This is a genomic window from Paracoccus sp. FO-3 (genome assembly GCF_006386455.1).
Classification (GTDB): domain Bacteria; phylum Pseudomonadota; class Alphaproteobacteria; order Rhodobacterales; family Rhodobacteraceae; genus Paracoccus; species Paracoccus versutus.
Genome location: NZ_VCBQ01000007.1, coordinates 1 through 56,301, shown reverse-complemented (window position 1 = coordinate 56,301; position 56,301 = coordinate 1). Strand labels below are relative to the sequence as shown.

The window sequence follows — 56,301 nt, the reverse complement described above, 5'->3', positions numbered from 1 at the left end:
CGGCCGCCTCGACCCCCGCATCATGCATGCGCTGCAACAGGCCGGGATTCGGCAGCAGCTTGGTCCGGGCGCTCAGCGAATTCATCAGATCCTCGTCCATGATCGCATGCAGCAGCACGTTCTTCATCGGCCGGCCGGTCAGCCGCTCCTCGGCATGCAGCCGCTTGACGAAATTGATCGCGCGCAGTTCGGCCAGGAGCGCCGCGTTGAAGCTGATCTCGTTCACCCGGTCCTGGATCGCGGCCGGGGTCTTGGGGATCGCCTCGCGCAGCATCGGGTTGATGTTGACGATGACGATGTCGCGGGGCAGGTCCGGGCGATACAGCGGGAACAGCGCCGGATTGCCGGAATAGCCGCCGTCCCAATAGGCCTCGCGCCGGCCGGTCAGCGGGTCGTCGATCTCGACGGCGCGGAACAGCTCGGGCAGGCAGGCCGAGGCCAGCACCGTATCGACCGTCACCTCGGCCCCGCCAAAGATCCGCACCAGCCCGGTGCGCACATTGGTCGCGGTGACGAAAAGCACCGGCCCCTCCTCGCGGCCCAGCCGGGGATGCGGCATCTCGCGCAGGATGGCGGCCAGCGGGTTGGTATAGAACGGCCCCGAATCATAGGGGCTGAACACCCGCGTCAGCGATCCCAGCCAGGCCACGGGGGAAAACAGTTCGGTCAGCCGCTGCCAGGCGCGCGGCACCGGGAACATGGAATGCAGCCAGCGCACCACGGAATTGTCGCTGACCTGCCCGACCTGCGACCAGATATGCGCCAGGTTCTGCCGCGCCGCCTCGCGCCCGCGCCGGCCCGGCCCGCAGGACAGGCCGGCCGCCAGCGCCGCCCCGTTGAGCGCCCCGGCCGAGGTGCCGCTGATGCCGCGAATCTCGATGTCCGGCTCGTCCAGCAGCCGGTCCAGCACCCCCCAGGCAAAGGCGCCATGCGCGCCGCCGCCCTGCAAGGCCAGGTTGATCCGCTTGACCGCCATGCCGCCCCCGTCCGCTGCCATCCGCGTCACAGGCTAACCCGGCACCGCGCGACACAAAACCCCGGAACCCACGCCCGGCCTGCACGCTTCTTCGTTCCTCAAATACCCATGCCGCCGTGCCAACGTCGCCCATGCATGGGTATTTGAGGAACAGAGAAAACACTCGCGCAATGCCCCGCGCCCGCGCCGCGCCTGCTTCACCGTTTTCCAGATGCTCGCGCGACCGCGCCACGGGCGCGGCGGATCAGTCCTCGGCCTGCGCCTCGGCCCGCGACTTGCCGGCCACGTCCAGCGCCAGCGTCGCGGCCATGAAGGCGTCCAGGTCGCCGTCCAGCACCCCTTGCGTATCCGAGGTCTCGTGCCCGGTGCGCAGATCCTTCACCATCTGGTAGGGATGCAGCACATAGGAGCGGATCTGGTTGCCCCAGCCGGCATCGCCCTTGGCCTCGTGCTGGGCGTTGATCGCGGCGTTGCGCTTGTCCAGCTCCAGCTGATAAAGCCGCGCCTTCAGCGCCGCCATGGCGTTGGCGCGGTTCTGGTGCTGCGATTTCTCCGAGCTGGTCACGACGATTCCCGTCGGCAGGTGGGTGATGCGCACCGCCGAATCGGTGGTGTTGACATGCTGCCCGCCGGCGCCCGACGAGCGGTAGGTGTCGATCCTGATCTCGTTGTCGGGGATGGTGATCTCGATATTGTCATCCACCACCGGATAGACCCAGACCGAGGAAAACGAGGTATGCCGCCGCGCCGCCGAATCATAGGGCGAGATGCGCACCAGTCGATGCACGCCCGATTCCGACTTCAGCCAGCCATAGGCGTTCGGCCCGGAAATCTTGTAGGCGGCGGAACGGATCCCCGCCTCTTCGCCCGGCGTTTCGGACAGAAGCTCGACATTGTAGCCTTTCTTCTCGGCCCAGCGGACATACATCCGCGCGAGCATGCTGGCCCAGTCGGCGCTTTCCGTGCCGCCGGCCCCGGCATTGATCTCGAGGAAGGTGTCGTTGCCGTCGGCCTCGCCGTTCAGAAGCGCCTCCAGCTCCTTCTGCGCGGCCAGTTCCGCCAGGGATTTCAGCGCGCCCTCGGCATCGGCGACGATCTCGGCATCGCCCTCGGCCTCGCCCAGCTCGATCAGCTCGGCATTGTCCTTGAGCTCGGTGTCGATGCGGCGATAGGTCTCGACCGCATCCGACAGCATCTGCCGGTCGCGCATCAGCTTCTGGGCGCGGGCCGGGTCGGACCAGATGTCGCCGGCCTCGATCATGGCGTTCAGCTCTTCCAGCCGGTGCGGCGCGGTTTCCCAGTCCATGCGCTGGCCGAGCAGTTTCAGCGATTTGCGGATCGCCTCGATGGTGGCTTGGGTTTCGGCGCGCATGGGCACTCTCTGGGTTCGGATTTCGGTCAGGGCAGGACAAATAACGCGGGCGGCGGGCGGCGGCAAGCGCCAGCCCTCAATACAGCCCGCCCGAGGACAGAGTGCCGAAATCGGCCTTCTTCGGGATCACCTTCTTCTTGCCGGTCGAGGTCGTCACCGCCTGCCCGCCGTCGCGCGCCTCGGTGAACAAGGGCAAGGTGCCCGGATCGGCACGGCCGAAGCCGCCGTCGACCAGCATCAGCCCGGTCAGATCCTGGCCGTCGCGGAAATATTCGGCGATGACGTTGTCGCCCTTGGCATCCGGGCCCAGGATCGCGCCGCTGAAGCGGTCGATGTTGACGAAATGCCCGCCCGGCGGAACCTTGAAGGCGGTGCCGCCGAATTCCTTGACCGCCTCTTGCATGAATTCGTTGAAGACCGGCACGCAAAGCGTCCCGCCATAGGCGTTGGCGCCCAGCGTGCGCGGCTGGTCGTAGCCCAGATAGCAGCCGGCGACGATGTTCGAGGTGAAGCCGATGAACCACACGTCCTTGGCATCGTTGGTGGTGCCGGTCTTGCCGGCCACGGGCACCGGCAGGCTGACCCCGCGGCCCGAGCCGCGCTTGACCACGCCCTCGAGCATCGAGGTCAGCTGGTAGGCGGTGATCGCGTCCATCACCCGTTCGCGGTTCGAGCGGATCTCGGGCGCGGCGCCGGCGGGCAGGGTCGGCTGGCCGCAGGTCACGCAGTCGCGGCGGTCGTGGCGATAGATGGTGCGGCCGCGGCGGTCCTGCACGCGGTCGACCAGCGTGGGTTCCACCCGCTCGCCGCCATTGGCGAACATGGCATATGCGGCGACCATCTTGAACAGCGTCGTTTCCTGCGCGCCCAGCGAATTGGCGAGGAAATGGCCGAGATGGTCGTAGACCCCGAATTTCTCGGCATATTTCGCCACCGTGTCCATGCCGATGCCCTGGGCGATGCGGATGGTCATCAGGTTCCTGGACTGCTCGATCCCGGTGCGCATCGGCGTCGGGCCATAGAACTTGCCGCTGGCGTTCTTGGGCGTCCACAGCCCCTGCGGCGTGTTCACGGTGATCGGCTCGTCCACGACGATGGTCGCGGGGTTGAAGCCCGAATCCAGCGCCGCCGCATAGACGAAGGGCTTGAAGCTGGAGCCCGGCTGGCGCTGCGCCTGGGTGGCGCGGTTGAAAACCGAGCTTTGATAGGAAAAGCCGCCCTGCATGGCGATGACGCGGCCGGTGTTCACGTCCATGGCCATGAAGCCGCCCTGCACCTCGGGCACCTGGCGCAGGGTCCAGCGGATGAAGCTGCCGTCGCTGTCGCTGGTCATGCGCCGCACCAGCACCACGTCGCCCAGTTCCAGCAGGTCCGAAGCCACCTTGGCCTTGGGCGCCAGCGTGCCGTCGGCCAGCCGCTTCCTTGCCCATTGCACGTCCTTGGCCGGGATCTGGGCGGTGCCCTCGATCCCCTCGATGCCGATGGTGGCCTCGCTGTCCCCCAGCGCCAGCACCACGGCCGGAAACCAGCCCTCGATGTCGCGGGGCACATCGGCATCGGACAGCGCCGCGCGCCATGCCTGCTCGTCGCCCAGCTGCTCGGCCGGGATCCTGACGCGGGTGCCGCGCCAGACGCCGCGGCCGCGGTCGTATTTCTCGAGCGCCTGCTGCAGCGCATGGGCGGCGACCTGTTGCAGCTTGGGGTCGATGGTCGCCCGGATCGCCAGCCCGCCGCCGAAGAACTCCTCGGCGCCGAATTGCGCCGAAAGCTGGCGGCGGATCTCGTCGGTGAAATAGTCGCGCGGCGGCAATTGCTGCTGGAAGGCGGGGAAATCGCCGTTCTGGACCGAGCGCAGCGGCTGCCTGGCCTCGGCCTCGTAGGTGGCCTGGTCGATATAGCCGTTCTGCCACATCTCGCGCAGGACATAGTCGCGCCGTTCGGTCAGCGCCTCACGGGCGCGGACGGGGTGATAGCGGCCCGGCGCCTTGGGCATGGCGGCCAGGGTCGCCGCCTCATGCGGCGCAAGCTCGGTCAGCGGCTTGTTGAAATAGCTTTGCGCCGCCGCGGCCACGCCGAAGCTGTTCTGTCCCAGGAAGATCTCGTTGAGGTAAAGCTCGAGGATCTGGTCCTTGCTAAGCGTCGATTCCAGCCGGGTGGCCAGGATCAGCTCCTTGATCTTGCGCTCGACGCTGCGGTCGCTGGACAGCAGGAAGTTCTTCATCACCTGCTGGGTGATGGTCGAGGCGCCGCGCAGGTTGCGCCCGCCCGAGCTGATCGCATCCAGCGCCGCCTTGCCCATGCCCATCGGGTCGAAGCCGTGATGGCTGTAGAAATGCTTGTCCTCGGCGCTGATGAAGGCCTGCTTCACCAGGGGCGGGATCTCGTCGATGGGCACGAAGATGCGGCGTTCCTCGGCGAATTCGTCGATCAGCCGCCCTTCTGCGGAATAGATCCGGCTGATGGTCTTGGGCGCGTATTGCGCCAGCTGCTCATGGCTGGGCAGGTCGCGCGAATACATCCAGAACACCGCGCCCACGGTCAGGGCGATGAAGAAGACCGCGGTCACGAGCCAGGAAAAGATCGCACCGATGAAGGACAGCAGGAAGCGCAGCAATGGGCAAGCCTCTGGGGATAACCTGCGCCTCTATAGACAGCGAGGCCGCGCCCGTCAAAGCAACCTTGCGCTACTTGCGCAGCAGGGCGGCGCGGGCGGCATCGTCCTGCGCCCAAAGCCTGATGGCCTGGGCCAGCGCCTGCGCGGTCTGCGCGCGCCACTCGGGGTCGAACAGGTTGGCGCGGTCGCCCGGATCGGTCAGGAAGCCCAGCTCGACCAGGACCGAGGGGATGTCGGGCGATTTCAGCACCGAAAACGCCGCGCCGCGCACCGGCCTGCGGTGCATGGCGATGCCCGCCCGGTTCAGCTCGGACACCGCGAACTTGGCGAAGGCTTCCGAGCGCGGATGCGTCTCGGTCCGCGCCAGGTCCATCAGCACGTCGGCCAGCTGGTCGTCGGTCCCCGACAGGTCCAGCCCGGCCAGCAGGTCGGCGCGGTCGTGGCGCATGGCCAGTTCGCGCGTGGCGCGGTCGTCGGCCTGCGGGTTCCAGACATAGATCGACAGCCCCGCCGCCTCGCCCGCCGGCAGCGCATCGGCATGGAGCGAGATGAACAGGTCCGCCTGCTCGGCGCGGGCAATGGTCATGCGCCGCTCAAGCGGGATGAAGCTGTCGTCCTTGCGGGTGGCGATGACCTCGAAACCGGCGCGGTTCAGGATCTCGGTCAGTTCGCGGGCAAAGCCCAGCATCAGCGCCGCCTCGCTGATCGCGCCGACCTGGGCGCCGGGGTCGTGGCCGCCATGGCCGGGGTCCAGCGCCACGCGCAGGGGCCGGGTGCCGGCGCGGCGCGGCGGCAGCGGCGCCACGGCCGCCGGCTGCGGCAAGTCCCACAGCGCCGAAAGCGCATTGCCGCGGGTGACGAAATCCTCGGGCTTCACCGGCTCCATGCGCAGCTTGACCAGCGCCCCCTGGGCGTCGCCCTCGGCCGGGCTTTGCACCGCCAGCCGCAGCGCATAGGGGCCGGGCAGTTCCATCACCAGCCGCGACCAGCCGGGGCGAAAGCGCCCCCAGCGCAGCGCCGGCACCAGTTCGCGCCCCGGCAGCGCCTCGGCATCGGCGCCGGAAAAGTCGATCTCGCGGAAATCCACCACCAGCCGCGGCGGCCCGTCCAGGAAATAGACCCGATAGGGCACCGGCCGGCTGATCGTCAGCCGCAGCTCCATCGGCCGCGGCTTGCCGCGGTCGCGCCCCTCGGCCACCAACGAGGATTGCGCCAGATCGACCGTCGCCACGGCCGGGCGCGCGCCGTCATCGGCCAGCGCGGGCCAGGCAAGCCAGACCAGCAGGATGGCGCAAAGCCATCTCATCGCGCCGCCATGAAGGCCGCCAGACGGTCGAGCCCCTCGGCGATCTCGGCTGCCCCCGCGGCATAGCTGAAACGCAGGGTCTGCGCGCCGCGATGGGGGTCGAAGTCCAGGCCCGGCGTCACCGCCACCCCGGCCTTTTCCAGGATTTCCGCGGCGAAGGCCAGGCTGTCCGTCGTCAGCTCCGACACGTCGGCATAGATGTAGAAGGCGCCCTCGGGCGGCGCGATGCGCGAAAATCCGATCCTGGGCAGCCGCTCCAGCATCAGCCGGCGGTTCTCGGCATAGACGGCCAGGTTCGCCTCGGCCTCATCGACGCAATCCAGCGCCGCCAACGCCGCGACCTGGCTGGCATGGGGCGGGCAGATGAACATGTTCTGCGCGATCCGCTCGACGGTGCGGATCATGCCGTCGGGCACCACCATCCAGCCCACGCGCCAGCCGGTCATGCTGAAATATTTCGAGAAGCTGTTGATGACGAAGACCTCGTCCGTCACCTCCAGCGCGGAATGGAAGCCCGCGCCATAGTCCAGCCCGTGATAGATCTCGTCCGAGATCACGTTCATGCCCAGCTCTGCCGCGCGCGCGGTCAGTCCCGCCAGCTCCTCGCGCCGCAGCACCGTGCCCGACGGGTTGCCGGGCGAGGCCAGGATCAGCCCCTGCGCATCCGCCGGCAGGTCGCCCGGGCGCGGCTGATAGCGATCCTCGGCCCGCGTCGGGATGCCCACCGGCTCCAGCGACATGGCGCGCAGGATCTGGCGATAGCTGGGATAGCCCGGCTCGCCGAGCGCCACCCGCGCGCCCGCGTCGAAAAGCGCCGAGAAGGCCAGGATGAAGGCGCCCGAGGAACCCGGCGTCACCACCACCCGCGCCGGGTCGAGGTCGAGCCCATACCAGCGCTTGTAAAGCCCGGCGATGCCCTGGCGCAGTTCCGGCAGGCCAAGCGCGACCGTATAGCCCAAGGGCCGGTCCAGCGCCGCCGCCAGCGCCCGGCGCGCGCCTTGGGGCGCCGGGGTCGAGGGCTGGCCGACCTCCATGTGGATGATGCGGCGGCCCTGGGCCTCGGCCTTGCGGGCGGCCTCCATCACATCCATGACGATGAAGGGATCGACCTGCCCGCGGCGGGATTGTCTCATGTCAGCCTGCCTCATGGTTTTGGCCGGGTATCCGCCCTGCGGCCGGCCCGGTCAAGCCCGCGTGATGCCCCGGCCGGGCGCTTGCAACGCCCCGCGCAAGCGGTCAAGTTGCCGGGAACTGGAGAGGATTGCCCGATGAAAGCCCTTGTGACCGCAGCGCTGCTGGCTGCCACCGCCCTGCCCGCCGCGGCCTTCGACCCCGCGAACATGACCGAGGCCGAGAAGGCCGCCTTCGGCGAGGCGGTGCGCGACTACCTGATGGCCAATCCCGACGTGCTGATCGAATCGATCAACGTGCTGGAGGAACGCCGGCTTGCCGACGAGGCCCGCAACGACGAGCTGCTGGTCGAGAACAACCGCGAGGCGATCTTCCAGGACGGCCACAGCTGGGTCGGCGGCAATCCCGAGGGCGACGTGACCCTGGTCGAGTTCGTCGACTACCGCTGCGGCGTCTGCAAGCGGGTCAGCCCGGACGTGGAGAAGCTGATCTCGGCCGATGGCAATATCCGCTGGATCGTCAAGGAATTCCCGATCCTGACCCAGGAAAGCGACATGGCCGCGCGCTTTGCCGTCGCGGTGCAGCAGGAAGCCGGGCCCGACGCCTACAAGAAGGCGCATGACGCGCTGATGGAATCGCGCGGGCCGGTGAACCTGGAAAGCCTGGCCAAGCTGGCCGGAGACCTGGAGCTGGACAGCCAGGCGGTGCTGAACCGGATGAACACCGAGGAGGTCTCGGCCGTGCTGCGCAAGAACCACCAGCTGGCCGAGCAGATGCGGATCATGGGCACCCCCACCTTCATCATCGGCGGCGAGATGCTGCGCGGCATGCCCACCGAAGGGCTGGAGGGCGCGATTGCCCGTGCGCGCGAGGCCAAGGCCGAGGGCTGAGGCTGCGCCGCCTGGGCCGGGTTGCGCGGGCGGCAGGGGTATTTCTGGAACGAAGAAATACGGGGCGGCGCATGGGGCCGCCCTTTGGCTATTCGGCGGCGGATTGCACAGCATGCCCACCCAGGGGCTGGAGGGCGCGATTGCCCGCGCACCGAGGCCAAGGCCGAGGGCTGAGGCTGCGCCGCCTGGGCGGGTTGCGCGGGCGGCATGGGTATTTCTGGAACGAAGAAGCATGGGGCGGCGCATGGGGCCGCCCTTTGGCTATTCGGCGGCGGCGGATTGCGCGGCCTCGATCTCGGCGGCGCGTTTCTCGACCAGCTCGACGATATGGTCGACCATCTGGGCGTTGGTCATCTTGTGGTTCTGCTTGCCGGCCAGATAGACCATGCCCGAGCCGGCGCCGCCGCCGGTGAAGCCGATGTCGGTCATCAGCGCCTCGCCCGGCCCGTTCACCACGCAGCCGATGATCGACAGGCTCATCGGGGTCTTGATGTGTTCGAGGCGCTTTTCCAGGGTCTCGACCGTCTTGATGACGTCGAAGCCCTGGCGCGCGCAGCTGGGGCAGGAGATGATCTGCACGCCGCGGGTGCGCAGGCCAAGCGATTTCAGGACCTCGAAGCCGACCTTGACCTCCTCGACCGGATCGGCGGACAGGCTGACCCGGATCGTGTCGCCGATGCCCATCCACAACAGGTTGCCCAGGCCGATGGCGGATTTCACCGTGCCGGAGACCAGCCCGCCCGCCTCGGTGATGCCCAGGTGGATCGGCGCATCCGTCGCCTCGGCCAGCTGCTGATAGGCGGCAGCGGCAAGGAAGACGTCCGATGCCTTCACGCTGATCTTGAATTCGTGGAAATCATTGTCCTGCAGGATGCGGATATGGTCGAGGCCGGATTCCACCATCGCATCCGGGCATGGCTCGCCGTATTTCTCCAGCAGGTGCTTTTCCAGGCTGCCGGCGTTCACGCCGATGCGGATCGAGCAGCCGTGGTCGCGGGCGGCCTTGATCACCTCGCGCACGCGGGCGGCGTCGCCGATATTGCCGGGGTTGATGCGCAGGCAGGCGGCGCCGGCCTCGGCGGCCTCGATGGCGCGGCGGTAGTGGAAATGGATGTCGGCCACGATCGGCACCGGGCTTTCGCGGCAGATCTCGCGCAGGGCGCGGGTCGAGGCCTCGTCGGGGGTCGAGACGCGGACGATGTCGGCGCCGACGTCGGCGGCGCGGATGATCTGGTCCAGCGTCGCGCGCACGTCCGAGGTGTCGGTATTGGTCATGGTCTGCACGCTGATCGGCGCGTCGCCCCCGACCGGCACGTTGCCGACCATGATCCGGCGCGACTTGCGCCGGTCGATATTGCGCCAGGGGCGGATCGGATTATGCGACATGGCTGGGGCCTTTTCCTGCGCCAGAGGCGGATTCACCCGTCAGAAATAGGCCGATGCGGCCGGACGGGCAAGCCATCCGACCCCGGTCGGGCGCGCGATGCCGCATCCGTGACCCCGCGGCCGGTCAATCCTGCGCGGGGGCCTGGTCCGGCTGCTCGGCCGATGCCAGCGCGACCATCTCGGCCAGCTGCGGATCCTTGCTGAGATCGGCAAAGGCATATTGCGCCGTCAGCGCCGTGGGCGACAGCTCGACATTCTTGACCACCCTGGCGCCGGGCGCCGCCGGGCCATAGGTGCGGCCGTTGACCGCGAAATAGACCGCGCCGGAATTGCCCGCGCGCAGCACCGGCGGCGCTTCCAGCTTGGGCAGGGCGAAACGTTCGCCCGCGTCCATGGTCTTTTCCAGCAGCACCGTGCCGTCGGCCGAGGTGACGCGCACCCAGGCGGGACGGGCGGTCAGGATCTCGATCTCGGGCGCATCGGGGGCGACGGTGCGCACCGCCGCCTGTTCGGGCGGCATCTGCGGGCCATAGACCCGGTCCTGGACCGCGGCGGTGCGGGTTGCGGGCGCGGCGCCTTCCGGCTTGGCCGCCGGCACGTCCAGCCGCGGGTCGATGGCGGCGATGGGCCCGTCGCGGGCGACCAGCACCGGCAGCTCCAGCGCCTGCGGGCGATAGGTGCGGTCCAACCCCTCGGGGCGCGGCAAATTGACCTGGGCCGATTCCACGGTCTCGGGCTCGGCCGCCTCCTGCACCGGGTCCAGCGCGGCGATGACGCCGGGGGCCTGCTCGCCGGGGGTCAGGTTGACCTTCTGCACCTCTTGCAGCACGGCCCAGCCGCCATAGCCCAGCCCGCAGGCCAGCACGACCATGACCAGCAGCGAGCCGATGGCCCGCGGCTCGATCGAGCTCCAGATGCTTTCCTGCCGGGGCAGGAAGATCGGATGCGGATTGGCCAGCGCCTCGGCCGGGTCCGAGGGCCGGCGCTGCGGCTTTGGCCCGGCGGCGGCGGGGGCCATGCCATGCGTCGGCTGGAAGCCCGATTCCTGGCAGAAGCGGCGGAAGGTCCAGTCGGCGTCCATGCCGAGATAGCGGGCATAGGAGCGGACATAGCCCGCGATGAAGCTGGGCGTGTCGAAGGCGGAAATGTCGCAATTCTCGATGGCGGCGACATAGGAGGCGCGAATGCGCAATTCGCGCTGGACATCCAGCAGCGACTTGCCCAGCGTGGCCCGTTCGCCCCGCATCAGATCACCGAGACGAATGTCAGGATCGTCGAAACCGGGCGGCAAGGCCGCCGGCTCCTCATGGCCATTGGACGGGGGATTACCCCTTAGCCCGATCATTGCGCCTGCCCCATTCTTTGCTGCTCGTCCCCGCGAATCGGAAGACTCTCACAACTTGATTAAAGCAAGGTTATCACGGGCGCGAGAGGTCTTCACCCCGAAACCGTCTCAGGCAGCTGAAGTTGAACGGTTCAGTTTGCACTGCGACCAGAGGTTGTCCATGGCCTTCACCAGCTGGTCGATCTGCTTGGGATCATGCACCGGCGAGGGCGTGAAGCGCAGCCGTTCGGTGCCGCGCGGCACGGTCGGGAAGTTGATCGGCTGCACATAGATGCCGAAATCGGCCAGCAGCATGTCCGACAGCGCCTTGCAATGCACCGGGTTGCCGACATGCACCGGCACGATATGGCTGCCATGGTCCATGATCGGCATGCCGAGCCCGCGCAGCCGCATCTTCAGGATGCGGGCGTTCAGTTGTTGCTGGTCGCGCAGCAACTGCCCTTCCGCCGTCTTGAGGAAGGCGATCGAGGCCGCGGCCCCGGCCGCCACCGCCGGCGGCAGCGAGGTGGTGAAGATGAAGCCCGGCGCATAGGAGCGGATTGCGTCCACCATCTTGGCCGAGGCGGCGATATAGCCGCCGAAGACGCCGAACGCCTTGCCCAGCGTGCCGTTGAAGATGTCGATGCGGTGGCTGAGCCCGTCGCGCTCGGCCACGCCGCCGCCGCGGGGGCCATACATGCCGACGGCATGGACCTCGTCCAGATAGGTCAGGGCGTTGAATTCCTCGGCCAGGTCGCAGAGCGCCGCGAGGGGGCCGAAATCGCCATCCATGGAATAGATCGATTCGAAGGCGATCAGCTTGGGCGCCTCGGGATCGTCGGCCTCCAGCAACTCGCGCAGATGCGCGACGTCGTTGTGGCGGAAGATGCGCTTGGCGCCGTCGAACCGCTTGATCCCCTCGATCATCGAGGCGTGGTTCAGCTCGTCGGAATAGATGATGAGGCCGGGAAACAGCTTGCGCAGGGTCGAGAGCGTGGCGTCATTGGCGGTGTAGGCGCTGGAAAAGACCAGCGCGGCCTCTTTCCCGTGCAGGTCGGCCAGTTCCGCCTCGAGCCGCTTGTGATAGACCGTGGTGCCCGAGATGTTGCGCGTGCCGCCGGAACCCGCCCCGGTGGCATCCAGCGCCTCGTGCATCGCCGCCAGCACCACCGGGTGCTGGCCCATGCCCAGGTAGTCGTTGCCGCACCATACGGTGATCTCGGTCTCGGTCCCGTCGGGACGGGTCCAGACCGCCTGCGGATAGGCCCCCTTGCGACGCTCGATGTCGATGAAGGTGCGGTAACGACCCTCTTCGTGCAGCTTGCCGATGGCCTGATCGAGGGCGGCTGAATAGTCCATCACGGATCCCTTGCCTTGCTTGAACTTGCTTGCTTGGGGGATCATGCTGCGATCCCGCGGGTCATACCTTGATACGCATCAAGCCAGAGGAAATACAGCGTTAAAATGTCGCACCCATACCAAGGGGACAGGCATTTTCTCTGATAAAATCAATCAGGAAAGGCGAAGGATGACGGACAATTCCAGAATCGGCGAAGTACTTTCAACGCTGGACGCGGGGCTGCCCCAGGCGCTCGACCGGCTGATGGAATTTCTTCGCATTCCCTCGGTCTCGACCGACCCGGCCTATGCGGCCGAGGTGCGGCGCGCCGCGGAATGGCTTTGCGCCGAGCTGGTCTCGCTGGGCTTCCGGGCCGAGCTGCGCGACACGCCCGGCCATCCGATGGTGGTCGCGCATTCGCCGAAGGGGACGCGGCGGCCGCTGCTGTTCTATGGCCATTACGACGTGCAGCCCGTCGATCCGCTGGAGCTGTGGGAACGCCCGCCCTTCGAGCCGCATATCGAGGACACGCCGCAGGGCAAGGTGATCCGCGGCCGCGGCGCCTCGGACGACAAGGGCCAGTTGATGACCTTCGTCGAGGCGTTCCGCGCCTGGAAGGCGGTGCATGGCAGCCTGCCCTCGGACCTGGTGCTGCTGTTCGAGGGCGAGGAGGAATCCGGCTCGCCCAGCCTGCGCCCCTTCCTGCGCGAGAATGCCGAGGAATTGCGCGCCGGCATCGCCATGATCTGCGACACCGGGCTTTATGCCGACGGCCGCCCGGCCATCACCACCCAGCTGCGCGGGCTTTGCGGCGAGGAGATCGTGATCCGCGCCGCTGACCGCGACCTGCATTCGGGCAGCTTCGGCGGGCTGGCGGCGAACCCGGTCCAGATCCTCGTCAACGCGCTTGCGACGGTCAAGGACGCCGGCGGCCGCGTCGCCCTGCCCGGCTTCTATGACGGCGTCGAGGAGCTGTCCCCGGAACTGCGCGCCGACTGGGCCGCGCTCGGCTTCGACCCGGCCGAGTTCCTGGGGCGCGTCGGGCTGAAGCATCCGGTGGGCGAGACGGGCCGCACCGGGCTGGAGATGGTCTGGAACCGCCCCACCTTCGAGATCAACGGCATCACCGGCGGCTATACCGGCGAGGGCTTCAAGACCGTCCTGCCGGCCGAGGCCCGCGCCAAGGTCAGCTTCCGCCTGACCGGCACCCAGGATCCCGACCGCATCCGCGAGACCTTCCGCGCCCATGTCCGCGCCCATGTCCCCGAGGATTGCACGGTCGAGTTCCACGGCCATGGCGCCAGCCCGGCCAGCCGCATGGACATCTCGGACCCGGCCTTTGCCGCGGCCAAGGCGGCGCTGACGCAGGAATGGGGGCGCGAGGCGGCCTATATCGGCGCCGGCGGCTCGATCCCCATCGCCGGGGATTTCAAGGAGATCCTGGGCATGGATTCCATGCTGATCGGCTTTGCCCGCGACGACGACCGCATCCATTCCCCGAACGAGAAATACGATCTCGACAGCTTTGCCAGGGGCGCGCGCAGCTGGGCGCGCATCCTGGCCGCCCTGGGCTGAAAGCCGCGAGGGGCGGCCCGGCCGGATCGCCCCCTTTCGCACGTAGCGGCAGCGGCGAAAAGCGGCCGTGACCGGGCCCTTGCCTTGCGCCCCTGACCCAGATCAATTCATCCAGGGGAAGGCCATGATAGCGCGCAGGCAGGATTGAGAAGGGACGCGACCGATGACCATGACGGCATTCGTTTCGGCGGTTCTGGCGCTGCTGCTGGCGCCGGGGCCGACGAATACGCTGATGGGGATCGCCGGGGCGCGGCGCGGGCTGGCCAGCGTCGCGCGCCTGCTGCCCGCGGAACTGGCGGGCTATCTGACGACCGTCCTGCCGCTGGCCTTCCTGGGCGCGGGGCTGCTGGAACAGGTGCCGGCCCTGGCCGTCGGGCTGAAACTGGCGGCGGCCGCCTGGATCATGGTCCTGGCGACGGCGCTGTGGCGTGCGCCCGGCGATGAGGGCGAAAGCCGCGGGGTCGGCGCGCGGCGGATCTACGTGACCACCGTCCTGAACCCCAAGGCGCTGATCTTCGGCCTGGTCCTGCTTCCCGCGCCGCAGGATCCGGCCTTCGCGACACGGCTGGGGATGTTCTGCCTGATGGTGATGGGCGCGGCCCTGGCCTGGGGCTGCGCCGGGGCCTTGACGCAGGCGGGAAACGGCGGCGGAAAGCGGCTGCAAGGCGTCCAGCGGCTCGCCTCGGTCTGGCTGGCACTGGTTTCGATCTCGCTGGTCTTCGGCCTGATGCGCGCCTGACGCCGGCAACTTTACCCGACCGGCCTGATGCGCGCCCGACGCGGGCAACTTTTCCCAACGGGGTTTTGCCCCCCCGAGCGCGGCTTTCCCGCCTCTCGGCATGAAAAAGGGCGCCCCTGCGGGCGCCCCGATCATCCCGACGGCCTGCCCTCAGGCGGCGCGGGCGGTCAGCACGGTTTCGACCTTCTTCTGCGCGCCGGCCTCGTCCATGCCGGACACGGCGGCGACCTCGCGGGTCAGGCGGTCCAGCGCGGCCTCGTAGAGCTGGCGCTCGGAATAGGATTGCTCGCGCTGGTCGTCGTTGCGATGCAGGTCGCGCACCACCTCGGCGATCGACATCAGGTCGCCCGAGTTGATCTTTTGCTCATATTCCTGGGCACGGCGCGACCACATCGCGCGCTTGACGCGGGCCTTGCCCTTCAGCGTGTCCAGCGCCCGCTCGACCAGGTCCGGGGTCGAGAGGCCGCGCATGCCGATCTCGGTCGCGCGGGCGGTGGGCACGCGCAGGGTCATCTTGTCCTTTTCGAACGAGATCACGAACATTTCGAGGCGCAGTCCCGCCACCTCCTGCTCTTCGATCGAAACGATGCGGCCCACGCCATGGGTGGGGTAGACGACAAAGTCATCGGGGCGGAATTCGGTCTTCTTGGCTTTCGACATTGGGCATCCTTCGCAGTTGCACCGCCACGCGGCACAAAAACCCCCAAGGCGGGACAATCCCCCCTTACGGGCCAACATTGTTGTTCTTGCACTTCTGACCGGGCAGTCGATCAGGACAGGCAGCAGCGCCGGCCAGGCCACAAAAGCAGCCCGACCGGCGCGAGATGGCTGCACCATAGCACAAAAATCGCGCCGGTTCAAAGGTTCCCTGAAAAGCGGCACCGGCCCCGTTTGACGAAAGAAAATCGTTCAGACTCAATACCAGGGAACGCTTCACCGAACAGAGCCGATGCATGGCCAGGGCGAATCGACGCCCTCGCCACGGATGCGATCTAGCGGTTGTGGCCCCGTCTCGCCAAGCGATGCGACAGTCAAATCCGACATATGATGCAGGATCGGCACAGTCGTTAGCATTTCAAACGAAATCGGCCCCGCGAACGGGACCGGAGGTCTCAATCCCCCTCGCCGGGCGCTTCCGAGAAATATTTCTCCAGCTTGCCGGGCATGCCGTCCATCTCCTGATAGCCGGGCATCGGATCCTTCTTGCGGGTGATCACCGGCCAGGATTCGGCATATTTGCGATTGAACTCGACCCATGTCTCCATGTCGGGCTCGGTATCGGGGCGAATCGCATCGGCCGGGCATTCCGGTTCGCAGACGCCGCAGTCGATGCATTCGTCGGGATGGATGACCAGCGTGTTCTCGCCTTCATAAAAACAGTCCACGGGGCACACCTCGACGCAGTCGGTGTATTTGCACATGATGCAGTTTTCGGTGACGACATAGGTCATGGCGAGATATTCCTGTTTCCTGATCGGCTAGTTACGCCCGCCGCAGCCATCAATCAAGGCCACCGCCGGCGAAAAGACGAGGATAGGGCCGAGCCCCGGCCGGGATGGGATGGCGTTCTGTCGCAGGGGCGCGGGCAGGAACCCGGTTCCTTGTCCGGCTGACCGGAGTCCTTCGCCAGCCTAGAGTTCCTCGTAAAGCGTGGCCGCCTCGGTGGCCGGGCCGCGGCGTTCGCCCAGAAGCACGATCCGCAGCACCCTGACCCGGCCATGGGCCGAAACGGTGACGGTATCGCCGCCCCGCACCACCTGCGCCGGCTTGCTGCAGGGCTGGCCGTTCAGCCGGATGCCCCCGGCGCCGATCGCATCGGCGGCCAGGGTGCGGGTCTTGAACAGCCGCGCGTGATGCAGCCAGCGGTCGAGCCTGATGCTTTCGCCGCCTTCCCCTCTCACGTCTTGTTCTTGAGCGCGGCGAGAACGGCGAAGGGGCTGTCCGGGTCGGCCTGTTTCTCGGCGCGCGGCGGGCGGGCCTCGAAGCTCTTGGGACCGTCATGGCGCGGCTTGCCCTTGGGCTTGCCCTTCGGGCCGCGGTCGGGCCGGTCGCCGCGTTCGCCGCGCGGCTTGCCTTCGAAGGGCTTGCCGTCGCGCCGATTCTCCTGCCCCGCCTCGCGTTCGCGGCGCGGGCCGCGCTCGCCCTGCGGGCGGCCCTGACCCTGCCCTTGGCCTTGGCCCTGACCCTGGCGCTCGCCGCGCTCGGGCCGGCGATGGCCGCCGCGGGGGCGCGGAGCCCAGGTGAAGCTGTAGAACACCTCGGTCTCGGGCGCCGCTTCGCCAGGTTCGGCGCCGGCTTCGGCCGCAACGACCTCGGCCTCCGCCTCGGCGGCCTTGCGGGCAGCCTGCTCGGCCTCCCATTTGGCGCGGGTCTCGGCGGCAAGCACGCTTTCCTCCTCGGTCAGCGGATGCTCGTGGTCGGCCTCTTGCGGCGCGGGCTCGGCGGCGGGCGCCGCCTCGGCGCGGGCCTTGGGGCGCTCGCCCCGCTCGGCGCGATAGCCCAGGCCCTGCATCAGCCCGGCGAACTGCTCCAGCGTCATGCCGGTGATCGACAGCATGTCGGGCGTCGCCTCGAAGCCGCCGCGGCTGTCCTGGCCGCGCAGCATGTCGGCCAGCCGCTCGAGCATGTCGATGCGAATCGCCCGCTCGCCCGCCGGGTGATAGCCCGACAGCGTGTAATAGCCCTTGGGCACGTCGGGCAGGTTGGGGATCGTCACCAGGCCGGGCGGCGGGCTTTCGGGGAATTCCGACAGGCCCTGGTCCAGCCCCCAAAGCACCAGCCGCAGCCGGGTCGGCGCCGGCTTCAGCAGCGCCGGCTGGAAGATGGTGAACTGGCCGAAGCGCACGCCATGCTTGCGCAGAAGGCCGCGCGCGTCCTGGTCCAGTTCCTTGACCTCGGTCGCCACGCCCTCGCGCGGCAGCACACCCAGCGCCTCGACCAGGCGGAAGGCGAAGCCGCGGGCCAGCCCGGCCAGCGTCTCGTCGTTCCTGAGCGCCAGCAGCGGCTCGAACAGGGTGGCGATCTTGCGGTCGATGAAATGCTGCAGGCGACGGCGCACCTTCTCGGCAATCTCGGGGCCCGCCTCCTCGTCGACGAAGGCCTCGACGCCGGGTTTCAGCGCCTCGGCGCCCTTGACCAGCTTGCCCACCGCCGAGCTGCCCCACATCAGGCCGCCCTGCTCGGTGAAGTCCAGCTCGGTATCCGGCGCGTTGTAGAAGCGGTCGGCGCGCAGATGGAACTCGGGGCGCAGCGCCTCATAGGCGGCGCGTTGCAGCATCCGCGCCTCGTCCCCGGTTGCGCTCGGATCGGCGTGGAAGCGGAAGCCTTCCAGACGGCCGGCGAATTCGCCCTCGACCGTCACTTCGCCCTTGTCATTCACCTCGGCCAAAAGGCTCTCCTTCTGTTTGAGCCGGCGCAGCAGCACGGAAGTGCGCCGGTCCACGAATCTTTGCGTCAGAGCCGCGTGCAACGCGTCCGACAACCGATCTTCTACCGCGCGCGTCTCGGCACGCCAATGACTTTCGTCCGACACCCAGCCGGATCGTTGGGCAACATAGGTCCAGGTGCGTATATATGCCAATCGTTTCGACAATGTGTCGATGTCGCCCTGAATCCGGTCAATGCGGCGGATCTGCCCCTCCAGCCAGTCGCCGGGCACCTTGCCGTCGCGCAGAAAGCCGAAGATCCGCGCCAGCAGCGTCGAATGCTCGGCCGCCGAGATCGAGCGGAAATCCGGGATCCGGCAGACGTCCCAGAGCAGCCGCACCTCGCGCGGATGCGTCACCTGGTCGCGGATCTCGGGCATCGCCGACAGCGCCTTGAGCGCGCGGATGTCGTCCGCCTCGCGCCCGCGCACCAGCCATTCCGATTGCGGCTGCGTCTCGAGGCTTTGCAAGAGCCGCTCGACCGTGCCGAATTCCAGCGCGGCATTGCGCCACATCAGCCGGCCGATCGGTTGAAAGCGGTGGTTCTCGATCGCCTCGATCAGCCCCTCGTCCAGCGGCGCGGCATCGCCGGTGACGCCGAAGCTGCCCGGCTCGGTATGCCGCCCCGCCCGGCCGGCGATCTGGCCCAGCTCATGCGGGAACAGCGGGCGATAGCGGCGGCCGTCGAATTTCTCGGTGGCGGAAAAGGCGATGTGGCGGATGTCGAGGTTCAGCCCCATGCCGATGGCGTCGGTGGCGACCAGGTAATCGACCTCGCCCGCCTGATACATGGCGACCTGCGCGTTGCGGGTGCGCGGGCTCAGCGCCCCCATGACCACGGCGCAGCCGCCCTTCTGGCGGCGGATCAGCTCGGCCGTGGCATAGACCTCCTCGACCGAGAAGCAGACGATGGCCGAGCGCGCCGGCATCCGGCTGATCTTTTTCGAGCCGGCCCATGACAGGGCCGAGAACCGCTCGCGCCGCATGAACTGCGCCTGCGGCACCAGCGCGGCGATGGCCGGGCGCATGGTGTCGCTGCCCAGCAGCAGCGTCTCATGCAGCCCGCGCATGTTGAGCAGCCGGTCGGTGAAGACATGGCCGCGCTCGGGGTCGGCGCAAAGCTGGATCTCGTCAATGGCGACGAAATCGGCGCCGACCTCGGGCATGGCCTCGGTGGTGGCGACCCAGTATTGCACGCGCTCGGGCACGATCCGCTCCTCGCCCGTGACCAGCGCCACGACCGAGGGGCCGCGCGCCTTGACGATGCGGTCATAGACCTCGCGCGCCAGCAGGCGCAGCGGCAGGCCGATGACCCCGGTGCGATGCGCCAGCATCCGGTCGATGGCATAATGCGTCTTGCCGGTATTGGTCGGGCCAAGGACGGCCGTGACCCGCGATCTGTCACTCATCAGGCGTCGGTGCCCTGCAATTTGCGTTCGAGGCGCTGGACGGCATCCTGCGCCTCCTGTTGATGGGGGTGGATCTTCAGGCTCTGGCGAAAGGCCTCCAGCGCGTCCCGGTCGTCGCCCAGTTCCTCGAGGATGGTGCCCAGCTGGGTCAGGGCGCCGAAATGGCGCGGCTCGAGCCGCAGCACCTGCCCCAGATCGGCGATGGCCGGGCCGAAATCCCCGTCCAGATAGAAGGCGACCGAACGCAGGTACCAGCCCGCCGCGAAATCCGGCGCATGGTCGGTCAGCGCGGTCAGGTGGCCGATGGCGGTGACGGTGTCGCCCGTGTCCAGCGCCGCCTCGCCCCGCTTGTAGAGCAGGTCCATCGCCGCCGAGCCGGAGCGCGACCAGATGCGCAGGATGTCGGTCTCGGCCCGCGCCCAGGTCTCGCCGCCCGGCTGGGCCAGTTCGGCAAACAGCAGGTCCAGGTCCTCGCGCTCGCGCAGCCGCGCCTCGGCGGTCGGCTCGGAGGGGGCCGCGGGTTCGGAAAGCGGGCTTTCGGGCAGCGCCTCGCCTTCGTCTTCGGGCGGACCCTCCTCGTCCTCGGGAATATCGTCCTGCGGCGGTGCGTCCTGCACCGGCATCGCATGGGGCAAGGGGCCCCCGTCCTGCCGCGCATGGCCGGGGCCGGCCGCCGCCAGCCCCAGGAAAAGCGCTGCCGCAACGGCAAGATGGAAATGGGGGACTGGCAAAAGCATATTCCCCATGTAACTTTCCCCATCGTCTAATTCCAGACACGAGAACAGGAGATCCCAGAATGAGCAAAGTCATCGAGGCAGCCGTGGCCGCGCTGGACGAAAAGGCCAAGGGCTTCGACGGCACCGCCAAATTCGTCATCGAGGGCGAGGGGGCGGTCTATATCGACGCCGACGGCGCCCGTGCCGCCGACGACGAGGCCGAGGTGACGCTGACCGCCAGCCGCGAGACCTTCGAGGGCCTGCTGTCGGGCGACGTGAACCCGACCACTGCCTTCATGACCGGCAAGCTGCGGGTCGACGGCTCGATGGGCACGGCGATGAAGCTGGGCGCGCTGCTGTCCTGAAGCGATGAAGCCCGCGCCCTTCAACACGCTGCCCGGCGACCCCCTGCCCCTGGCCCGCGCCTTCTGGCTGCGGGCCGAGGACGGGGTGCGCCTGCGGGCGGCGCATTGGGCCGCGGGCGGCGCCTCGGGCACGGTGCTGCTGTTTCCGGGCCGCACCGAATACCTGGAGAAATACGCCGAGGTCGCGGCCGACCTGAACGCCGCCGGGCTGGACGTGCTGGCGCTGGACTGGCGCGGACAGGGCATGTCCGACCGCCTGCAGGACAATGTCCGGCCCGGCCATATCGGCGATTTCGCCGATTACCAGCGCGACGTGGTCGAACTGGTGGTCGCGGCGCAGGAACTGGACCTGCCGCGGCCCTGGCACCTGCTGGCGCATTCCATGGGCGGCACCATCGGCCTTGCCGCGCTCGACTCGGGCCTGCCGGTGCAAGGCGCGGCGTTCTCGGCGCCGATGTGGGGCATCAACCTGCGCGGCGTGCCCGAGGCGCTGGCGCTGGCGTTTGCCACCACGCTGGGCCGGCTGGGCCGCGGCGGCCACCCCGCGCCGCGCACGGGGGGCGAGAACAGCTTCGTGCTGATGGACCCGTTCCACGACAACCTGCTGACCCATGACGGCCGGCGCTGGGGCCGACTGGTGGCCGAGGCCGCGGCCTGGCCCGACATCTCGGTCGGCGGTGCCAGCAACGACTGGCTGCGCGCGGCGCTTCTGGAATGCCGGCGCCTGGCCGCCCTGCCCCCGCCCGCGCTGCCGGCGCTGATCGCGCTGGGGGATCGCGAGCGGGTCGTCTCGCCCCAGGCCATCCGCAGCCGCGCCGCCGCCTGGCCCGGCGCCCGGCTGCTGGACCTGGCCGATTGCCGGCACGAGCCGATGATGGAACGCGACCCCGTCCGCAGCCGCTTCCTGGACGCCGCCATCGCCCATTTCGGCGCCGCCGCCGCATCCTGAACCGCATCCTGCGCCCCCGCCCTGCACATCGCATGGCTTGCAGCCCGGCGGTTCAGAGGTCACATGTTGACCATACGAAAGGAGCGATCATGACGATTTCTGCCCGCAGCCCCCTGGACCGCGTCCTGCCGCGAGACGAGAATGCCTTGCCTGTCCCGGCCAAAACCCCCGATCTGGGCGCGCTGCCGGAATGGAATTTGGGCGATCTCTACCCCGCGCCCGATTCGCCGGAACTGGCCCGCGACGTCGAGGCGGTCGAGCGGGCCTGCTGCATCTTCGCCCGCGACTACGACGGCAAGCTGGTCTCGCTCGACGCCGGCAAGATGCTGGAATGCATCGAGCGCTACCAGGAGATCGACATCCTGGCCGGGCGGGTCATGTCCTATGCCGGGCTGCGCTATTACCAGAACACCACCGATTCGGCCCGCGCCAAGCAGATGGGCGACCTTCAGGACCGCATCACCGCGGCAACGACCAAGCTCGTGTTCTTCAGCCTGGAGTTCAACCGCATCCCCGACGCGCGCTACGAGGAAATCTTCGCCGCGCCGAACGGTCCCGCCCGCTACAAGCCGGTCTTCGACCGCATGCGCGCGATGCGCCCCTATCAGCTCTCGAACGAGCTGGAACGCTTCCTGCACGACAATTCGGTGGTCGGCGCCGCCGCCTGGAACCGGCTCTTCGACGAGACCACGGCCGGCCTGACCTTCGCCGTCGAGGGCGAGGACGAGGAACTGGGGCTGGAGGCGACGCTGAACCTGCTGACCGACCACGACCGCGCCCGGCGCGAGGCCGGCGCCCGCGCCCTGGCCGAGGTCTTCGGCAGGAACGTCAAGCTCTTCGCCCGCATCCACAACACGCTCGCCAAGGAAAAGGCCATCGAGGACAAGTGGCGCAAGATGCCGACGCCGCAGACGGCGCGGCACCTGTCGAACCATGTCGAACCCGAGGTGGTCGAGGCGCTGAAGAACGCCGTCACCGCCGCCTATCCGCGCCTGTCGCATCGCTACTACCGGCTCAAGGCGCGCTGGCTGGGGCTCGACAAGCTCGAGGTCTGGGACCGCAACGCGCCGCTGCCCAGCGAAAGCCCGCGCCTGATCCCCTGGGCCGAGGCGCAGGCGACGGTGCTGGACGCCTATGCCGGCTTCTCGCCGAGGCTGGCGGAACTGGCGCAGCCCTTCTTCGAGCAGGGCTGGATCGACGCGGCGGTGAAGCCCGGCAAGGCACCGGGCGCCTTCGCCCATCCGACCGTGACCACCGTCCATCCCTATGTGCTGCTGAACTATCTGGGCAAGCCGCGCGACGTGATGACCCTGGCGCATGAGCTGGGCCACGGCGTCCACCAGCGGCTGGCGGCGGCGCAGGGAGAACTGCTGGCCGCGACCCCGCTGACCCTGGCCGAAACGGCCAGCGTCTTCGGCGAAATGCTGACCTTCCGCGCGCTCCTGGCCCGGACCGGGGACAAGGCGCAGCGCAAGGCGCTGCTGGCCGGCAAGGTCGAGGACATGATCAACACGGTGGTGCGCCAGATCGCCTTCTACGACTTCGAATGCAAGCTGCACGCCGCACGCGCGCGGGGCGAGCTGACGCCGGACGACATCAACGCGCTGTGGATGTCGGTGCAGGCGGAAAGCCTGGGCGATGCCTTCGAATTCATGCCGGGCTACGAGACCTTCTGGACCTATGTGCCGCATTTCGTGCATTCGCCCTTCTACGTCTATGCCTATGCCTTCGGCGACGGGCTGGTGAACGCGCTTTACGCCGCCTACGAGGACGGGCTGCCCGAGTTCCAGGCGAAATATTTCGACATGCTGGCGGCGGGCGGCTCGCGCCATCACAAGGAATTGCTGGCGCCTTTCGGCCTCGACGCCTCAGACCCGGCCTTCTGGGACAAGGGCCTGTCGATGATCGAGGGCTTCATCGAGGAACTCGAGGCCATGGAGGACTGAACCCTCGCCGCCGGGGGCGCTTCGCCCCCCGGACCCCCAGAGGATATTTGGACACGAAAGAACAGCAGGGCCTCTTCCGCCGTTCTTCCGTGTCGAAATATCCCGGGGGAATCCCGAAGGGATGGGGGCAGAGCCCCCTCTTCCTGCCGGCCGTTGCCGGGCAGTTTTTCGTCGCCTGCGGCATGGGCCCGTCCTATGCTGCCGGGAAACCGAAAAAGGGGACGGCATGATCCGCATGATCCGACGCACCATCCTTTGGCTTCTGGGCCTGGCGGCCCTGGCCGCCGTCGTGGTGGCGATCTGGGGGCCGGGATTCGTCGAGCGCCGCCTGAACCCGGTTTCCGGGCCCGCCGAGGGCTGGCCGGTCTCGCCCCAGGCCGAGGCGCTGCACCAGCGGCTGATGATCGGCGACTGGCATTCGGATGCGCTGCTCTGGGACCGCGACCTGCTGGGGCGTGCCGGGCGCGGCCATACCGACATCCCCCGGCTGGCCGAGGGCAATGTCGCGGTGCAGGTCTTCACCACCGTCACCAAGAGCCCGCGCGGCCAGAACTATGGTCGCAACTCGGCCGAGGCGCCGGACAACATCACCCCGCTCTTCATCGGCCAGCTGCGCCCGCTGCCGAGCTGGTTCAGCCTCAAGGAGCGCGCGCTGGTCCAGGCCGCCGCCCTGCGCCGCGCCGCCGAGCGCGCGCCCGACCAGCTCATGCTGATCCGCTCGGCCGAGGATCTGCAGACCCTGCTGGAGGCGCGGCAGAACGGCGCGAAGACGGTCGGCGCCATCCTGGGCTCGGAAGGGGCGCATCCGCTGGAGGGGCAGATCGGCAACCTCCAGGTGCTTTACGGCGCCGGTTTCCGCCTGCTGGGCCTGACGCATTTCTTCGACAACGAGCTTGGCGGCAGCCTGCATGGCGAAGGCGGCAGCGGCGCCGGGCTCAGCCCCTTCGGCCGGCAGGTGGTCGAGGAGATGATGGCCAAGCGCATGATCATCGACCTGGCCCATGCCAGCCCGCAGATGGTGCGCGACGTTCTGGCCACTCCCGGCACCCGGCCGATCCTGTCCCATACCGGCATCCACGGCCATTGCCCCAGTCCGCGCAACCTCGACGACGCGCTGCTGAAGGCCATCGCCGGCAAGGGCGGGCTGATCGGCATCGGCTATTGGGCCGATGTCGTCTGCGGCAAGACCCCGGCCGACATCGCCACCGGCATCCAGGCCGCCATCGCGCTGGTGGGCGAGGATCACGTCTCGCTCGGCTCGGATTACGACGGTTCGGTCGATGCACCCTTCGATGCCTCGCATCTGGCCGCGCTGACCCAGGCGCTGCTGGATGCCGGGCTGAGCGACCAGCAGATCGCCAAGGTCATGGGCGGCAACATGATGCGCTATCTTGCCCAGATGCTCTGAACCCGCCTAAGCTGCCACCGCATCAAGGAGAGGCCCATGCTGACCGTCTATGGCGTCACCCGCTCGCGCGCATCGCGCATCATCTGGCTGTGTCATGAATTGGGCCTGCCCTTCAAGCAGGTGCCGGTGATCCAGGCCTATCGCCTGCCCGATCCCGATGCATCCGACGCGCCGCTGAACACGCATTCGCCGGATTTCCTGAAGCTCTCGCCCGCAGGCGCCATCCCGGTGATCCAGGACGGCGACCTGGTGCTGTCGGAATCGCTGGCCTGCACGCTGCATCTGGCGCGCAAATACGGCCAGCCCTTCGGCCCCGCCGATGCGATCGAGGACGCGCTGATGCTGCAATGGAGCTTCTACGCCGCCACCGCCATCGAACAGGACGCGCTGGTCATCCTGTTCAACCACGGCAAGGGCCAGGCCCAGCCCGGCGCGGCCCAGGCCACCGTGGCCCATGCCGCCGAGCGGCTGGTCCGCCCCCTGCGCGTGCTGGAGGATCACCTTGCCCGGCATGGCCACCTGGTCGGAGGCCGCTTCACCGTGGCCGACCTGAACCTGGCCGAGATCCTGCGCTATGCCCAGGGCTATGGCGAGCTGATGGAGCAATTCCCGGCCGTCACCGCCTGGCTTGACGATTGCCAGGCCCGTCCTGCCTTTCGCAAGATGTGGCAGGAACGGCTGGCGGAACCGGAGTAGACGGGGCGCGATCCGGCAGGCGCGGGCTTTCGGCGACACGCTTGAGCCAGGGGCGGGCGGGCCTGTTCTGCCCTTGGCCCCGCGCCCGTCCCGGCTGGCAAAGAACGGCCCCCTTGGGCATCGCAAGCCCCTGCGCTCCTTGGTCTTTAGCAGGCTGCTGAAAAAGTCCTTGCGACAGGACAGCGCGGGCAGGGAACCGGAAAATCCGCTTCAAATTTGCCGAAAACACCCCATTTTCGGGCCGATATCAGCTGGATCCAGAACGATTTCCGCTGCGTCGCCCTCTCAAAATCCTTTTTCAGCGGCCTGTTAGGCGGAACGGCCGTCTCGTCCACCCCAGCTTGCGACTGGCGTGCTGCGACACCGCACCAGCCGCCGGGGTTTTCCCGGCCTGCGGCCTGGGTCCCTGACAGCCAGAAGGCCGGAACCGGTCGGGTTCCGGCGCTTGATTCTCGCAAGAGGACCGCCCGCCGGGTTCCCTCGCCTGCCTGTTCAACACGAGGGCCGGCGAAGCAGAGGATCTCGCCCGCTCGCGGCCATGCCGGTTTCAGGAAATGCCCGCGGCCGGCACGGCCGCGCGGGCGATCACCCCAGGGGCGGACCCGCCACAGGCGGCGTCCGCCGTTGGTCGGGGTGCAGCGATGCGCCCAGGATATGCTCGGCCGAATGGATCACATGGCTGGCATGGCCGACGATCAGCGGATCGGGCGGCGCCGCGATGGCCGCATCCTTGTCGGGATAGTCCAGCGTCGACAGGAAATGCCGCATGCAGTTCAACCGCGCCCGCTTCTTGTCGTTCGACTTGACGATGGTCCAGGGCGCATCGGCGGTGTCGGTATAGAAGAACATCGCCTCCTTCGCCTCGGTGTAATCCTCCCATTTGTCGAGGCTGGCGAGGTCGATGGGCGAAAGCTTCCAGCGCTTCAGCGGATCGGTCTCGCGCGCCTCGAAGCGCGCCCGCTGCTCGTCGCGGGTGACCGAGAACCAGTATTTGTAAAGCCGAATGCCCGAGCGGACCAGCATGCGCTCGAATTCCGGGGCCTGGCGCATGAATTCCAGGTATTCCACCGGCGAGCAGAAACCCATGACCCGCTCGACCCCGGCGCGGTTGTACCAGCTGCGGTCGTAGAACACCATCTCGCCCGCGGTCGGCAGGTGGCGGATGTAGCGTTGGAAGAACCATTGCCCGCGCTCGATCTCGGAGGGCTTGTTCAGCGCCACCACCCGCGCGAAACGCGGGTTCAGGTGTTCCATGAAGCGCTTGATCGTGCCGCCCTTGCCGGCGGCGTCGCGGCCCTCGAACAGGATGACGAATTTCTGTCCCGTCTCCTGCGCCCAGATCTGCGCCTTCAGCAACTCGGCCTGCAGCCGGGCCTTTTCCCGCTCATAGGCGACGCGCCCCATGCGGCGCGGATAGGGATAGCGTCCGGTTTCGAAGGCCAGCCGGATCGCATCCGGGTCGAGGCTGGGAAAGCTTTTCGGCCCCCTGGGCTCCGCATCGGCCGAGGGCACGATGGCGGGGGTGGCCGATGGCTCTGCCGTCCCCGCCCCGGTCCCGGCGCACTCGCTAACCGGCGGCATGACCAGGGACTCACTCGAAACCGGATGACCTTCCATATGCCCTGACCATACTGCAACTCGATACTCCATAGGATATGGCACGGCGCGCGGCGGCACACTTTGATCCTGGTCAACAAAACCCGGTCCGGGTCATGAAAGCGACGCAAATCCGTCATGATCCCCCTCCCATCCCTTGCGGTCGGCGGCGGGCGATCCACTTTCCCTTGCCCCCGGCCCGCCGGGCATGAGATAACCCCGCCCCAGAAGAACAAGACGAGCAGGTGCCATGGCTGACGATCTCTTCCCCGCCGCGGATAAGGCTTCCGAAAGCTATTCGGCATCCTCGATCGAGGTGCTGGAGGGGCTGGAGCCGGTGCGCAAGCGACCCGGCATGTATATCGGCGGCACCGACGAGCGCGCGCTGCATCACCTGGTCGCCGAGATCCTCGACAACTCGATGGACGAGGCGGTGGCGGGCCATGCCAGCCGCATCGAGGTCGAGCTGCTGGCCGATTTCAGCGTGGTGATCCGCGACAACGGCCGCGGCATCCCCATCGACCCGCATCCGAAATTCCCCGGCAAGTCGGCGCTGGAGGTGATCCTCTGCACGCTGCACGCCGGCGGCAAGTTCTCGGGCGACGCCTACCAGACCTCGGGCGGGCTGCACGGCGTCGGCGCCTCGGTGGTCAATGCGCTTTCCGACAGCATGGTGGTGCAGGTCGCCCGCAACCGCGAGCTTTACGAGCAGCGCTTCTCGCGCGGCCTGCCGCTGGCCCCGGTCGAGAAGGTCGGCGCCGCCCCGAACCGGCGCGGCACCACCGTCACCTTCCACGCCGACGAGCAGATCTTCGGCCATCACCGCTTCAAGCCGGCGCGGCTGCTGCGCATGGTCAAGTCCAAGGCCTATCTGTTCTCGGGCGTCGAGATCCGCTGGAAGTCCGAGATCGACGACGGCGAAACGCCGCTGGAAGCCACGTTCCACTTTCCGGGCGGGCTTGCCGATTACCTGGGCGAGGTGCTGGGCAATGCCTCGACCTATGCCGACCGCCCCTTTGCCGGCAGCGTCGATTTCAAGGAAAAGTTCAACACGCCGGGCAAGGTGGACTGGGCGATCAACTGGACGCCGTCGCGCGACGGCTTCATCCAGTCCTATTGCAACACCGTGCCCACGCCCGAGGGCGGCACCCATGAGGCCGGCTTCTGGTCGGCGATCCTGCGCGGCATCCGCGCCTATGGCGAGCGGGTGAGCAACAAGAAGGCGGCGCAGATCACCCGCGACGACCTGCTGGCGGGCGGCTGCGCGCTGGTCTCCTGCTTCATCCGCGAGCCGGAATTCGTCGGCCAGACCAAGGACCGGCTGGCCACCACCGAGGCGCAGCGCCTGGTCGAAGGCGCGGTGCGCGACCATTTCGACAACTGGCTGGCGGCGGATACCAAATCGGCCGGCGCCATCCTGGACTTCCTGGTGCTGCGCGCCGAGGAGCGGCTGCGGCGCCGGCAGGAAAAGGAAACCGCCCGCAAGTCGGCCACGAAAAAGCTGCGCCTGCCCGGCAAGCTGGTCGATTGCTCGGCCACCAACCGCGAGGGCACCGAGCTTTTCATCGTCGAGGGCGATTCGGCGGGCGGCAGCGCCAAGATGGCGCGCGAACGCACCACCCAGGCGCTGCTGCCCTTGCGCGGCAAGATCCTGAACGTGCTGGGCGCGGCCTCGTCCAAGCTGGGCTCGAACCAGGAGATCGCCGATCTCTGCCAGGCGCTGGGGGTCGGCATGGGCTCACGCTTCAACGTCGACGACCTGCGCTATGACAAGGTCATCATCATGACGGATGCCGATGTGGACGGCGCCCATATCGCCAGCCTGCTGATGACCTTCTTCTTCACCCAGATGCGGCCGCTGATCGACAAGGGGCATCTCTACCTGGCCTGCCCGCCGCTTTACCGGCTGACGCAAGGGCCGCATCGCATCTATGTCGCCGACGACGCCGAGAAAGAGGCGTGGCTCGCCAAGGGCCTGGGCGGCAAGGGCAAGATCGACGTGCAGCGCTTCAAGGGCCTGGGCGAGATGGACGCCAAGGACCTGAAGGACACCACGATGAACCCCAGGACGCGCAAGTTGATCCGCGTCTCGATCGACGAGGAAGAGGGCGGCGAGACCGGAGACCTGGTCGAGCGGCTGATGGGCAAGAAGCCCGAACTGCGCTTCCAGTTCATCCAGGAGAATGCCCAGTTCGCCGATGCCGAGGAACTGGACGTGTGATCCTGGCCGCACCGCTTGCGATCTATGTCCTGGCGGCGCTGGCCGAGATTGCCGGCTGCTTTGCCTTCTGGGCCTGGCTGCGGCTTGGCAAATCGCCGCTCTGGCTGGTTCCGGGGATGCTGTCCCTGGCGGTTTTCGCCTGGCTCCTGACGCGGGTGGATGCCGATTTCGCCGGCCGCGCCTATGCGGCCTATGGCGGGATCTATGTCACGGCCTCGCTGGGCTGGCTTTGGCTGACCGAAGGCCAGGTGCCGACGCGCTGGGATCTGCTCGGCGGCGGGCTTTGCGTGCTGGGGGCGATGGTGATCCTGGCCGGGTCGCGCACGGGATAGCCCCCGCCGCGCACGCGGCGTCGCGACCTGCCTAGCCGCAGGTCGTGGGTGTGCCCTTCGCGACGATCGCGTGCCAGTCGGCGCCCAGCGTTTCGCGCGCCGACAGCGCATTCCTCGCCTCCGGCGAGCCTTCGGGAACCATCTTCACCACCATGCCCTGCGAGTAGTTCTGCTGGAAGCCGCGAAGGAAATCGCCCTGCAGCCCGCTGTCGCTGTGATCGCCCAGGATCACGAATCGGTCGCCGCCCTTGCGGATCACCTCGATCGCCGCCGATTTGAAGGCCACGTTGCGGGCGCCCGACGGGCCGCAGGCCGGTGCCGCATGGGTCGCGACCTTGAACGTGTCCCTGGTCATGGGCTGGATCTGGGTCTGGGCGCAGGCCGCAAGGACCGGCAAAAGCGCCAGCGCCGCTGGCAGGGCAGGAATACGCATCCGGGAACCTCGCTTGGATGAACCGTCGTTCGGAGTATGCAGAACATTTCCCGAACATCAATCGCGATGTTCCTAAAATACAAGCTTTCACAATTGGTTAATCAAAACCGCATCCCCAGCGAAAAGCTTACCCCCTCGCTGCCAATGCCGAAGCTCGCGGCGCCGAACGAAACCCCCAGCAGCGCGCCGCTGAACACCTGCGCCGGGGTGTGTTCGCCGGCATGGACCCGGCTCCAGCCGGTCAGCCCGGCCGCGCCATAGGCCAGGGCGCCGGCCTCGGGGCGGTCGTCGAAGCATTTTCCGGCCAGGTCCGAGGCGCCGAAGAAGGCCGCCGCCGTATGGCCCGAGGGGAAGTCCTTGCCCTCGCCCGAAGGGCGGCGCGAGATGGGGGCGCCGTCGAAGAACTCCTTCATTCCCCAGGCCAGCGCCGCCTGCAAAACGCCGCGCACCGCGAAATCCTCCAGCCGGTCCTGGTCGGCGGCGCAGACCGCCGCCGCCAGCGGCAGGCCGTATTTCATCGCCGTGCCGAATTGCTCGAACGGATCGGCATAAGCCTGGGCGGGCAGCAGGCAGAGCAGCCCGAGCAGGGCTGCGCTACGCCTGCGCGCGCGGCGCGAGGACTTGGTCGCAGGCCCAGCCTTTGCCGGGCCTGGCGCCGTGGTCGCCGTGCTGCGGCCATGCACCGCGCATCCACCGGCCATGCACCGCCGGCCGGCATCCGCGCTCATGCCGCACCGCCCTCGCCCAGCCGGATCACCCGGTCCATCCGTGCCGCCAGATCCATGTTATGGGTGGCGATCAGCGCCGCGAGCCCGGTCTCGCGCACCAGCGCCATCAGCACGTCGAAGACCTTGTCCGAAGTCGCCGGGTCCAGGTTCCCCGTCGGCTCATCCGCCAGCAGCAGCGAGGGCTGGTTCGCCAGCGCCCGGCAGAAGGCGACACGCTGCTGCTCGCCCCCCGACAGCTGCGCCGGGCGGTGGTCGGCACGGTGCGACAGCCCCACGCGGCCCAGCAGGTCCAGCGCCCGCGCCCGCGCCGCCGCCTGCGAAACCCCATTGGCAAGCTGCGGCAGGACGATGTTCTCGGCCGCCGAGAACTCGGGCAGCAGGTGGTGGAATTGATAGACGAAGCCCAGCTCCTCGCGCCGCGCCTCGGTCCGGGCACGGTCGCTTTGCCCGGCCATGTCGCGCCCGTTCAGCAGCACCCCCCCCGAATCGGCGCTGTCGAGAAGCCCGGCGATGTGCAGCAGCGTCGATTTCCCGGCACCCGAGGGGGCGACCAGCGCCACCACCTCGCCGCGGGCGATGCGCAGGGACAGCCCGTCCAGAACCGGCACCGGGGCGGGGCCGCCGATGCCGTAAGTCTTGGAGATCCCTTCCAGAACCAGGATGTCATTCATAGCGCAGCGCCTCGACCGGGTTCATGCGCGCGGCGCGGCGCGCGGGAAAGATGGTGACGACGAAGGACAGCGCCAGCGACAGCGCCGCCGCGCGGAAGATGTCCCAGGCCCGCAGCTCCGCCGTCAGGTGATAGATGCCGCGCACCTCGGGCTGCCAGGCATTGCCGCCGGTCAGCGCGTTCAGCGCCGCCATGATGTGATCGACGTTCAGCGACAGCGCCACCCCCAGAGCCACGCCGGCGATGGTGCCGATCACCCCGGTAAAGGCGCCGCAGAGGAAGAAGACCCGCAGGACCGAGCCCTCGGTCAGGCCCATGGTGCGCAGGATGCCGATGTCGCGGCCCTTGTTCTTGACCAGCATGATCAGCCCCGAGGTGATGTTCATCGAGGCGATCAGCACCAGGATCGACAGGATGATGAACATCACGTCGTCCTCCATGTCGAGCGCGGCCAGGAACGAACCCGAGGCGTCGCGCCAGGTCCAGACCTGCGCCCGCTCGCCCGCCGCCTGCAAGAGCGGCATGGTCCAGTCGTCGATCCGCTCGGGGTCGGCGACATAGACCCCGATCTCGTCGACCTGCCCCTCGCGGTTGAAAAAGCTCTGCGCCTCGGCCATGGGCATGTAGATGCGCGCCTTGTCCACGTCGTAGCGCCCGGCCGAGAAGATATAGACCACCTCGAAGGATTCGACCCTGGGCGTGGTGCCGAAGGGGGTCTTGGCGCCCTCGGGCGCGACCAGTTGCAGCCGGTCGCCCACGCCCAGGCCCAGGTCGCGCGCCATGCCGATGCCGATGGCGATGCCGCGGTCGAAATCGTCGAGATTCCCCAGCGCGCTCTGCGGATCGGCGATGCCCGACATTTCCTTGAGCGCATCGAGCGTGATGCCATGGACATCGCCCAGCGAGGCCGCATCGCCCTGCCGCGCCATGACCTGCGCGCGCACGGCCGGGACGGCGCGGATCACGCCGGGGATCTGCGCGATCCGGGCAGCGACCGCATCGTAATCCTCGACCCGGCCGGGGGTGACATAGGTTTCCTCGGTCAGTTCGTTATAGATCTGGGTGGGGGCGTAATAGACCGTGCTATGGGCGTTGGCGCCCAGGATCGTATCGACGAACTCGGCCCGGAAGCCCGCGCGCACCGCCAGGGTGGCGATCAGCGCCATCACCCCCAGGGTGATGCCAAGCAGGCTGATCCAGGTCATCACGCTGACCCCGCCCTCGGCCCGGCGCGCGCGCAGGTAGCGCCAGGCGATCATGAATTCGAAACGCGAAAACGGGGCGGGGCTGGCCATCGCTCACCTGTCTGTTGGGTGGCGCCTGATTGGCCTTTCGCCGCCGGCAATGCAAGCCAACAAGGCCGTGACCGCGGCGCGGCCGTCACGGCTTGGGGCGGTCGTCCCATTCCGAGCTGAGGATCCGCTCGGCATCGCCTTTCGGATCCTCGTATTGCCGGCCGCGCAGCGACCAGATGAAGGCCACCAGGCCAAGCCCGCCAAGGCCCAGGGAAACCGGAATCAGAAGGCCCAGGATTTCCATGCTTCCTCCTTACCGCAGCCGCAGCGCGTTCAGCGTCACGCTGATCGAACTCAGCGACATGGCCAGCGCCGCCATCAGCGGCGTCGCGAATCCGGCGATGGCGATGGGCACCGCGACGATGTTGTAGACCAGCGAGATGGCGAAATTCTCCTTGATCCGGGCGCGGGCGCTGCGCGCCAGCTCCAGCCCCTCGGCCACCGGGGCAAGGTCGCTGCCCATCAGCACCATGTCCGAGGCGGTGCGCGCCGCATCCAGCGCCGAGGCGGGCGAGATCGAGACATGCGCCTCGGTCAAGGCGGCGGTGTCGTTCAGCCCGTCGCCGACCATCAGCGGATGCAGCCCCTGCTGGCGCAGATCGCGCAGGGCCTCGGCCTTTTCGACCGGGGTGACGCCGGCGCGCCATTCCGCGATGCCGAGCCGCTGCGCCAGATCCTGGACCACCGGCGCCGCATCGCCCGACAGCAGCATCACCCGCCGGCCCGAGCCAAGGATGCGCGCCACGCAGGCCTCGGCCCCCGGCCGCAGCCGGTCCGAGAACTCCAGCCGGATCGGCGCGCCCTGCCCCCCCTCATCACCCAGCGACAGCCAGCTTGCCGAAAGCGTCGCCTCGCCATGCCGGGCGCCCAGCCAGTCGGCACGGCCCAGCCGCACCTCGCGCCCCTGCCAGATCCCGGCGATGCCATAGCCCGGCACCTCGCGCAGATCGCTCAGCGGGGCGGGTTCGGTGCCGGCCTCGCGCAGCGCCTGGGCGAGTGCCTGCGACAGCGGATGGCCCGATCCCTGCGACAGGGCCAGCGCCACCGGCCGCGCCTCGGCCGGGATGGGGTCCAGCGAGACCAGCTGCGGCACGCCCATGGTCAGGGTGCCGGTCTTGTCGAAGACCACGGCATCGACCTCGGCCAGGCGCTCCAGCGCGGTGCCGTCCTTGATCAGCATGCCGCGCCGGAACAGCCGCCCCGAGGCGGCCGTCACCACCGCCGGCACCGCCAGGCCCAGGGCGCAGGGGCAGGTGATGATCAGCACCGCAGCGGCCACGTTCACCGCCAGCCGCAGGTCATGCGTCGCGAAATACCAGCCGAGGAAGCTGCAGAAGGCCAGAAGATGCACCAGCGGCGAATAAAGCCGCGAGGCGCGGTCGGCGAGCCCGGTGTAATGGCCGCGCGCCGTTTCCGCCGCCGCGACCAGCGCCGTCAGCCGCGCCAGCGAGCTGTCGCGCCCGGCGGCCGTCACCCGCATGACCAGCGGGCCGGTCAGGTTCACCTCGCCCGCCGAAAGCGCGACGCCCGGACGGGCGGGAACCGGGATGCTTTCGCCGGTCAGCAGCGAGCGGTCGATCTCGCTGTTGCCCTCGGCGATCTCGCCGTCGGCGGGGATGCGGGCGCCGGGGCGGATGCGGATCAGGTCGCCCGGAACCAGCTCGGCCACCGGCACCGGCTCGTCGCCCGCGGTGGTGACGCGGAAGGCGCGCGGCACCTCCAGCGCGGTCAGCTCCTCGGCGGCCGAGCGGGCGACGGCGCGGGTGCGATAGTCCAGGTAGCGCCCGATCAGCAGGAAGAAGCACAGCATCACCGCCGCGTCGAAATAGGCGTGATGGCCGGATTGCACCGTCTCATAGACCGAAATCGCGCTGGCCAGGACCAGCGCCAGCGAGATCGGCACGTCCATGCCGAGCCGCCCGTGCCTGAGCGCCCGCCAGGCGCTGGCGAAGAAGGGCTGGCCGGCGAAGGCGACCGTCGGCAGGGCGATGGCGCCGGAAATCCAGTGGAACATGTCGCGCGTCGCGTCCTCGGCCCCCGACCAGACCGCGACCGACAGGATCATGATGTTCATCATCGCGAAGCCCGCGACGCCGATGCGCATCAGGATGTCGCGGCCCTGCCGGTCGGCGGCGCTGGCGGAGAGCGCGGCGGGATCCAGCTCATGCGCCTCGTAGCCGATGCCCTCGACCACCGGGATCAGCTCCTCGGCACTCATGCCGGGCGCGTCCACGGTGACGCGGCGCAGCGTCAGGTTGACCCGCGCGTCCCTGACGCCGGGATGGCGGTTCAGCACCCGCTCCACATCGGTGATGCAGGTCGCGCAATGGATCGTCGGCAGGGACAGGACGATGTCCTCCTGCCCGCCCCCGCCCGCGGCGATACGCTGCGCCAGCGGCGCCGCATCGCAGGCCGGACAGGCCGAGAGCCGGGCGTCGTGGTCGTGCAGCGTGGCGTCGGACATCTCAGTTCACCCGGTTGCCGTGGTAATGGTCGATGCGCTGGCGGAACACCGTGCCGTCGGGGGCGGTCGCGGCCAGGTGGATGTTCCACGTCCCCGGCGCCAGCACCAGGGGCGCGCGGAACAGCCCGCCGGAATAGGTGAACTCGGGGCGCTGGTCGTCGCGCACATGGGTCGGCCGGCCCACCGTCACCTCGAGCCCCTGCACCGGCGCGGGAAGGCCCTGCCCGTCCCGGATCGCCAGCACCAGCTCACGGCCGTCATACTCCGGCGTCACCGTCCAGTTCAGCGCCGCCTGCGCGTCGCGGTCGCGGTCGAAGCTCTGCGAGGCGACATAGCTGTTCTTGACCTCGAGCCCAGGAAAGGTGCCCACGGCCTTGAAGGCCATGAACAGGTTGACGGCGATGATGGTGCCAAAGGCGCCCAGGGTGATGATCAGCACATGGCGGCCGGTCAGTTCGCGGGGCATCTATTCGCTCCTTCCGTGGAAGACGGTGTCGATACGGGACTTCCTCCCATCGGTGGCATCCTCGACCCAAAGCGTCAACTCGCTCTGTGCCCCCTCGGCCAGCGCCGAGCCCTTTTCGGCGGTGATATAGACGCGCTGGGTATGGGTGCTGTCCGCCGCGACGTGAAGATCGGCGGCCGGCAGCCCCTCCAGCGTCAGGCCGACGCCGGCCGGCGCGGTGCCGTCGGGCCCGGCGACCGAGACGGTGAAGTCGCGCTCGGATCCCTGCTTGTTGCGCAGCCGCAGCGCATAGGTGTTGCGGATCGCGCCATCGGCCATGGTGACGTAAAGCGGGTTCCTGACCGGCGTCACGTTCAGGTCGAAGGGCGAGCGCAGGAACAGCGCCACCACCAGCGCAACGCCGATCCCCGCCCAGAGCGTGAAATACAGCATCGTGCGCGGGCGCAGGATATGCTTGAGCACCGGCTTCGGCGTCTCGCCCGCGCGCTCGGCGGCCTCGTCCTTCAGCGCCATGTAGTCGATCAGCCCGCGCGGCTTGCCGATCTTGTCCATCACCTCGTCGCAGGCGTCGATGCACAGCGCGCAGGTGATGCATTCCAGCTGCTGGCCGTCGCGGATGTCGATGCCCATGGGGCAGACGTTGACGCAGGCCATGCAGTCGATGCAATCGCCCTTGGCGCCGCCGTCGGATTTCGTGGGCTCGCCCTTGTGCAGCTTGCCGCGCGGCTCGCCGCGCCATTCGCGATAGGCGACGGTCAGCGTGTCCTCGTCCATCATCGCGGCCTGGATGCGCGGCCAGGGGCAGGCATAGACGCAGATCTGCTCGCGCGCGAAGCCGCCGAAGACGAAGGTGGTCGCGGTCAGGATGCCCATGGTGATATAGGCGACGGGATGGGCCTGGCCTATCAGCAGATTGCCCAGCAGCGTCGGCGCATCGGTGAAATAGAAGATCCAGGCGCCGCCGGTCGCCAGCGCGATGAGCAGCCAGATCGCCCATTTCGTCAGCCGCAGCCGCAGCTTGCGCAAGTCCCAGGAGGCGTTCCACAGCCGCAGCCGGGCGTTGCGGTCGCCCTCGACCCAGCGCTCGGTCAGCAGGAAAAGGTCGGTCCAGACCGTCTGCGGGCAGGCATAGCCGCACCAGACCCGCCCCAGGGCCGAGGTGAAGAGGAAAAGCCCCAAGCCCGCCATGACCAGCAGCCCGGCGACGAAATAGAATTCATGCGGCCAGATCTCGATCCAGAAGAAATAGAAGCGGCGGTTGGCCAGGTCGATCAGCACCGCCTGGTCGGGCATGGCGGGACCGCGGTCCCAGCGGATCCAGGGGGTGACGTAATAGATCGCCAGCGTCACCGCCATGATGATCCATTTCAGGTTGCGAAACCAGCCATGGACCCGGCGGGGAAAGATCGGCTCTCGGGCAGCATAAAGGCGTGGCGGGTCGATGTCGGAATTCGACATGATTGGCTCCTGTAGCGCGTGGCTCGGGTATATAGAGCCTGGCAGCGGTGACGCATTGATCTGCGTCAAGCGCGGGCTGGCCGAGCATAGCGAGAGGGGATGCGGGGAACATAGGCCGAATTGTCGCATCCGCATAAGAAACCGGCCCGGCCGGCTTGCGCCAGGACCAGGCCCTGCGTTTGATAAGAACACCGGCCCCCCTTGGAAACGCGCGAACAGGACGGGGGGCCGGTGCCACCGTGGCCGGTTTCCCGGCCACGGATCTGGGATCAGTTATTCGCCGCCACCAAGGCTGTGGACATAGGCGGCGACGGCGACGATGTCGGCGTCGGACAGGCGCCCGGTCCAGGCCGGCATGACGCCGAAGGGGCCGTCGCGCACGATGCGGGTGATCGTCTCCGGGTCCGAACCGTAAAGCCAGACGGCATCGGTCAAGTCCGGCGCACCCTGGGCGCGGTCGCCGGTGCCGTCCTCGGCATGGCAGGACGAGCAGTTGTCGGCGAACAGCTCCACGCCCTCGGCCGCCAGCGCCGCGTCATGCGGCAGGCCGCCCAGCTCCAGCACATGGTTCACGACCTGGCGGATCTGGGTGTTGTCCAGCAGTTCGTCGGTGCCGAAGCGCGGCATCTCGGAATAGCGGGTGTCGCCGTCCTTGGGATCGCGGATGCCATGCATCACCGTGGTGTGGATCTCTTCCAGCGTGCCGCCCCAAAGCCAGTCGTTGTCCAGCAGCGAGGGATAGCCCGTGGCCCCGCCCGCGCCCGAGCCGTGGCACTGCGCGCACCAGGTGCGGAAGATCGCGGCGCCGGCATTGGCGGTATAGTTCGCCAGTTCCGGATCGGCGGCGATCTCTTCCAGCGGCGTCTCGACCAGCTTGGCCTGGATCGGGGCGTTGGCGTCGTTGAAGCGCTGGATCTCGGCCGCCACGTCGGAGCGGTAGCTTTGGCCCAGAAGGCCGCGCGTCGCCCCGTTCACCAGCGGGATGGCCGGATAGGCGATGAAGTAGAACACCCCCCAGACGATGGTGGCATAGAAGGTCCACAGCCACCAGCGCGGCAGCGGGTTGTCATATTCCTCGATCCCGTCCCAGCTGTGCCCGGTCGAGGGCACCTCGACCACCCTGCGCCCGCCCTTGCGGTCGCGCACGACGCGGGTGGCACCCGGCCGCGGCGTGACCGGGGGATGCAGCGGTCCCTCGGGCCCCTCGGGCGGATGGGCCAGGATCTTGGCCTTGTGGGCCTCGTCGGCGGCCTGGCGTTCCAGCTCGATCCGGTTGTCGGGATTTTGCGGGCTGGTGTGCTCGTCGTCGCTATCGGCCATCACTCGACCTCCTTCTCGCCCGCCGGTGCGGGTTTCGTCTCGTTGCGGAAGATGCTTTCGGCCGCGTCGCGATGCAGCGGCCGCGAGCCCGGCCTGAGGGCGAAGACGATCGCCCCCAGGAAGAACAGCACCAGCAGCAGCAGCACCCAGCTGTCGGCCAGTTCGCGCAGGAAGGAATACCTGTCCATGGCGGGCCTCAGCGGTTCGGATCGGGTTCGAAGGTCGAGAAATCGACCATCGTGCCCAGGACCTGGAGATAGGCGATCAGGGCGTCCATCTCGGATACGCCGGGACGGCGGTCGAAATTGCGCTGCTGCGCCCCCGGATAGCGTTCCTCCAGCCCCGAGGCATCGGCATCGGGATCGGCCTGGGCGGCGAAGTCGCTGACCGCCGCGGCGATCATCTGGTCGTCATAGGGCACGCCGACCATCGCATCGGTCCGCAGCCGTTGCGCCATGTTCGAGGAGTCGATGGGGCGGTCCAGCAGGAAGCCGTATTTGGGCATGATCGATTCCGGCACCACCGCCTGGGGATTGACCAGGTGGTCGATATGCCATTCGTCCGAATAGCGGCCGCCCACGCGGGCCAGGTCCGGCCCGGTCCGCTTGGAGCCCCACTGGAACGGATGGTCGTACATCGACTCGGCCGCCAGGCTGTAATGGCCATAGCGCTCGACCTCGTCGCGCATCGGGCGGATCATCTGGCTGTGGCAGACATAGCAGCCCTCGCGGACGTAGATGTCGCGGCCCTTCAGCTCCAGCGGCGTATAGGGCCGCATGCCCTGCACCTTCTCGATGGTGTTTTGCAGGTAGAACAGCGGCGCGATCTCGACGATGCCGCCGATGGTCACGACGAGGAAGGAAAAGACCAGCAGCAGCGTGGCGTTCTTTTCCAGGACCTTGTGCTTTTCAAGAATGGCCATGATCCGTCCTCATTCTGCCGGGACCGCGACCGTGGTCGCATGGGTCTTGGGTTGCTTGGCGACGGTGGCCCACAGGTTGTAGCACATGATCAGCGCGCCGGTCAGGTAAAGCACGCCGCCCATTCCCCGCACCACGTTCATCGGGAATTTCGCGGCCACCGTGTCGGCGAATGCGTTGACCAGGAAGCCCTGGGCGTCGACCTCGCGCCACATCAGCCCCTCCATGATGCCCGAGACCCACATCGAGGCCGCGTAGAGCACCAGCCCGATGGTGGCGAGCCAAAAGTGCCAGCTGACCAGGCCCGTCGAGTAAAGCCGCTCACGCCCCCAAAGACGCGGCACCAGGTAGTAGAGCGCGCCAAAGGTGATCATGCCGTTCCAGCCGAGCGCGCCGGAATGCACGTGGCCGATGGTCCAGTCGGTGTAGTGGCTCAGCGAGTTCACCGCCTTGATCGACATCATCGGCCCCTCGAAGGTCGCCATGCCGTAGAAGCCGACGGCCACCACCATCATGCGGATCACCGGATCGGTGCGCAGCTTGTCCCAGGCGCCCGAAAGCGTCATCAGGCCGTTGATCATGCCGCCCCAGCTGGGCATCCACAGGATGATCGAGAACACCATGCCCAGCGTCGAGGCCCAGTCGGGCAGCGCGGTATAGTGCAGGTGGTGCGGACCGGCCCAGATATACAGGAAGATCAGCGCCCAGAAGTGGATGATCGACAGCTTGTAGCTGTAGACCGGGCGCTCGGCCTGCTTGGGGATGAAGTAATACATCATGCCCAGGAAGCCCGCCGTCAGGAAGAAGCCCACCGCATTGTGGCCATACCACCATTGCGTCATCGCGTCCTGCACGCCCGAGAAGAGCTGCACCGACTTCGAGCCGAAGGGGCTGACCGGGATCGTCAGGTTGTTGACGATATGCAGCATGGCGATGGTGACGATGAAGGACAGGTAGAACCAGTTCGCCACGTAGATATGCGGCTCTTTCCGCTTCAGGATCGTGCCCAGGAACACCGCCAGGTAGACGACCCAGACTACGGTCAGCCACCAGTCGGCATACCATTCGGGCTCGGCGTATTCCTTGGACTGGGTGGCGCCCAGGATATAGCCGGTCGCCGCCAGCAGGATGAAGAGCTGGTAGCCCCAGAACACGAACCAGGCCGCGTTGCCGCCCCAGAGCCGCGCCGCCGAGGTGCGCTGCACCACGTAGAACGAGGTCGCGATCAGCGCGTTGCCGCCGAAGGCGAAGATCACCGCCGAGGTGTGCAGCGGCCTGAGCTTGCCGAAGTTGGTATAGCCCATGGTGACGTCGCTGAGGTTCAGCGCCGGGAAGGCCAGCTGAAAGGCGATGATCACCCCGACCAGGAAGCCGACCACGCCCCACAGGGCGGTGGCGATCACGCCGGCCCGGACCACGTCGTCCATGTATTGCGTCTCGGGATGCGGCTCGAGCGAAGGTTGCTCGTTGCCCATCTGGCGCAGCACCCGCAGAAACATGACGCCCGCCGCCAGCATGACGATCAGGGCATTCACGAGATAGGCGGGATCATCGGGTCGCGCGTAATTGGCGGCGATCGCGGCCAGGACCGCAATCGTGCCAAGCGCGATCAGCTTGATGGTATCCAACATTAAGTTCCTGTCCTTCATCCTGCGCCGAAGGCGGCCGATTCGCATTGGATGCGGCGGGTTCGCGGCTTCGACAGCTTCTTCTAACGTCACACGGTTTCGTGAGACTTTGATCTGCGTCAATCCGTCCGTTCTGGATAGGCGTAAAATTCCCAAATATCCGGACAGGATGTCGCAGCCGGCCGCCAACGGCGATTGCGATCCTGCCGGATGCAGGTGAAACTCGCCTCTGAACCCCGAAAGGAGAGGGCCCATGGGCTACAAGACCATCCTGACCGTTCTGACCGATGCCGACCAGCAAAAGCAGCTGGATTCGGCCATTGCCATGACCCGGCGCGAGGATGCGCATCTCGACGTGTTCTGCATGGGCGTGGATCACACCCAAAGCGGCTACTACTATGCAGGCGCCTCGGCCTATGTGTTCCAGGAATCCATCGACAAGGCCGTGGCGGCGGCAGGCGAGCTGGAGGAGCGGGTCCGCGACCGGCTCGACCCCGAGGACATCCGCTGGTCCGTCGATTCCGCGGTGGCGCAGGTCGGCGGGCTTTCGACGCTGGTGGGCATGCGCGCGCGCTATTCCGACCTCGTGGTGCTGAGTCGCCCCTATGGCGAGGGCGCGCCCACCGATGCCGAGGCCGTGACCGAGGCGGCGCTGTTCGAGGGCTCGGCCCCGGTGCTGATCGTGCCCGACGCGCTGAAGGAGCCCTTCGGCAGGAAGGTCATGATCGCCTGGAACCAGTCGAACGAGGCGCTGGCCGCCGTGCGCCGCGCCCTGCCGTTGCTGATCGCCGCCGACAGCGTCGAGATCACGGTGATCGACCCCTCGCCCAGCGGTCCCGAACGCTCGGATCCCGGCGGGGCGCTGTGCCAGATGCTGACGCGCCACGGCGTCCGGGCCGAGATCGCGGTTCTGGCCCGCACCCAGCCGCTGGTCAGCGACATCCTGAACCGCCGCGCGACCGAGATCGGCGCCGACATGCTGGTGATGGGCGCCTATGGCCATTCCCGCTTCCGCGAGGCGATCCTGGGCGGCGCGACGCGCAACATGCTGGAAAAGGCGCAGGTGCCGGTGCTGATGGCGCGCTGATCGGCCAGTCCCCGCCAACTGGCGGCCCAACGCCCCGGACACGCCGTCCGGGGCACCTTGGCGGGCGGCGCGCTAGCTCAGCGGCCCGCCGTCCGAATCATCGCCGCTTTCCGTGACCAGCCGGACGAAGGAGGGCACGATCACCCGCCGCTTGCCGTCCAGCTCGATCACCCCTTCGCGCTTCAGCGCGCTCATCTGCCGGCTCACCGTCTCCAGCGTCAGGCCCAGGTAATCCGCCATCGCCTCGCGCGTCAGCGGCAGTTCGATGGCGATGCGGCCTTCGGGCCGGCGCTTGATCAGCGCCGCCTCGCGCCGGGCCAGGATCACCAGAAGCGAGGCGATCTTCTCGCGCGCGGATTTGCGGCCCAAGAGCAGCAGCCAGTCGCGGGCGGCGTCCAGCTCGTCCAGCGTCATCTCCAGAAGCCGGCTGGCGATGCGGGGATTGTCGATCAGCAGCTTTTCAAAGGGTTTGCGGCGGAAACAGCACAGCACCAGGTTGCTGGTCGCGGTGACGGTATAGGTCGCCATCTCGCGCCCCGGCCGGCCCAGGAAGTCGCTGGGCAGAAGCAGGCCGACCATCTGCGTGCGCCCGTCCTCGAGCTGCTGGGTCAGCCCGGCCATGCCGGCGACCACCGAGGCCACGAAGTCCATCCGGTCGCCGGCCCAGACCACGACCTGTCCCGCCTCGTAGCGGCGATAGAACTTCATGCCCTCCAGTTCGGCCAGTTCGTCGCCTTCGCAATGCGCGCAGACGGCCCGATACCGAATGGGGCAGATTTCGCAGGGCTGCTGCGTCGCGCAGAGGGCGGCGTCATGTGGCATTTGATTTGGGTCAAGGTTCCGGCGCGTGTTCAACGCTAGATATAGCAACATGGAACAACAATCGCAACTTGAGCGGCTCGGACTGTTTGACGCGCGCGTGCCGCGCTATACCAGCTACCCCACCGCGCCGCATTTCACCCCCGCCGTGGGCGAGCCGGTCTTCCGCGACTGGGTCGCGGCAATCCCCGCCGGCGCGGCGATCTCGCTCTACATGCATGTGCCGTTCTGCCGGCGGCTGTGCTGGTTCTGCGCCTGCCGCACCCAGGGCACGCAATCCGACGAGCCGGTGCGCGCCTATGCCAAGGCGCTGCTGGCGGAACTGGACATGCTGAAATCCGCGCTCGCCCCCGGCGTCAGGCTGTCGCGGCTGCATTGGGGCGGCGGCACCCCCACGCTGATGCCGGCCGAGATGATGCGGCTGGTCGCCGGCGCGGTCCTCGGCGCCTTCCCGCTGGCCGAGGGCGCCGAGTTCTCGGTCGAGATCGACCCGAACGAGATCGACGAGGCCCGCATGGACGCGCTGGCCGAGGCCGGGCTGACCCGCGCCTCGATCGGGGTGCAGGATTTCGACCCCGAGATCCAGAAGATCATCGGCCGCGAACAAAGCTTCGAGGTGACGAAACGCGCCGTGGACATGATCCGCGACCGCGGCATCGCCAGCCTGAACGCGGACATCCTCTATGGCCTGCCCAACCAGAACCCGCGCAAGATCGCCGAATCGGTGCAGAAGCTCCTGGCGCTCTCGCCCGACCGGGTGGCGCTTTACGGCTATGCCCATGTGCCCTGGATGGCCAAGCGGCAGGTGATGATCCCCTCCGAGGCCCTGCCCGACCCCTATGGCCGGCTGCGGCTGTTCGAAACCGCGCGCGAGCTGTTCCTGGCCGACGGCTATGACGAGATCGGCATCGACCATTTCGCCCGCCCCGGCGACGGGCTGGCCCGCGCGCAAAAGGCCGGGCTCCTGCGGCGCAACTTCCAGGGCTATACCGACGACCGGGCCGAGGTGCTGGTGGGGCTGGGCGCCTCGTCGATCTCGCGCTTCCCGCAGGGCTATGCGCAGAACGCCCCGGCCACCGGCGCCCATCTGGCCAGGATCCGCGACGGGCGCTTCTCGACCACGCGCGGCCACGCCTTCACCGCCGAGGACCGCTGGCGCTCGCGCATGATCGAGGCGCTGATGTGCGATTTCGAGATCCGGGCCGAGGAATTCATCCGTGACCACGGCTTCGACGCCGACCGCCTGGCCCAGGTCTTCGCCCCCGTCGCCGCGCATTTCGGCGAGATGGTCGAGGCCGATGCCGCGGGCCTGCGCATCACGCCCAAGGGGCGGCCGCTGACCCGGATGATCGCGCGCATGTTCGACGGCTACGACATGGCGGCATCGGGCCATTCCGCCGCGATCTAATGCGGATGATGGCCGTGGCCGTCATCCCGGTCGCCGCAGGGCTCGCCCTCGCGCTCGGTCTCGATGGTGGCATGGCCGAGGCCGAAGTCGCGCTGCAGCAAGGCCTTGACCCGGCGCACCGCCTGCGCCGGATCGGCCCCCGCGCGCAGCACCAGATGCGCCGATAGCGCGTTGCGCCGCTCGTCGATCTGCCACAGGTGCAGGTGATGGGCGCCCGCCACGCCCTCGACCGCGGCCATGGCGCGGGCCAGCGCCGCGTGATCGACCCCGGCGGGCGCGGCCAGCATCAGCATGCGCATCACCGGCCCGATCTCCCGCCCGATATGCCACAGGATCACCGCCGAGATCAGCAGCGTCAGGATCGGATCGGCGATCTGCCAGCCGAAAGCCCAGATCAGCGCCCCGCCCAGGAGCACCGCGACCGAGACCGCCGCATCGGCCAGGTTGTGCAGGAAGGCCGCGCGAATGTTCACGCTCTCGCGCGACGCCCGCCAGACCAGCGCCGCGGTCAGCGCATCCACCACCAGCGCGAAACCCGCCAGCGCCATGACCAGCCCGCCCGCGACCTGCGGCGGATGGGCGAGCCGCCCCAGCGCCTCGATCCCCAGCCAGGCCGAGATGGCGATCAGCGCGATGTAATTGACGAAGGCCGCGACGATCTCGGCCCGGCCCCAGCCATAGCTCATCTCGGGACTGGCGGGCCGCCGCGCCAGCCGCCGGGCGCCAAAGGCCAGCACCAGCGCCAGCGCATCCGAGAGATTATGCACCCCATCCGCGATCAGCGCCGTGGAATCGGCGACATAGCCGCCCAGGATCTGCGCCCCCGTCAGCGCCAAATTGACCACCACCGCAATCAGGATGGCGCCGTCGCCCACCCCGCCCGGCAGGTGCGAATGCCCGTGCCCGCCGTCATGCGAATGCGAATGGCCCATCCCGCCCTCCTTCGCCGGCTTCTTCGTTCCCCAAATACCCCTGCGGCCGCGCCACCCACGCGACCGCCGCCGCTCAATGCGCCTCGGCCCAGTTCGCCCCCTGCCCGGCATCGACGATCAGCGGCACGTCCAGCCGGACCGCGGGATCGGCCGCGCCCTGCATGACGCCGCGGGCCGCCGCGACCAGTTCGGGCACGGCAGATTCCTCAACCTCGAAGACCAGTTCGTCATGCACCTGAAGCAGCATCCGGGCCGGCAGGTGGCCGATCGCCTCTGGCATGCGGATCATGGCGCGGCGGATGATGTCGGCGGCCGCACCCTGGATCGGCGCGTTGATCGCCGCCCGCCGCGCCCCGCCGGCCGCCGGCCCGGACTGGTTGATGCCCGGCGTCATGATCCGCCGCCCGAACAGGGTGCGCACGAAACCGTCCTGCTTGGCCCCGGCGACGGTGCGGTCCATATAGGCGCGGATCTCGGGGAAACGCTCGAAATAGGTGTCGATGAAGGCCTGCGCCTCGGCCCGCGGAATGCGCAGGTTGCGCGCCAGGCCAAAGCCCGAGATGCCATAGATCACCCCGAAGTTGATCGCCTTGGCGCGGCGGCGGATCATCGGGTCCATGCCCTCGACCGGCACGCCGAACATCTGGCTCGCGGTCATGGCATGGATGTCGATGCCGTCGCGGAACGCCTGCTTCAGCGCCGGGATCTGCGCCACATGCGCAAGAATCCGCAGCTCGATCTGGCTGTAGTCCAGGCTGACGATCCGCATCCCCGGCCCGGCGACGAAGGCTTCGCGGATGCGCCGCCCCTCGTCGGTCCTGACCGGGATGTTCTGCAGGTTCGGATCGGTCGAGGCCAGCCGGCCGGTCTGCGCCCCGGCGATGGAATAGCAGGTATGGACCCGCCCGGTCTCGGGGTTCACATGCAGGGGCAGCGCATCGGTATAGGTCGATTTCAGCTTCGAGATCGCCCGCCAGTCCAGCACCCGCGCCGGCAGCTCGTGCCCCTCGGCGGCCAGGTCCTCCAGCACCTCGGCCCCGGTGGAAAAGGCGCCGGTCTTGCCCTGCTTGCCCCCGGCCAGGCCCATGCGCTGGAACAGGATCTCGCCCAGCTGCTTGGGGCTGCCGACGTTGAAGGGCCCGCCGGCCAGCTCGTGGATCTCGGCCTCCAGCCCCGCCATCTTCTGGGCAAAGGCGTTGGACATGCGCTTGAGATGCTCGGAATCGATGCGGATGCCCGCCATCTCCATATCGGCCAGCACCGCGATCATCGGCCGCTCCAGCCGCTCATAGGCGGTGGTGACATGGTTCGGCGCCAGCTTCGGGCGCAGGTGATGCCAGAGCCGCCAGGTCACTTCGGCATCCTCGGCGGCATATTCGCTGGCCTTGTCGATCGTCACCTGCGAGAAATTGATTTGCGCCTTGCCCGAGCCGATCAGATCCTTGATCGGCAGGCAGCGATGGCCCAGGTACAGGTCCGCCAGCTCGTCCATGCCGTGGTTGTGCGCCCCGGCATTCAGCGCATAGGACAGCAGCATGGTGTCGTCCAGCGGCGCCATGCGGATGCCGTGGCGGGCCAGAAGCTTCCAGTCGTACTTGACGTTCTGGCCGATCTTCAGCACCGAGGGGTCCTCAAGCACCGGCTTGAGCATGGCCAGCGCCCGCTCCCGGTCCATCTGCCCCTCGACCCGCGCGCCCGAGCCGAACAGGTCCGCCGCGCCGTCGACATGGCCCAGCGGCAGATAGGCCGCCCGCCCCGGCCCGGTGCAAAGCGAGACCCCGACCAGTTCGGCCTGCATCTCGTCGAGCCCGGTGGTCTCGGTGTCGATGGCGACCACGCCCTTTTCGGCGATCTCGGCCAGCCATTCGGCCAGCACCGCCTCGTCGCGGATGGTGACATAAAGGCTGCGGTCGATCGCCGGCAGTTCGGCCGCCGGCGCGGCCCCCGTCCCGGCCCCGCTCCCCGCCCCGCTCCCGGCCACGGCGGCCGGCACCGGCGCCGCCTCGGCCATGCTCGGCGGCTCGGCGCCGAACCGCTCGGCCACGCGCTTGGTCAGGGTGCGCAGCTCCATCCGAACCAGGAAATCCAGCAGCGCCTCGGGATCGGGCTCGCGGATCTCCAGGCTCTCCAGGGTGAAGTCCAGCGCCATGCGGCAATCCAGCTCGACCAGCCGCTTCGAGATGCGGATCTGCTCGGCATGGTCGATCAGCGTCTGCCGCCGCTTGGGCTGCCTGATCTCCTCCGCCCGCGCCAGCAGGCTCTCCAGGTCGCCGTATTCGTCAATCAGTTGCGCGGCGGTCTTGATGCCGATTCCCGGTGCGCCCGGCACGTTGTCGATGGAATCGCCGGCCAGGGCCTGCACATCCACCACCCGCTCGGGGCCGACGCCGAATTTCTCGCGCACCTCGTCGGGGCCGATGGGCTTGCCCTTGATCGGGTCCATCATCTCGACCCCGCCGCCGACCAGCTGCATCAGGTCCTTGTCGCTGCTGATGATCGTCACCCGACCGCCCGCGTCCCGCGCCTGGCAGGCAAGGCTCGCGATGATGTCGTCGGCCTCGAAACCCTCGGTCTCGATGCAGGCGATGTTGAAGGCCCGCGTCGCCTCGCGGGTCAACGGGAACTGCGGCCGCAGGTCTTCGGGCGGCTCGGGCCGGTTGGCCTTGTAGAGCGGATAGATGTCGTTGCGGAAGGTGCGCGCCGAATGGTCGAAGATCACCGCGGCATGGGTCGGCTGGTCCGAGCCCTTGCCGTCCTGCAGGTATTTCCAGACCATGTTGCAAAAACCCGCCACCGCCCCGATGGGAAGCCCGTCCGAGCGCCGGGTCAGCGGCGGCAGCGCGTGATAGGCGCGAAAGATGAAGGCCGAGCCGTCGATCAGGTGGAGGTGATGGCCCTTGCCGAATCCGTCCGTCATATGTGCGCGCCCCCTGCTCTTGCATTCGCCCGCCTTGATGCCACGAAGCGGCCCTGGGGCCAAGGCCGCGCGGCCCGGCTTTCTCCGTTTGAAAATACCCCCGCCGGAGGCGTCGCAACGCCCCGGCCGGCCGGGCATTGCCGCCTGGGGCCGCCTGGGGCCACCTGGGAAAGCCGCCGCGGCGGGCGGGCCCAGGCGGCAGCCGAGCTTCAGTGGTCGTCGTGCGCGTGTTCGCGGTCGATGACGAAGCGCTTGTCGCAATAGCCGCATTCGACCCAGCCGGTATCGCGCGGAATGGCCAGCCAGACGCGCGGATGACCGAGGCCCCGCTTCTCGTCGCCGTCGCAGGCGACCTTCCAGGAGGTGACGGTCTGGATCTCGGGGGCCGGAATGGTCATGGCGGTTCCTTGAGCTCTGACGACAAACGGGGTTAAACCGGCGGCGATCATAATGAACGCGAAGAGCCGATGCCAGCCCCCCAGCAAAGCCCGAACGCCATCGAAATCAGCGGCCTGACCAAGACCTATGCCGCCGCCGGCCAGGCGCCGGCGAAACAGGCGGTCAAGGGACTGGACCTCGCGATCCCCGCCGGCTCGATCTTCGGCCTGCTCGGGCCCAACGGCGCCGGCAAGTCGACCACGATCAACATCCTGGCCGGGCTGGTGCGCAAGTCCGCCGGCAAGGTGATGATCTGGGGCTTCGACCAGGACGTGAACCCGCGCCAGTCCCGCGCCGCCATCGGCGTCATGCCGCAGGAACTCAACATCGACCCCTTCCTGACCCCCCGCGCCAGCCTCGAGGTGCAGGCCGGACTCTACGGCGTGCCCAAGCGCGAGCGCTGGACCGACGAACTGCTCGAACTCGTCGGGCTGACCGAACAGGCGGAAAGCTATTCGCGCCATCTCTCGGGCGGCATGAAGCGGCGGCTGCTCCTGGCCAAGGCGCTGGTGCATCGGCCGCAGATCCTGGTCCTCGACGAACCCACCGCCGGCGTCGACATCCATCTGCGCGAGATGCTGTGGCGCAACGTGCGCCGGCTGAACGACCAGGGCATGACCATCATCCTGACCACGCATTACCTGGAAGAGGCCGAGGAGATGTGCGACCGCATCGCCATCATCGACCATGGCGAGCTGATCCTGTGCGAGGATACCGCCGCCCTGCTCGGCCGCGCCGATTCCAAGACGCTGGTCGTCGATACCGGCGAGGCCCGCGCCTTGCCCGCCCTGCCCGAGGGCGTGCGGGCCGAACGGCGCGGGGACGGCCGGCTCGCGCTCAGCTATGCGCCCTCGCGCATCCCGACGGACGGGCTGATCGACGCGCTGCGCGCCGCGGGCCTGCCGATCCGCGACCTCGCGGTCGAGGCGCCGGACCTCGAGGACGTCTTCGTCCAGCTGACCTCGCGCCCGGCGCCTCAGCCCGGCTGAACCATGCGGCCCATCGGCCGGCCGCCCAGGATGTGCATGTGGAAATGCGGCACCTCCTGCACGCCATGCTCGCCGGCATTGGTGATGGCGCGGAAGCCCAGCCCGCCATCCAGCGCCACGCCCAGCTCGCGCGCCACCCTGGCCAGGGCGCGGTGGAAATCCACGATCTCGGCATCCGAGGCATTGGCGGCGAAATCGTCGTAGCTGACATAGGCCCCCTTGGGGATCGCCAGCACATGCACCGGCGCCTGCGGCCGGATGTCGCGGAAGACCAGCGTATGCTCGGTCTCCAGCACGGTGTCGTTGGGGATCTCGCCGCGCAGGATGCGGGCGAAGATATTGCTGTCGTCATAGGCGGGCATGGCTCTCTCCTCAGTCGCTGAACAGGTGGTCGGTCCGGGCAAGCGCCAGCGCGGTCTCGGCCGGCAGATCCAGGAAACGCGCCAGTTGCGCGGTATTCTCGGCGACCGGCCGCCAGGGCGCGATGGAATGGAAGCCGGGGAAATCCATGTCGCGCAGCCGCTCGGCCTCGTGTTCCAGGTCGGCGCGCACCATGGGCAGCAGCCGTTCGATCACCTCGGGGGCGGTCTCGCTCCCGGCCAGCCCCACGCGGGCGATATGGCCGCGCAGGTAATCGTCGTCGAATTCGGAATCCACCAGCAGGACGCGGGTATCGGCCTTGTCCGAGGTCAGATCCTGGATCAGATACAGCGCCGAGGGGTCCAGGCACAAGACCAGCCGGTTCGATTCGAAATGCTGGAACAGCAGCCGGATCAGCGCGCGCCGGTGCCGGTCGCGCTTCTCGACCGTGGTCTCGACCCCGCCCAGGTCGGGCAGATGCGCCTCGGGCTCGTTGAACAGGTAGTCCACCGCCGGAATCGGCGTATGCGCCCGGATCGCCGCGGTCAGCCGCTTGGCGACATGCCATTTCTTGGCCACCACCAGCAGCAGCGTGTTGTCGCGGCCCAGGCTGCCCTCGGCCTCCCAGAACCGCTGGCCGAAGCGCCGCCCGACCCGGCCCCGCCCGGTCAGGAAGCGAAACAGCCCCGTCGCCTCGTTCGAGATCGGGAAATGCACGCCGCTGGCCGCCCAAAGCGCGCCCAGCCGCTCGCGCAGCCGGATCGCCTCGGGGCTGATCTTGCGGGCGAACAGGTAGTTCTGCCCCATCAGCAGGTCGTAATGATCGTTGTAGAAAGTCACCGGCATGCCGTAGTCGGTGAAGATCAGGTAGGTCAGCGTGCGGGTGCGGATCTCGCGCCGCGGCACGACATGGGGTACGACGGTCTGGAAGAAGGTCTCGTCCGGGATCCAGGTGGTCGAGAAGAAGCGCATCACGTCCGGCCGGCTGGCGCAGAAATCCAGCACCTTCTCGACGGTCAGGCGGCGCAGGCACCACCATTGCGACCCGATCATGACCTGGATGTCGGCCGGCACCCGGCGCCGCAGGCCGAATCGCTTCTGCAAATCGTAGCTGGCATAGAACAGCCATTTCTGCGTGCGCTCGTTGAACCAGTGCCGGTAGACCAGCCGCTCTTCCTTGAAGCCGGTCTTGATCCAGTCCGATTCGAAGAAATCGAAGCTCTCGATATAGTCGCAATCCTCGCCGTCCAGCAGGCCATGGGCATATTCGGCCGACTTGATCGGCATGCAATCGCCCGAGAGCATGTAGAAATGCGTGGCCCGCGGAAAGGCGGCGACGGCGGCGCGCACCGCCTCCAGCGTGGCGCCGACCAGCGACCATTCGCCCCAGCCGCATTTCCAGCGCCGCTGCGCAAAGACCACCGAGGCGTTGTCGGCCAGCGCCGCCCGGATCAGCTCGTAGTCGCGCGGATTGGCCCGGCCGTCGAAATGGATCGCCACGTAATCGCCCGAGGCGGTCAGCCGGCGAGCCTGCGCCACCACGCCCTCGGGATCCTTGTGGCACAGCAGAATAAAGGCAATACGCGCCATCTCGTTACCCATCTTGTCCGCTTCACGCGGGCAATGCTCACACTGGTTGAAACTCTGCCGGTGATTTGCATTGTGTCCTTACCGATTTTGGCCGAAGGGGCAACCCGCCGGCATATCCGCCGCGGCCGGCATAGTCTTTGTAAAGGGAATGAGAGTTATGGGTTTTCCAGGAACGTGGATGACGGAAAGCGAAAGCATGGTCTATCGCGTCGTCCCGAAATGCGCCTGCTCCTCGATCGGGCAGATCATGTTCTATTCCGACCACGGCCGCTATTTCGACGGCGACATCCACGACGCCACCACCGGGTTGCACAAGTGGAACCAGCCCGAAAGCCAGCCGCTGATCGAGGCGAACGTGGCGGCGCACAAGGCGCTGACCTTCACCTACGTGCGCAACCCCTATGCGCGCATCCTGTCCTCGTTCTTCGACAAGATCGCGGGTATCCAGCGCAACGGCAAGCGTTACCGCAGCAACCTGGTGCCGGAACTGATGCAACGCTACGGCGTCGACGTCGGCAGCCCCGAGAACGGCTTCGAATTCGACCAGGTCGCCAGCTTCCGCCGCTTCCTGCTGTTTGCGCGCGACACCATCCGCTGGCGCCGGCCGATGGAGCCGGACATCCACTGGTCGGCCGTCTCGGGCCATGTCGCCACCTTCATCGTCAACGGCGGGCGCTACGACCAGATCCTCTTCACCGAGAAATTCGACGAGGGCATGCAGAAGGTGCTGGACGCCGCGCCGACCCCCGTGCGGCTGAAGGTGAAGGACGTGCCCAGGTTCAACGAATCCGAAGGCCACGGCCCCAAGCGCGCCCACAAGGTCAGCGCCTATTTCGACGACCTGTCGCGCCACCTGGTCTGGGAAATCTACAAGAAGGACTTCCAGCTCTTCAAATACGACTTCGACGACCCGGACAACAAGCTGCCCAGAAACGAGATCGACCTCGAGGAAGTCCACGCCAAGCTCGGCCGCTGAACCCGGCCCGCCCCACTGGCGCCCGGCTTCTTCCTGCTTAAATATCCCCGCCGGAGGCAGCGGCGCGCATGCGCCGCTTCCCTTGCAGTTTTCCCTTGCGCAATACGAAAATCCCGCTATTTTGCCGCCTTCATTCGACCGGCGGGGGAATCCCGGACCGCGGCCCCCGCTTTGCGAGCAGTTTTCGCGACTTGCGGCCAACGCTCCAGTGGCCTATGCCCGCCCCAGACAAGAACACCGAATCCGGGGCCGCCCAGGCTGGTTGCCCCCCGAACCCCTTGAGGTTGAGACATGGCCGTCCCTCAGAACCGAGTTACCCGCTCCCGCCGCAACATGCGCCGTTCGCATGATGCGCTCGTCGCCGGCAACCCGAACGAATGCCCCAACTGCGGCGAGCTGAAGCGTCCGCATCACGTCTGCCCCTCCTGCGGCCATTATGCCGACCGCGAGGTCGTGGCGCAGGCCAATGAGGTCGACCTGGACGAAGACGCGGCCTGAGCGGACCGACCGCGGATATGGCTTCGGCAGATTCCAGCACTCTGCCTCGCGCCCCTGGCGACGGGGGCGGCGTGGTGATCTCCGTTGACGCGATGGGCGGCGACCGCGGCCCGGCGACGGTGGTCGCCGGCATGGCCGAAAGCGCCAGCAAGAATCCCGACATCCGCTTCATCGTCCACGGCCCGCGGGCCGAGCTGGAACGGCTGATCGCCCGCCGCGGCGATCTGGCCCGGCGTTGCGACATCCGCGACGCCGCCGGCGTCGTCACCATGGGCGACAAGCCCAGCCAGGTGCTGCGCAAGGGCGAGGGCACCTCGATGTGGTCCGCCCTCGAATCGGTGCGCCGGGGCGAGGCGACGGCCGCCGTCTCCTGCGGCAATACCGGCGCACTGATGGCGCTTTCGATGCTGCGGCTGCGCAAGCTGCCCGGCGTGAACCGCCCCGCCATCGCCTGCCTCTGGCCCTCGCGCAACCCGCAGGGCTTCAACGTCATGCTCGACGTCGGCGCCGACATCCGCGCCGATGCGCAGGACTTGCTGACCTATGCGCTGATGGGCGCCTCCTATGCCCGCAACGGCTTCGGGCTCGAGCGGCCGCGCGTCGGCCTGCTGAACGTCGGGACCGAGGACCACAAGGGCCGGCCCGAGCTGAAACAGGCGCATGAGCTGATCCCCACCACGGCGCAGGCGGCGAATTTCGACTATGTCGGCTTCGTCGAGGGCGGCGACCTGCCCTCGGCCCGCGTCGACGTGATCGTGACCGACGGCTTCACCGGCAATGTCGCGCTGAAGACCGGCGAGGGCACGGCAAAGCTGGTGGGCGAGCTGCTCAAGGAAGCCTTCGGCAAGTCCGTGCTGTCGAAATTCGCGGCGCTGCTGGCCATGGGCTCGCTCCGGCGGCTGCAAAAGCGCATCGACCCGCGCCGCGTCAACGGCGGCGTCTTCCTGGGCCTGAACGGGACGGTGGTGAAATCGCACGGCTCGGCCGATGCCACCGGCGTCTCGGCGGCGATCAAGCTGGCCTTCCGGCTGGCGCAATCCGGCTTTCAGGACCGGCTGGCGGCGCGCGTGGCGCAATCCGTCGCGGCGGCCGGCCAAATCAACGGCAGCAAGGAAAGCGAGGCGTCCTGATGCGGCGTGCGATCGTCCGGGGAACCGGCCATTACCTGCCCGAGCGCGTGGTCGAGAACAGCTGGTTCGAGGACAAGCTGGACACCAGCGACGAATGGATCCGCGCCCGCACCGGCATCGAGCGGCGCCATTTCGCCGCCGAGGACCAGCGCACCAGCGACCTGGGCATCCTGGCCGCGCAGGCGGCGCTGGCCGATGCCGGGCTCGACGCCGGACAGATCGACGCGGTGATCGTGGCCACCTCGACCCCCGACCTGACCTTCCCCTCGGTCGCGACCATGGTGCAGGCCGGGCTGGGCATGCGCCGGGGCTTCGCCTATGACCTGCAGGCGGTCTGCGCCGGCTTCGTCTATGCGCTGGCCAATGCCGATGCGATGATCCGCGCCGGGCTTGCCGATCGCGTGCTGCTGATCGGGGCCGAGACCTTCAGCCGGATCATGGACTGGACCGACCGCGGCACTTGCGTGCTGTTCGGCGACGGCGCCGGCGCCGTGGTGCTGGAGGCGGCCGAGGGCCAGGGCACCTCCGCCGACCGCGGAATCCTCGCGACCGACCTGAACAGCGACGGGCAATATCGCGACCTGCTCTATGTCGACGGCGGCGTGGCCAGCACCGGCACCGCCGGGCATCTGCGCATGCAGGGCAACCTGGTCTTCCGCCACGCCGTCGAAAAGCTGGCCGACACCGCCCATCGCGCGCTGGACCGCGCCGGGCTGACGCCCGAGCAGGTGGACTGGTTGGTGCCGCACCAGGCCAACCTGCGCATCATCGAGGCCACGGCCAAGCGCATGCGCCTGCCGATGGAAAAAGTGGTGCTGACGGTGGCCGACCACGGCAATACCTCGGCCGCCTCGATCCCGCTGGCGCTGTCGGTGGCCAATGCCGAGGGCCGCTTCAAGCCGGGCGACGTGCTGGTGGCCGAGGCCATCGGCGGCGGCCTCGCCTGGGGCTCGGTCGTGCTGCGCTGGTAAGCCGCTATTTCAGCTGCGAATCCTTCGATCCGCGCCGGTTGATGCCCGCCGCCGGCCGCCAGGCCTTGTCGCGGCCGGATTGACAGTCCACGCACAGCCGGACGCCCGGAATCGCCTGCCGCCGCGCCTCGGGGATCGGCTCGTCGCATTCCTCGCAGATGAAGGCGCTTTCCTGCGCCACGCGCTGCGCATTGCGCAGCCGCATCCGCTCGATCGCCTCCTGCGTGGAAACCTCGATCTGCTCGTTCACCGCATCGTCGCGCGCCCAACCGCCGGCCATGTCAGCTCCGTCCCGCTTGCCCTTTCCCTTCCAAGATAGGCGCGGATTGCCGCCATTCCAAGCAGCCCGCAGGCGGCCATGCGCGGGGTCTTGCGGGTAAGGCGCGAATAATGCGGAACAAAATCGGCCGATGAGGGAACGGAATCGGGCCGGGGTTGTTGACTCGGCGCCGTAAAGAAATCATCCTTCGCACCATTCAAGAGGTTTCCGAGATGAGCGACTCTACCCTGACCCGCATGGACCTGGCCGAGGCCGTGTTCCGTGAGGTGGGTCTGTCCCGCCACGAATCGGCCCAGCTTGTCGAAAGCGTGCTTGGCCATATCTCCGATGCGCTGGTGCGCGGCGAGCAGGTCAAGATCTCGTCCTTCGGCACGTTTTCGGTCCGCGACAAGAACGAACGCATCGGCCGCAACCCCAAGACCGGGGAAGAGGTGCCGATCACGCCGCGCCGGGTGCTGTCCTTCCGGCCGTCGCATCTGATGAAGGATCGGGTGGCGGCGGGGAACAGGCGCAAGGGCTGATGAGCAAGTCCCCCGACGCCTTCAGATCCATCGGCGAGGTCTCGCGCCTCGTGGGCGTCGCGCCGCATGTGCTGCGCTACTGGGAATCGCAATTCACGCAGCTTGCGCCGGTGAAACGCGCCGACGGCCGCCGCTATTACCGGCCCGAGGACGTGCGGCTGGCCGCCGGCCTCTGCCAGGTCATGCGCGAGGAAGGGCTCAGCATCCGCGGCGCCAAGCGGCTGATCGCCGCCGACCGCGGCGCCGCCCTGCGCGAGATCGGCGCCGCCCGCCTGGGCGAGACCCTGG

52 protein-coding genes (1 of these 52 only partly in view) are annotated in these 56,301 nt (G+C 68.1%); 19 read left to right on the top strand and 33 right to left on the bottom strand.

Annotated elements, in window-relative coordinates:
• From FE811_RS03175 to FE811_RS03155, 5 genes are all read right to left on the bottom strand, one after another.
• On the bottom strand, positions 1–976 hold the 5' portion of the coding sequence (locus FE811_RS03175) for a patatin-like phospholipase family protein (protein WP_036749771.1). Its footprint begins 80 nt before the window's first position; 976 of the gene's 1,056 nt are visible here — the first part of the coding sequence; its start codon is at positions 974–976; its stop codon lies beyond the left edge, outside the window.
• A gap of 244 nt (positions 977–1,220) precedes the next feature.
• Positions 1,221–2,348 (bottom strand): peptide chain release factor 2, encoded by a 1,128-nt coding sequence (gene prfB, locus FE811_RS03170; protein WP_024845198.1) that lies wholly within the window; start codon positions 2,346–2,348, stop codon positions 1,221–1,223.
• A 76-nt stretch (positions 2,349–2,424) separates the two neighbouring features.
• Entirely contained in the window at positions 2,425–4,962 is a 2,538-nt protein-coding gene (locus tag FE811_RS03165) for a penicillin-binding protein 1A (RefSeq protein ID WP_116221051.1), read from the bottom strand.
• Positions 4,963–5,032: 70 nt separating this feature from the next.
• Positions 5,033–6,268, bottom strand: a complete 1,236-nt coding sequence (locus FE811_RS03160) for an N-acetylmuramoyl-L-alanine amidase (protein ID WP_116221052.1) — start codon at positions 6,266–6,268, stop codon at positions 5,033–5,035.
• Complete coding sequence (locus FE811_RS03155) at positions 6,265–7,401, bottom strand: pyridoxal phosphate-dependent aminotransferase (protein ID WP_116221053.1); 1,137 nt, start codon at positions 7,399–7,401, stop codon at positions 6,265–6,267. The genes FE811_RS03160 and FE811_RS03155 overlap by 4 nt, the downstream gene beginning before the upstream one ends.
• 135 nt (positions 7,402–7,536) lie before the next feature.
• On the opposite strand from FE811_RS03155, the gene FE811_RS03150 reads away from it, so the two are divergent.
• Complete coding sequence (locus FE811_RS03150) at positions 7,537–8,289, top strand: DsbA family protein (protein WP_072460739.1); 753 nt, start codon at positions 7,537–7,539, stop codon at positions 8,287–8,289.
• Positions 8,290–8,550: 261 nt separating this feature from the next.
• Here FE811_RS03150 and ispG read toward each other — a convergent pair whose 3' ends face one another.
• The 3 genes from ispG to hemA form a co-directional block, all read right to left on the bottom strand.
• A complete protein-coding gene (ispG, locus tag FE811_RS03145) occupies positions 8,551–9,675 on the bottom strand; it encodes a flavodoxin-dependent (E)-4-hydroxy-3-methylbut-2-enyl-diphosphate synthase (RefSeq protein WP_036749646.1) in 1,125 nt (374 codons plus the stop codon).
• A 124-nt stretch (positions 9,676–9,799) separates the two neighbouring features.
• Positions 9,800–11,020 (bottom strand): helix-turn-helix domain-containing protein, encoded by a 1,221-nt coding sequence (locus tag FE811_RS03140; RefSeq protein WP_036749643.1) that lies wholly within the window; start codon positions 11,018–11,020, stop codon positions 9,800–9,802.
• A 108-nt stretch (positions 11,021–11,128) separates the two neighbouring features.
• A complete protein-coding gene (gene hemA, locus FE811_RS03135; RefSeq protein ID WP_036749768.1) occupies positions 11,129–12,358 on the bottom strand; it encodes a 5-aminolevulinate synthase in 1,230 nt (409 codons plus the stop codon).
• 169 nt (positions 12,359–12,527) lie between these two features.
• On the opposite strand from hemA, the gene FE811_RS03130 reads away from it, so the two are divergent.
• Entirely contained in the window at positions 12,528–13,913 is a 1,386-nt protein-coding gene (locus FE811_RS03130) for a dipeptidase (RefSeq protein ID WP_072460740.1), read from the top strand.
• A gap of 163 nt (positions 13,914–14,076) precedes the next feature.
• Positions 14,077–14,652: a LysE family translocator gene (locus FE811_RS03125; RefSeq protein WP_072460741.1), complete on the top strand. Its 576-nt coding sequence runs from the start codon at positions 14,077–14,079 to the stop codon at positions 14,650–14,652.
• 150 nt (positions 14,653–14,802) lie between these two features.
• Here the strand turns inward: FE811_RS03125 and FE811_RS03120 are convergent, their stop codons facing one another.
• The 5 genes from FE811_RS03120 to FE811_RS03100 all read right to left on the bottom strand — a co-directional run bounded on the left by FE811_RS03120 (position 14,803) and on the right by FE811_RS03100 (position 20,232).
• Positions 14,803–15,312: a CarD family transcriptional regulator gene (locus FE811_RS03120; protein WP_036749634.1), complete on the bottom strand. Its 510-nt coding sequence runs from the start codon at positions 15,310–15,312 to the stop codon at positions 14,803–14,805.
• A 452-nt stretch (positions 15,313–15,764) separates the two neighbouring features.
• Positions 15,765–16,103, bottom strand: a complete 339-nt coding sequence (gene fdxA / locus FE811_RS03115) for a ferredoxin FdxA (protein ID WP_024845187.1) — start codon at positions 16,101–16,103, stop codon at positions 15,765–15,767.
• A gap of 180 nt (positions 16,104–16,283) precedes the next feature.
• Positions 16,284–16,553 carry an RNA-binding S4 domain-containing protein gene (locus tag FE811_RS03110; RefSeq protein WP_116221054.1) on the bottom strand — a complete coding sequence of 90 codons (270 nt, stop codon included), beginning with the start codon at positions 16,551–16,553 and terminating at the stop codon, positions 16,284–16,286.
• A complete protein-coding gene (locus FE811_RS03105) occupies positions 16,550–19,486 on the bottom strand; it encodes a helicase-related protein (RefSeq protein ID WP_116221055.1) in 2,937 nt (978 codons plus the stop codon). The genes FE811_RS03110 and FE811_RS03105 overlap by 4 nt, the downstream gene beginning before the upstream one ends.
• Positions 19,486–20,232, bottom strand: coding sequence for a tetratricopeptide repeat protein (locus FE811_RS03100; protein WP_036749624.1), 747 nt, complete (start codon positions 20,230–20,232; stop codon positions 19,486–19,488). Before FE811_RS03100 ends, FE811_RS03105 begins: the two co-directional genes overlap by 1 nt.
• A gap of 50 nt (positions 20,233–20,282) precedes the next feature.
• Between FE811_RS03100 and FE811_RS03095 the strand changes: the two genes are divergently transcribed.
• The 5 genes from FE811_RS03095 (at position 20,283) to FE811_RS03075 (ending at position 25,566) form a co-directional block, all read left to right on the top strand.
• Complete coding sequence (locus FE811_RS03095; protein WP_036749621.1) at positions 20,283–20,567, top strand: SCP2 sterol-binding domain-containing protein; 285 nt, start codon at positions 20,283–20,285, stop codon at positions 20,565–20,567.
• Between the two features lie 4 nt (positions 20,568–20,571).
• On the top strand, positions 20,572–21,516 hold the full coding sequence (locus FE811_RS03090) for an alpha/beta fold hydrolase (RefSeq protein WP_036749618.1): 945 nt from the start codon (positions 20,572–20,574) through the stop codon (positions 21,514–21,516).
• Between the two features lie 89 nt (positions 21,517–21,605).
• Positions 21,606–23,462 (top strand): M3 family oligoendopeptidase, encoded by a 1,857-nt coding sequence (locus FE811_RS03085; protein ID WP_244294950.1) that lies wholly within the window; start codon positions 21,606–21,608, stop codon positions 23,460–23,462.
• A 226-nt stretch (positions 23,463–23,688) separates the two neighbouring features.
• On the top strand, positions 23,689–24,870 hold the full coding sequence (locus tag FE811_RS03080; RefSeq protein ID WP_116221056.1) for a dipeptidase: 1,182 nt from the start codon (positions 23,689–23,691) through the stop codon (positions 24,868–24,870).
• Positions 24,871–24,906: 36 nt separating this feature from the next.
• Positions 24,907–25,566: a glutathione S-transferase family protein gene (locus tag FE811_RS03075; RefSeq protein ID WP_036749614.1), complete on the top strand. Its 660-nt coding sequence runs from the start codon at positions 24,907–24,909 to the stop codon at positions 25,564–25,566.
• A gap of 585 nt (positions 25,567–26,151) precedes the next feature.
• On the opposite strand, the gene ppk2 is transcribed toward FE811_RS03075, so the two are convergent.
• Complete coding sequence (gene ppk2 / locus FE811_RS03070; RefSeq protein WP_244294952.1) at positions 26,152–27,147, bottom strand: polyphosphate kinase 2; 996 nt, start codon at positions 27,145–27,147, stop codon at positions 26,152–26,154.
• 265 nt (positions 27,148–27,412) lie between these two features.
• Between ppk2 and parE the strand changes: the two genes are divergently transcribed.
• Both parE and FE811_RS03060 read left to right on the top strand, forming a co-directional pair.
• Positions 27,413–29,383 (top strand): DNA topoisomerase IV subunit B, encoded by a 1,971-nt coding sequence (gene parE / locus FE811_RS03065; protein ID WP_116221058.1) that lies wholly within the window; start codon positions 27,413–27,415, stop codon positions 29,381–29,383.
• On the top strand, positions 29,380–29,715 hold the full coding sequence (locus FE811_RS03060; RefSeq protein WP_114534968.1) for a YnfA family protein: 336 nt from the start codon (positions 29,380–29,382) through the stop codon (positions 29,713–29,715). The genes parE and FE811_RS03060 overlap by 4 nt, the downstream gene beginning before the upstream one ends.
• Positions 29,716–29,746: 31 nt before the next feature.
• Here FE811_RS03060 and FE811_RS03055 read toward each other — a convergent pair whose 3' ends face one another.
• The 12 genes from FE811_RS03055 to ccoN all read right to left on the bottom strand — a co-directional run bounded on the left by FE811_RS03055 (position 29,747) and on the right by ccoN (position 41,100).
• The gene (locus tag FE811_RS03055) at positions 29,747–30,148 is read right to left on the bottom strand and encodes a hypothetical protein (protein WP_116171010.1); all 402 of its coding nucleotides are present in this window, start codon (positions 30,146–30,148) and stop codon (positions 29,747–29,749) included.
• Between the two features lie 101 nt (positions 30,149–30,249).
• Complete coding sequence (locus tag FE811_RS03050) at positions 30,250–30,876, bottom strand: phosphatase PAP2 family protein (protein WP_244294954.1); 627 nt, start codon at positions 30,874–30,876, stop codon at positions 30,250–30,252.
• The gene (locus tag FE811_RS03045; RefSeq protein ID WP_116221059.1) at positions 30,873–31,547 is read right to left on the bottom strand and encodes an ABC transporter ATP-binding protein; all 675 of its coding nucleotides are present in this window, start codon (positions 31,545–31,547) and stop codon (positions 30,873–30,875) included. The genes FE811_RS03050 and FE811_RS03045 overlap by 4 nt, the downstream gene beginning before the upstream one ends.
• Complete coding sequence (locus FE811_RS03040; RefSeq protein ID WP_114534971.1) at positions 31,540–32,841, bottom strand: lipoprotein-releasing ABC transporter permease subunit; 1,302 nt, start codon at positions 32,839–32,841, stop codon at positions 31,540–31,542. The genes FE811_RS03045 and FE811_RS03040 overlap by 8 nt, the downstream gene beginning before the upstream one ends.
• Before the next feature lie 85 nt (positions 32,842–32,926).
• Complete coding sequence (gene ccoS, locus FE811_RS03035; RefSeq protein ID WP_036749596.1) at positions 32,927–33,085, bottom strand: cbb3-type cytochrome oxidase assembly protein CcoS; 159 nt, start codon at positions 33,083–33,085, stop codon at positions 32,927–32,929.
• A gap of 9 nt (positions 33,086–33,094) precedes the next feature.
• Complete coding sequence (locus FE811_RS03030; protein WP_116221060.1) at positions 33,095–35,305, bottom strand: heavy metal translocating P-type ATPase; 2,211 nt, start codon at positions 35,303–35,305, stop codon at positions 33,095–33,097.
• 1 nt (position 35,306) lies between these two features.
• Positions 35,307–35,771, bottom strand: coding sequence for a FixH family protein (locus FE811_RS03025; RefSeq protein ID WP_036749592.1), 465 nt, complete (start codon positions 35,769–35,771; stop codon positions 35,307–35,309).
• On the bottom strand, positions 35,772–37,229 hold the full coding sequence (gene ccoG / locus FE811_RS03020; protein ID WP_114534973.1) for a cytochrome c oxidase accessory protein CcoG: 1,458 nt from the start codon (positions 37,227–37,229) through the stop codon (positions 35,772–35,774).
• Positions 37,230–37,502: 273 nt separating this feature from the next.
• Positions 37,503–38,549: a cytochrome-c oxidase, cbb3-type subunit III gene (gene ccoP / locus FE811_RS03015; protein ID WP_175562291.1), complete on the bottom strand. Its 1,047-nt coding sequence runs from the start codon at positions 38,547–38,549 to the stop codon at positions 37,503–37,505.
• Positions 38,549–38,737, bottom strand: coding sequence for a CcoQ/FixQ family Cbb3-type cytochrome c oxidase assembly chaperone (locus tag FE811_RS03010; protein WP_036749587.1), 189 nt, complete (start codon positions 38,735–38,737; stop codon positions 38,549–38,551). The genes ccoP and FE811_RS03010 overlap by 1 nt, the downstream gene beginning before the upstream one ends.
• Before the next feature lie 8 nt (positions 38,738–38,745).
• On the bottom strand, positions 38,746–39,471 hold the full coding sequence (gene ccoO, locus FE811_RS03005) for a cytochrome-c oxidase, cbb3-type subunit II (RefSeq protein ID WP_072460753.1): 726 nt from the start codon (positions 39,469–39,471) through the stop codon (positions 38,746–38,748).
• Between the two features lie 9 nt (positions 39,472–39,480).
• Positions 39,481–41,100: a cytochrome-c oxidase, cbb3-type subunit I gene (gene ccoN / locus FE811_RS03000; protein WP_036749582.1), complete on the bottom strand. Its 1,620-nt coding sequence runs from the start codon at positions 41,098–41,100 to the stop codon at positions 39,481–39,483.
• Between the two features lie 250 nt (positions 41,101–41,350).
• On the opposite strand from ccoN, the gene FE811_RS02995 reads away from it, so the two are divergent.
• Positions 41,351–42,184 (top strand): universal stress protein, encoded by an 834-nt coding sequence (locus FE811_RS02995; RefSeq protein WP_036749579.1) that lies wholly within the window; start codon positions 41,351–41,353, stop codon positions 42,182–42,184.
• 72 nt (positions 42,185–42,256) lie between these two features.
• Here FE811_RS02995 and fnrL read toward each other — a convergent pair whose 3' ends face one another.
• Positions 42,257–43,006 (bottom strand): transcriptional regulator FnrL, encoded by a 750-nt coding sequence (fnrL, locus tag FE811_RS02990; RefSeq protein WP_036749576.1) that lies wholly within the window; start codon positions 43,004–43,006, stop codon positions 42,257–42,259.
• 49 nt (positions 43,007–43,055) lie between these two features.
• On the opposite strand from fnrL, the gene hemN reads away from it, so the two are divergent.
• Complete coding sequence (gene hemN, locus FE811_RS02985) at positions 43,056–44,411, top strand: oxygen-independent coproporphyrinogen III oxidase (RefSeq protein WP_116221061.1); 1,356 nt, start codon at positions 43,056–43,058, stop codon at positions 44,409–44,411.
• On the opposite strand, the gene FE811_RS02980 is transcribed toward hemN, so the two are convergent.
• The 3 genes from FE811_RS02980 to FE811_RS02970 all read right to left on the bottom strand — a co-directional run bounded on the left by FE811_RS02980 (position 44,408) and on the right by FE811_RS02970 (position 48,658).
• Positions 44,408–45,343: a cation diffusion facilitator family transporter gene (locus FE811_RS02980; RefSeq protein ID WP_116221062.1), complete on the bottom strand. Its 936-nt coding sequence runs from the start codon at positions 45,341–45,343 to the stop codon at positions 44,408–44,410. The genes hemN and FE811_RS02980 overlap by 4 nt on opposite strands.
• Positions 45,344–45,416: 73 nt before the next feature.
• On the bottom strand, positions 45,417–48,260 hold the full coding sequence (gene polA / locus FE811_RS02975; protein ID WP_116221063.1) for a DNA polymerase I: 2,844 nt from the start codon (positions 48,258–48,260) through the stop codon (positions 45,417–45,419).
• A gap of 209 nt (positions 48,261–48,469) precedes the next feature.
• Positions 48,470–48,658 (bottom strand): zinc-finger domain-containing protein, encoded by a 189-nt coding sequence (locus FE811_RS02970; RefSeq protein ID WP_036749567.1) that lies wholly within the window; start codon positions 48,656–48,658, stop codon positions 48,470–48,472.
• A gap of 69 nt (positions 48,659–48,727) precedes the next feature.
• Here FE811_RS02970 and FE811_RS02965 point away from each other — a divergent pair, with 69 nt between their 5' ends.
• Complete coding sequence (locus tag FE811_RS02965) at positions 48,728–49,687, top strand: ABC transporter ATP-binding protein (protein ID WP_116221064.1); 960 nt, start codon at positions 48,728–48,730, stop codon at positions 49,685–49,687.
• Here the strand turns inward: FE811_RS02965 and FE811_RS02960 are convergent.
• Both FE811_RS02960 and FE811_RS02955 read right to left on the bottom strand, forming a co-directional pair.
• Positions 49,675–50,049, bottom strand: a complete 375-nt coding sequence (locus FE811_RS02960) for an HIT domain-containing protein (RefSeq protein WP_072460758.1) — start codon at positions 50,047–50,049, stop codon at positions 49,675–49,677. The genes FE811_RS02965 and FE811_RS02960 overlap by 13 nt on opposite strands.
• Positions 50,050–50,059: 10 nt before the next feature.
• The gene (locus FE811_RS02955) at positions 50,060–51,637 is read right to left on the bottom strand and encodes a DUF5928 domain-containing protein (protein WP_036749561.1); all 1,578 of its coding nucleotides are present in this window, start codon (positions 51,635–51,637) and stop codon (positions 50,060–50,062) included.
• Between the two features lie 157 nt (positions 51,638–51,794).
• On the opposite strand from FE811_RS02955, the gene FE811_RS02950 reads away from it, so the two are divergent.
• The 4 genes from FE811_RS02950 to FE811_RS02935 all read left to right on the top strand — a co-directional run bounded on the left by FE811_RS02950 (position 51,795) and on the right by FE811_RS02935 (position 55,212).
• A complete protein-coding gene (locus FE811_RS02950; protein ID WP_140846605.1) occupies positions 51,795–52,613 on the top strand; it encodes a sulfotransferase family protein in 819 nt (272 codons plus the stop codon).
• A 291-nt stretch (positions 52,614–52,904) separates the two neighbouring features.
• Positions 52,905–53,111 (top strand): 50S ribosomal protein L32, encoded by a 207-nt coding sequence (gene rpmF, locus FE811_RS02945; RefSeq protein WP_010392407.1) that lies wholly within the window; start codon positions 52,905–52,907, stop codon positions 53,109–53,111.
• A gap of 17 nt (positions 53,112–53,128) precedes the next feature.
• Positions 53,129–54,241 carry a phosphate acyltransferase PlsX gene (plsX, locus tag FE811_RS02940; protein WP_116221066.1) on the top strand — a complete coding sequence of 371 codons (1,113 nt, stop codon included), beginning with the start codon at positions 53,129–53,131 and terminating at the stop codon, positions 54,239–54,241.
• Positions 54,241–55,212 carry a beta-ketoacyl-ACP synthase III gene (locus tag FE811_RS02935; protein ID WP_036749551.1) on the top strand — a complete coding sequence of 324 codons (972 nt, stop codon included), beginning with the start codon at positions 54,241–54,243 and terminating at the stop codon, positions 55,210–55,212. Before plsX ends, FE811_RS02935 begins: the two co-directional genes overlap by 1 nt.
• A 4-nt stretch (positions 55,213–55,216) precedes the next feature.
• Here FE811_RS02935 and FE811_RS02930 read toward each other — a convergent pair whose 3' ends face one another.
• Entirely contained in the window at positions 55,217–55,492 is a 276-nt protein-coding gene (locus tag FE811_RS02930; protein WP_036749548.1) for a DksA/TraR family C4-type zinc finger protein, read from the bottom strand.
• A 212-nt stretch (positions 55,493–55,704) separates the two neighbouring features.
• On the opposite strand from FE811_RS02930, the gene ihfA reads away from it, so the two are divergent.
• Both ihfA and FE811_RS02920 read left to right on the top strand, forming a co-directional pair.
• Positions 55,705–56,013: an integration host factor subunit alpha gene (gene ihfA / locus FE811_RS02925; RefSeq protein ID WP_011748157.1), complete on the top strand. Its 309-nt coding sequence runs from the start codon at positions 55,705–55,707 to the stop codon at positions 56,011–56,013.
• The coding region (locus FE811_RS02920; protein WP_140846600.1) for a MerR family transcriptional regulator at positions 56,013–56,301 on the top strand (289 nt) is incomplete at its 3' end. The genes ihfA and FE811_RS02920, both read left to right, overlap by 1 nt.

Bases quoted from the DNA above. Each gene is read 5' to 3' on its own strand.
- prfB (WP_024845198.1), bottom strand. From the start codon at position 2,348: ATGCGCGCCGAAACCCAAGCCACCATCGAGGCGATCCGCAAATCGCTG.
- FE811_RS03160 (WP_116221052.1), bottom strand. From the start codon at position 6,268: ATGAGATGGCTTTGCGCCATCCTGCTGGTCTGGCTTGCCTGGCCCGCG.
- FE811_RS03155 (WP_116221053.1), bottom strand. From the start codon at position 7,401: ATGAGACAATCCCGCCGCGGGCAGGTCGATCCCTTCATCGTCATGGAT.
- FE811_RS03150 (WP_072460739.1), top strand. From the start codon at position 7,537: ATGAAAGCCCTTGTGACCGCAGCGCTGCTGGCTGCCACCGCCCTGCCC.
- ispG (WP_036749646.1), bottom strand. From the start codon at position 9,675: ATGTCGCATAATCCGATCCGCCCCTGGCGCAATATCGACCGGCGCAAG.
- FE811_RS03140 (WP_036749643.1), bottom strand. From the start codon at position 11,020: ATGATCGGGCTAAGGGGTAATCCCCCGTCCAATGGCCATGAGGAGCCG.
- hemA (WP_036749768.1), bottom strand. From the start codon at position 12,358: ATGGACTATTCAGCCGCCCTCGATCAGGCCATCGGCAAGCTGCACGAA.
- FE811_RS03130 (WP_072460740.1), top strand. From the start codon at position 12,528: ATGACGGACAATTCCAGAATCGGCGAAGTACTTTCAACGCTGGACGCG.
- FE811_RS03125 (WP_072460741.1), top strand. From the start codon at position 14,077: ATGACCATGACGGCATTCGTTTCGGCGGTTCTGGCGCTGCTGCTGGCG.
- FE811_RS03120 (WP_036749634.1), bottom strand. From the start codon at position 15,312: ATGTCGAAAGCCAAGAAGACCGAATTCCGCCCCGATGACTTTGTCGTC.
- fdxA (WP_024845187.1), bottom strand. From the start codon at position 16,103: ATGACCTATGTCGTCACCGAAAACTGCATCATGTGCAAATACACCGAC.
- FE811_RS03105 (WP_116221055.1), bottom strand. From the start codon at position 19,486: ATGAGTGACAGATCGCGGGTCACGGCCGTCCTTGGCCCGACCAATACC.
- FE811_RS03100 (WP_036749624.1), bottom strand. From the start codon at position 20,232: ATGGGGAATATGCTTTTGCCAGTCCCCCATTTCCATCTTGCCGTTGCG.
- FE811_RS03095 (WP_036749621.1), top strand. From the start codon at position 20,283: ATGAGCAAAGTCATCGAGGCAGCCGTGGCCGCGCTGGACGAAAAGGCC.
- FE811_RS03090 (WP_036749618.1), top strand. From the start codon at position 20,572: ATGAAGCCCGCGCCCTTCAACACGCTGCCCGGCGACCCCCTGCCCCTG.
- FE811_RS03085 (WP_244294950.1), top strand. From the start codon at position 21,606: ATGACGATTTCTGCCCGCAGCCCCCTGGACCGCGTCCTGCCGCGAGAC.
- FE811_RS03080 (WP_116221056.1), top strand. From the start codon at position 23,689: ATGATCCGCATGATCCGACGCACCATCCTTTGGCTTCTGGGCCTGGCG.
- FE811_RS03075 (WP_036749614.1), top strand. From the start codon at position 24,907: ATGCTGACCGTCTATGGCGTCACCCGCTCGCGCGCATCGCGCATCATC.
- ppk2 (WP_244294952.1), bottom strand. From the start codon at position 27,147: ATGCCGCCGGTTAGCGAGTGCGCCGGGACCGGGGCGGGGACGGCAGAG.
- parE (WP_116221058.1), top strand. From the start codon at position 27,413: ATGGCTGACGATCTCTTCCCCGCCGCGGATAAGGCTTCCGAAAGCTAT.
- FE811_RS03055 (WP_116171010.1), bottom strand. From the start codon at position 30,148: ATGCGTATTCCTGCCCTGCCAGCGGCGCTGGCGCTTTTGCCGGTCCTT.
- FE811_RS03050 (WP_244294954.1), bottom strand. From the start codon at position 30,876: ATGAGCGCGGATGCCGGCCGGCGGTGCATGGCCGGTGGATGCGCGGTG.
- FE811_RS03045 (WP_116221059.1), bottom strand. From the start codon at position 31,547: ATGAATGACATCCTGGTTCTGGAAGGGATCTCCAAGACTTACGGCATC.
- FE811_RS03040 (WP_114534971.1), bottom strand. From the start codon at position 32,841: ATGGCCAGCCCCGCCCCGTTTTCGCGTTTCGAATTCATGATCGCCTGG.
- ccoS (WP_036749596.1), bottom strand. From the start codon at position 33,085: ATGGAAATCCTGGGCCTTCTGATTCCGGTTTCCCTGGGCCTTGGCGGG.
- FE811_RS03030 (WP_116221060.1), bottom strand. From the start codon at position 35,305: ATGTCCGACGCCACGCTGCACGACCACGACGCCCGGCTCTCGGCCTGT.
- FE811_RS03025 (WP_036749592.1), bottom strand. From the start codon at position 35,771: ATGCCCCGCGAACTGACCGGCCGCCATGTGCTGATCATCACCCTGGGC.
- ccoG (WP_114534973.1), bottom strand. From the start codon at position 37,229: ATGTCGAATTCCGACATCGACCCGCCACGCCTTTATGCTGCCCGAGAG.
- ccoP (WP_175562291.1), bottom strand. From the start codon at position 38,549: ATGGCCGATAGCGACGACGAGCACACCAGCCCGCAAAATCCCGACAAC.
- FE811_RS03010 (WP_036749587.1), bottom strand. From the start codon at position 38,737: ATGGACAGGTATTCCTTCCTGCGCGAACTGGCCGACAGCTGGGTGCTG.
- ccoO (WP_072460753.1), bottom strand. From the start codon at position 39,471: ATGGCCATTCTTGAAAAGCACAAGGTCCTGGAAAAGAACGCCACGCTG.
- ccoN (WP_036749582.1), bottom strand. From the start codon at position 41,100: ATGTTGGATACCATCAAGCTGATCGCGCTTGGCACGATTGCGGTCCTG.
- FE811_RS02995 (WP_036749579.1), top strand. From the start codon at position 41,351: ATGGGCTACAAGACCATCCTGACCGTTCTGACCGATGCCGACCAGCAA.
- fnrL (WP_036749576.1), bottom strand. From the start codon at position 43,006: ATGCCACATGACGCCGCCCTCTGCGCGACGCAGCAGCCCTGCGAAATC.
- hemN (WP_116221061.1), top strand. From the start codon at position 43,056: ATGGAACAACAATCGCAACTTGAGCGGCTCGGACTGTTTGACGCGCGC.
- FE811_RS02980 (WP_116221062.1), bottom strand. From the start codon at position 45,343: ATGGGCCATTCGCATTCGCATGACGGCGGGCACGGGCATTCGCACCTG.
- polA (WP_116221063.1), bottom strand. From the start codon at position 48,260: ATGACGGACGGATTCGGCAAGGGCCATCACCTCCACCTGATCGACGGC.
- FE811_RS02970 (WP_036749567.1), bottom strand. From the start codon at position 48,658: ATGACCATTCCGGCCCCCGAGATCCAGACCGTCACCTCCTGGAAGGTC.
- FE811_RS02965 (WP_116221064.1), top strand. From the start codon at position 48,728: ATGCCAGCCCCCCAGCAAAGCCCGAACGCCATCGAAATCAGCGGCCTG.
- FE811_RS02960 (WP_072460758.1), bottom strand. From the start codon at position 50,049: ATGCCCGCCTATGACGACAGCAATATCTTCGCCCGCATCCTGCGCGGC.
- FE811_RS02955 (WP_036749561.1), bottom strand. From the start codon at position 51,637: ATGGCGCGTATTGCCTTTATTCTGCTGTGCCACAAGGATCCCGAGGGC.
- FE811_RS02950 (WP_140846605.1), top strand. From the start codon at position 51,795: ATGGGTTTTCCAGGAACGTGGATGACGGAAAGCGAAAGCATGGTCTAT.
- rpmF (WP_010392407.1), top strand. From the start codon at position 52,905: ATGGCCGTCCCTCAGAACCGAGTTACCCGCTCCCGCCGCAACATGCGC.
- plsX (WP_116221066.1), top strand. From the start codon at position 53,129: ATGGCTTCGGCAGATTCCAGCACTCTGCCTCGCGCCCCTGGCGACGGG.
- FE811_RS02935 (WP_036749551.1), top strand. From the start codon at position 54,241: ATGCGGCGTGCGATCGTCCGGGGAACCGGCCATTACCTGCCCGAGCGC.
- FE811_RS02930 (WP_036749548.1), bottom strand. From the start codon at position 55,492: ATGGCCGGCGGTTGGGCGCGCGACGATGCGGTGAACGAGCAGATCGAG.
- ihfA (WP_011748157.1), top strand. From the start codon at position 55,705: ATGAGCGACTCTACCCTGACCCGCATGGACCTGGCCGAGGCCGTGTTC.